The following is a 57,671-nucleotide window of genomic DNA, read 5'->3' as shown; positions in this document are numbered from 1 at the left end:
ATTGTGTTTGCAGGTCTGCTTGTTATTTTACCCATTGTACGCCACATCACCAACTTGGAGTGGATCGCTCTGTTTGATTCGATGTATCGGGCAGGCTCGATGGTATTTGGCGGTGGACATGTCGTGCTTCCTCTGCTGCAGCAAGAACTTGTGCCTTATGGCATCGTCAGCAAGGATGATTTTCTGGCGGGTTACGGTGCAACGCAAGCCGTTCCTGGCCCGTTATTTACGTTTGCTGCATACCTTGGTGCTGTTTCCATGGGGGGAGCAGGGGCGTTTATTGCCACAATTGCGATATTTTTACCCGCATTTTTGCTCATTATCGGTGCATTGCCCTTCTGGAGTGCGTTGCGCAGTAACTCGCATATGCAGGGCGCGCTTGCGGGAATCAATGCAGGTGTCGTAGGAATTTTGCTTGCTGCACTCTATCAGCCTTTATGGACAACTGCTGTATTGTCGCCTGTTGATTTTGCCTTGGTATGTTTACTTTTTGTGCTGTTAACCTTCTGGAAGTGTCCGCCATGGGTCATTGTGTTACTGGGGATCGTTGGAGGCGTGGCAGTGAATTGAAATGAGCGCTGCAGCACATGTCGGTAAGAGTTTCCGTCATTATTATTATGTAAACTAAATGTTCGAATAATTAAAAGAGTGCAATTTATGGAGTGTCATATAAGGCTTCACCCACTGGTTAAATGATGTTAGTGAGTGGGCGCTGATCACAAAAAAACCATGCAAAACTCTAGGATGTGTCTGAATACGCTGAAGGGAGCTAATTTTGCTGCATTTTCGTTCCAAGCCAGGAGGTTTCCGCAGGCGTGCCGGAGCACGTCAAGGGAAAGTGACACAGCAGGGGGCGAAAAGACGGTAAAAGATGCACTTCAGGTAAGTTTCAGGACACGGCCTATTCAGAGTGTTTGCATGGTTTTTATTATGGGGTTCGTGTAGAGTCCCGCAAATTTATTCCAATCCCGCGATTTGTTCTTTCAGTTTGTTGGCAGAAGCCTGAAAGGCTGTTTTCTCTGCTTCATTTAATGGAAGCGGCAAAATTTCACGCACACCATGACGATCCACCACACAAGGCACGCCCAGATACACGTCGGAAACGCCGTTGTAATCTTCAAGCAGTGTGGAGACATTCAGAACGGAGCCTTCGTTGCCCAGGATTGCAGCAACAATACGGTCTAGTGCAAGCGCGATTGCGTAGGAGGTGGCTCCTTTGGCATTAATAATCTCATACGCTGCATTTTTGGTGCTGTTAAAAATATCTTGCTGTGTTTCTTCATCGAGTTCCAGGTCTGTTCCCGCAACATTGGCAAGACTCCAGACAGGAACCTCGGAATCGCCATGCTCACCGATGATATGAGCATGAATGCTGCGAGGATCAATCCCCTTATTTTTACCAATGAGATAACGGAACCGTGCGCTATCCAGCAATGTACCAGAGCCAATGACCCTGGAAGCCGGCCAGCCGCTTTGTTTCCAGGAAGTATAGGATAAGATATCGACAGGGTTGGTCGCAATCAACAAAATTCCGTGAGAGTTGACCTCAGTGATCCGGTCGATGATTTCTTTGAAAATGCTTGCATTTTTTTTCAGCAGGTCAATTCGGGTCTCACCTGGTTTTTGAGAAGCGCCCGCGGTAATGATAATGATATCGGCATCTTTGCAGTCTGAATAGTCACCAGCCCATACCTTAACACCTCCGGTAAACGGCAGGCCGTGGTTCATATCCAGCATTTCGCCAATAGCTTTATCATGATTCACATCCACGAATACCAGCTCGGACGAGCGCTGTCTGAGCATTAGTGTGTATCCCGTTGTTGTTCCTACTGCACCCATACCGATAATAACGACACGGCTAGGTTTCAATGCTGCATTGGTTGTCATGTTCTTATCCTCTCCTTTTAGGGTATACTACCATCCATATTAAGGGATTTAGTTCGATAAAGCGAGTTTTGTCTATAACTTTTTTCACATGAACTGGCGGATCATAAAGAAAAAGGGATGGATAACGGTGAACATTCCTTGTTATATGAAAACAAAGTAAAGAGGAGATATACACGTATTATGCACAAAAATGAATCATCAAACCAGAACAATAGCTGCTGTCTAGGCAGATGTGAGCCTTTGGGTCGAGGTTTGTGGTAGAATAGGAGCAGTGGATTCTGGATGAATCGTAAATACAACTCCTTCACAGGGGCATGCGCGCCTATGTGTGTTGGATAGAGAGGTGGAACCCACTTGCATTTGCAATGGAAAAAAATAGCGCAGACAGCTTTGCTGTCTATAGGAATGATCATTTTGCTGGTTGGCTGCACCAAAACGGAACAACCGCCTGTAGCGGAAGCTCCAGATCAGCAAGATGATGGTGGCAACATCGGTCAGACCCTAACTGTTGTACCCCCGACCAACAATAATGCTGAAGCGGCAGATATGGCCAAATATCAAATTCAGACACGTTTGACCGACTTTCAGTTAATTAATGATAACGGTGGATTGGCCTGGGGCATCACGCGTAATGCACTCAGGCTGTATTATACTCAGGATCAGGGAAAAACATGGACAAACATATCGCCTTCAGAGAATGTGCAATTTCCGGCGAATCCGAAGTATGGTGAAAGTATTTATTTCGTAGATCGTATGCATGGCTGGATTGTTCGGGAGGGGATGGGAGGCACGGATACGATTGTGCTTCGAACCAATAATGGGGGCGTAACCTGGAGCTTGTCTTCCTTATCCAAGACGGATAAAGTAACAGCTATATCTTTTGTTTCTCCCGAGAAGGGCTGGGTGCTGACAACGGCAGATACCGGGATCGGCAAGCAGGACAAGATGCTGTACTTTACTCAAAATGGAGGCACGACCTGGGAACGAATGACTTCGAGTGACGAGAAGGACAAAACGAGCACTGGGGAAATCTCCAGACGTGGATATACGACCGGTATGACGTTCTCCGATGCCAAGCATGGCTTCTTGAGCGCGATTGAGTTTGGTACACCAAAGCTCTTTGTAACATCAGATGGCGGAGAGCAGTGGCGTACAGTCTCTTCTTTTTTTGATCGGAATAAATTCAGCGGCTGCGGCAATTTCAATCTGAGTGCACCTCAGTTCTTCGGGCGTGAAGCGAAGTCAGCCTGGATGGCGATGTCCTGTGCCAGTGGGGAGAGCATGACCTTCAGTGGTTTCTTCACAGCCGATGGTGGAGTAAGCTGGAAGCTATATTCCTTTGGTCTGGACAAGCAGACAGGTATTAATCGCAATCTTGCACCTGTATTTCTAAGTCCAACGGAAGGCTGGGCGATGCAGAAGGGCATCATGTACTACACCGTTGACACGGGGAAAACATGGAAAGCCTATCCCGAGAGCAGTGTGCTCAAGAAAATCTTCGAAGACTACCCTGAAATTGTGAAGATGCAGATGGCCTCGCCCAAGCTGGGCTGGATTCTGGTAGAGAATACAGATGCGAAGCGCTCGCTGCTGCTGCAAACGGTAGATGGAGGAGAGCATTGGAAGGTGCTTTAAGCCTGCGAGCGAAGCATGAAACCTGAGGGGGAGAATCTCAAATGAGATTTTCCCTTTATTTTTATTTTATTTTTTCACTACATTGTGAATTAAATCACAAATAAAGAGCGCAGATGATGTTATATTTAACTCAACAAAAGAAGGAGTGATAACAATGAGAACCAACGAACAAGCTCAAATCACACAGGTGGATGATTTAACAAGATACATGCTGCATTTATGCTACACATGTGACGATGCCAATCGTTGCACAACGGAGGAAGCGGTGAGAGCGTGCATGGCTGCACATGCAGAGACAGACCAGCCGGAGCCGGCAGAAGGTGTAGAAGTTACCCGAGGCTATATGGACATGATGTATGCGTAATTAAGAAAATGGAGACAAGATCAGAATTACGAGCAACTGGAGCCGCCGCATGTGGGTTTAACTCTAAAGCAAGCAGACACAATCGCAAAAAACCGCCTAACAAACTGCCGTCCGAATTGGATTAACGGCAGTTTGTTTATTTGTGTTGTGTGCTTGGGGGATGAGTCTGAGTTAAGGCACTTGGCTTATGCGACCAATTCCGATCGTTAGTCTGCAAGCACAAAGACCTACTACGTTTCCATTGACGAACACTCCGAACCTGTGATAGCTTCAGTTTAATTGGAAGATGAAGGAATGCTTGAGCGATATTCAGAAATGAGGAATACATATGGCAACATTAGGGCTTATTCGGCACGGTGTCACGGATTGGAATAAGCAATATCGCGCGCAAGGACACACGGATATCCCACTCAATGCAGAAGGGCGGAGACAGGCAGAACTGTTGTCTGAGCGAATTCATTCTGAGCGGTGGCATTATATTTATACAAGTGACTTGTCGAGAGCAATGGAAACGTCGTCCATTATTAGTAAAGCGAATGGTATCGAGATACGTATAGATGAGCGGCTTAGAGAGATGGACTGTGGACAGATCGAGGGCACAACGGAGCAGGAGCGAGTGAGTCAATGGGGTTATGGCTGGTCGAAGCTGAATCTGGGCATTGAATCACATGAAGCTGTTGTAAAAAGGGGCAGAGAATGTCTTGCCGATCTGGCTAAACAACATTCAGATCAGAATATATTAATTGTAAGTCATGGGGCGTTGCTCAGCCTCACATTAAAAAGACTTCTCGCTCATATAGACATTCGCGAAAATTTGTCAAACACATCGCTAACGTTACTTCACAGCGGTGAGCCTCGGTGGGATTGCTCATTATATAATTGTACCAAACATCTCACCGGTTCCCCTTCCAGCTTCATATAAGAAGGTTCATTCTTCATACATTGAGTCATAGTTATGTTATTAAAAAAACAGAACATGAATTGTATAACGAATGGCTGGCCGATGAGTATAGAGCATTGAGACATCTTGAGAAAACGGCACTGCCTGTTCCGAGAGCCATTCATTTTATGCAGATCAGAACGCCAGATGGCTGTTGATGGATTTCATGGAAGGTGTTACATTAAGGCAATTTCTGATCGGTAATTCGAACCAAAAGCAAAGAGATAAAGCAATAGCCAGCTTTGGTCGCTGTCTGAAACAGCTGCATGAATGTTCATGTCCAGTGGATTGGCAGCATAAGCATACAGAGCATACCTGGCTTGATACAATGATATCGAAAGCAGAGTATAATCTAGCGAATTTCACAATAGATGGCAATGCGGGATTACTCACATATTTGAAAGAGAATAGACCCGGTTGGGTCGAGCCGACTTTAATTCATGGTGATTTTACGATGGATAATGTGCTTGTAAGTTACGGGCAGATTACAGGAGTGATCGACTGGGCCGGAGCGGCCTATGGTGATCCGCGATATGATGTGGCTCTGGCCACTCGGCCTAAAGTAAGTGCATTTGAGGAAGAGCGAGACAAAGATATGTTTTATGATGCCTATCGTAGACGCAGATTAACCGATGAAGAATATCGCTACTTTGAGGAAGGCATCTATGCGTTTTTTTAGAAATGCACCAGGGGAATTACGGAAACAAATGAACATGAAGGGGTTGCTGTTATTTTGGAGAGACTGTGTCGGTAACAATAGTTAAGGGAGTAGGAGGTTCAAAGTGATGAGATATATCGTAAGATCAGCAGTTGCCGCAGACATCTCAGAACTTTGCTCTGTTCGCAATAATCAAGAATTATTCAGGTCGTATTTGAAGCAACAGGAGAATAGTAAAGTCATACTCACTATTGCAGAATCAGATGATGTGGATCGCGTCATTCTGGGTTTTGGAGTTCTTAAACTGCAGGGCAAGCAGATTCCCAAGTTAAGTGATCTGTATGTGAAGGAGAAGTATCGCAGTCATGGTGCTGGCTCAGCGTTAATCCGTTACAGGGAAGAGTTAGCGATACAACTGGGGTTCAGAGAAATATTTGTGAGTGTTGACCCTGTCGAAAATCCCAAAATGATCAAGCTCATCTCGGCGCACGGCTACCACGCGATCTCAAAGCCATATACCAAGCAGGCCGTATATTACAATGATGATGATACGAGCTACGAGAAAACGTACATACGAATCGATTTGAAAAAGCAACTGCGAGTGTAGTATCGTTCGTTCCAATGAAGCTGCTTATTACATCTGACCGAAAGTCGTAAAAGGCTGGAGCAAGGAATACTGATTGTGGAAGGACTGTACTGAGATTGACCTAGAGGGGAGGACCGTTTATCCATATGAGACTGGACACGAATCATCTTATAGTGGCCCAAAATAAACGGCTGAACGCGGTCTACCGTGCAGTAAGCGAAATGTCTCACGAAGGCTTTTTAGGTCAGGATGACATATGGCTACAGCTTGTGGGTGTATCCAGTTTCGCTTCCTTGCTTGCTGCCCGGAGAGGAAGGGATCACGAACTTGCTGCGATTACAGGGCTGCTTCACGGATATTAACTCTATCGAACGGGGATGAAGGACTTTCCGGGTCCAAACAGTGCAGATGCCGCAAGGCAAATGCTTCGAGGAATGCAACTATGGAGTGATGAAGAGTTATCCATTATGCTGCAAGCTATTTTCTATCAAGAGGCTTGCAGGCAGATTCAGGAACCGTACGAAGAAATTTTGAAGGATGCTGTTCTGCTGCAAAAAGTATTTTCTCCTGCAGAACAGTACATAACCCAGACTGAAAAAGGAAGATTGGATCAAGTTTTACAAGAGCTTGGAATGACAAATGAGTTTGAGATTGAGAATGTTGGAATGAACACAGAAGCGGGAACGGGGATAGTACAACATCGTCAGGAACGAAGACGCTTGAAACTTGCAGAATGCGCAGAAAGGTTAGCGAAACAAGAGATCATTGGTAGCTCAGAGGATGAACGCTTTAGGGAAATCTGCAGGTATTGGCCGGATTCGAATATCTACACCGTACTCAAAGCAAATTGGTGCGCGGCTTTTGTATACCATTGCTGCATGCAGGTTGGGATTCGATTACCTATTCGTTATCCGAATCAGACGTATCGATTAGCTGGAGTGGGAGCGTGGCTGGACTGGTCCAGATTACCTGAGATGGGATTTTTCCATGAAGATCGACAAGGTGGCTTTGAGCCAGAGCGTGGTGATCTGGTCGTATATGAAAAGCTTCTGACCGATGACTCACATGATCATATTGGCATTGTTTTGTCTTGTGAAGGCGACCATCTGATCGTTGCAGAAGGAAACGTTGATAACCTGAACTACTCTGGGATCGTGCACAGATCGAGAGAGTATTGTATTCTCGGGTATATTCGCATCAGCGATGATTATCGATTTGATTTTCATGGAGAGTATAGGCCGATCTAACATTTTAAAACCTTGAATTACATAGAAAAGAGGGAAAAGGTTAGTGATGGACAAGCAGCGGATACATGAAACAAATGGAATCTATTGGGACACCAGGGGCAATGAATTCTTGAAAGCGATCGTTCTGCCGCAATATGGGGCATTTGTATCTGAAGAAAAGCACCAGCTTTTTGGTGATGTTACGGGTCTGAAAATGCTAGAGATCGGCTGTGGGAACGGACAATCCTTGCAATATCACGGGGAACGTCAAGCAGCTGAATTATGGGGAGTGGATATATCAGAGAAACAATTGGAGAAGGCAGCGCAGCGTCTGGCCGCTGGATGTGGTCTTGAAGCTGTATTGCTCTGTTCACCCATGGAAGAGGAATGCGGTATTCCAGCGAGTTATTTTGACATCGTGTATTCCATATATGCAATTGGCTGGACAACGGATTTAGAAGGAACATTTGCCCGAATTGCTTCTTATCTGCGAACGGATGGCGTATTTATTTTTAGTTGGTCTCACCCGATCCATCGATGCATCGTTCAGGATGATGGTCAGTATGTGTTTCGGAAGTCGTACTTTGATGAAAAATGGCATCCGGTCTCGCCTGATTATGTTCAGGGTGAATTAATACTGGCTGATCGTAAACTGTCTGACTATATCAACGCATTAGCTAAAGCAGGTTTTGTCATAGAACAGATGATTGAGGAATCTGATGGGGATATACTGCAAATGAGTGATGACAGCGATGATCTTGCTGGAAGAGCTGCCATGTTCCCGGTAACGTTTGTACTAAAAGCAAGAAAGCTTTGATCTAGGAACGTGTACAATAACCGACCGATGGGAGAGTGAATCATGATTAATACCTGAGAAATTGGGTTTTCAACGTGAAGGGGAGCTGAGAGATTATGAGTATTTGAATGGTAGATTTCTTCATAGAGTAATGTAGGGTCTACGGGCTGAAGAATGGAAGCGCTACTTGACATAATGAAGGTTAGGGGCTGACATGTTCGATTGGCTGTTTAGCTTGATATAAACATGGATCTTTTATCTTTTATAAAGCGAGAACGACAGGAAGGAAATTCAGATGCGTAAACGACCTTTATTTGTAATCACAGGAGCAAGTGGTACGGGAAAAACAACGGTGTCATCGCATGTTCGCAAGCTTCTGCCTGAATTTGACGTATTTGATATGGATATCATTGACAACGTCGATTGGCAGATTGCCAAGGAGAACTGGCTGCGTGTGGCGTACAGTATCTCGTTAAGTGGACGAGGGGCCATTCTATGTGGAACGATGGTGCCTGAGAATATTGCTGAATCCAGTTATATCGAGCGGTTTGATCGCATCCTCTACATCAATTTGCACTGTGATGACACCACACGCCGGGCGCGGCTAGCAGCACGGGGATGGAACGAAGAGATGATCGAGGATCATCGCAATTTTGCGAAGTGGCTGCTTCAGAACGCAGACACAGCTTTTGACCCGGCCATGCCAACGGTGGACACAACAAATCTGTCTTCCGAGGAAGCTGCGAAACAGATTGAGCAGTGGGTGAGAGAGAACTGGTAGAACAGTTTGATTTGTAGTAAGTCCAGCGAATGGCAGAGGGGTGTGTTCAAATGATATCCAATCTTGTGCTATGGCTACTTATAATCTGGTTGGTTGTTCGATATTACAGTCTTCCGAAGAAAGACCATATGTACACTACAGTTGTACCCGCATCCTATTTGATCTCTGTTCCAAACAGAACGGAGATACAAAAGAACGTTGAATGCGCTGCTTTTTCCAGTGCATTTGTGCTGAGACATTTCGGTATCGAGTCAGAAGGGGATCAGCTGTATCGGAGGTATCCGCGCAAATTACTGGACGGGACCGTGTATCCGAAAGCGATTACTGTTTTTTTCAAAAGGCTAGGGTACCCGTCCACATATTTCCACGGTAATATAAACACGTTAAGACAGCAGATCAGCCGTGGTGTTCCGGTCATTCTGTTTATACGAGTGCATGCAGACCGGCGTTTTTTGCACTTTGTGCCTGTCGTCGGATACGATGAAACGCATTTTTATCTGGCAGATTCACTTGATTTCAAGCGAAACTGCGAGGAGCCGCTCTATAACCGTAAAGTTAGCGTCAGTGAACTGAAATCACTGTGGAATACATGGCTGCCTTTCAGTCGTCACTCCTATATCGTGATTGAACCGAAGTTGAATTCGTGAGATCAGTCAATTCGGTCAGCATAGTCACTCAGCACAAAGACATAAGGCGTAACTCCATATTTATGCCGCAAATATTTCATCAGGTTAACAAGTTCTGTGTTCGTCCGCATATACATTACTGAAGACGGGTCAAGACTCCGGCTGTCCGAAGTGTATGAACGGAGGGGAGAGACATGGGCATTGAATCATCCTGGATGTTTGATTTGTTTGGAACCGTCTTTCCAGTGGCATTTGTCCTGATTTTGGCTATTGTGCTGTTGTCGATGGGCAAAGAAGTGTGGAGGTGGGGACGGAACAATGCCGAGCCGCTGTTGACCGTACACTCCCGCATTACCAGCAGACGGGTGAAGATGAGCCAGCCGCCTTCCGATGCTGCCAGCACGACTCCAGCACGAACGCTGTACTATGTCACGTTTGAAGTGGAGAGCGGAGATCGTCTGGAATTCAAAGTGAATGGTGAAGAATATGGTATGTGCGCAGAAGGAGATGAAGGGCGGCTGTCCTTCAAAGGAACCCGGTATATCGGATTTGAACGCACGAATCGCCTGTATACCGAACGTTTGCGAGGTTAAACATGGAGTAGCTTGCGCCCTAGTGGCGTGAGCTTTTTTTGGCGGACTACGGGACAAGCGTTTCTTAATCGTCGAACCTGTTTGTATATAAGTATGGGGCTGATGGAAAACGATAAGCAATGAAATTAACTATAGTCATGACCAGCTGAACAGATAATCATATAAAAAGAGCGTATCATACCAGAGGAGGAATCATTATGTCGTTTACAGATCAGGTAGTTGTTGTCACGGGAGCTGCGCAGGGGATCGGGAGAAGTGTAGCAGAGGCCTATGCGCTTGCCGGGGCGAAAGTTGTCTTGGCGGATGTGCAGGAGGCCGAGGGAGCAGCCGCAGCGGCTTCAATTCGACATGAGGGCGGTCAAGCAATCTTTGTACATTGCGATGTTCGGAGGGAGCAGGATATTCAGGAGCTGTTTGAGACGACAGTGAAGGAATTCCAGCAGATTGATGTACTGGTGAACAACGCAGGTGTCTCCAGATGGAAGTCTCCCTATGAGCTGACGGTGGAGGAATGGGACGATGTGCTTAATATCAATGTCAGAAGCTGTTTTCTGGCAAGTCGGGAGGCGGCCCGGCATATGAAAAAAAATGAACATGGCGGCGCCATCGTCAATATGGCCTCTACTCGTGCAATGATGTCGGAGCCGCATAGCGAAGCATATGCCGCATCCAAAGGGGCAATTACAGCATTAACACATGCGATGGCAGTCTCACTCGGAAAAGACCAAATTCGGGTCAATTGTATCAGTCCCGGCTGGATCGAGACCGGAGATGTGTCCAAGCTTGCAGATACGGACCATGCGCAGCATCCATCCGGCCGTGTAGGCGTACCCTCGGATATATCCAGAGCTTGCCTGTATTTGTCCGATCCGGCTAATACCTTTGTCACGGGGACTAATCTCGTAATTGACGGGGGCATGACCCGAAAAATGATATATGAGGACTAGAACCGGGACGCTGGCCCAGAACGTTCTATTCAACGCTCCTTCAACATGTAATAAGCCCAAGTTAAGCACTTGGGCTTATTTGTTTTTGATAGGTCGGTTGCTATAATGAATGTGATTTTACAACAGAACAGGAATGGAGGGAGTGTATGTTCGGGAAAACATCCCGGAAAGTATTTTGGCTGTTATTACTGATCGGAGGAATGATAATGATCGGGATCAAGGAGCCTGCCGAGGCGGATGACGCAGATATACGGGCAGCTTGGGTATGGCAAGCACAGTCTGTGAAGAGTGCAGGGGATGAACTGCTGGCCAATGCGGCTAAACATAAGATTAATCGGCTGTATGTCAACGTGGATATGAATATATCTAAAGAGATATATCGAGCATTTATCACCAAGGCAGGCCGTGAAGGCATTGCCATCGAGGCGCTGGGCGGCGATCCCTCCTGGGGTGTTCAAGGCCGTGAGGGCCCTATGCTCCGATTCGCTTCATGGGTAAGTGAATATAATCAGGCTGTGGAGCCGAACGAGCGTTTTGACGCGATCCATATGGATGTTAAGCCATACGTACTGCCCGCATGGAAAGAGAACGCCAAACCTCTGGTGCAATCCTGGATCAGCAATATGAAGCTGGTGTTGAAGCAAGCGAAGCAGAACGGTGGAACTGCCGTTCATGTCGATTTGCCGTTCTGGCTGGATTCATACACGGTCAAGGGCAATCGAGTCGCTGATGATGCAGATAACGAAGCACTGTCACACTGGTTTATTCAAAATGTAGATCATGTGACTTTACTCGCTTACCGTGATAATGCACAAGGAAGTAACGGAATTATTCGTTTAATCGAACAGGAGATGCAGTGGGCCGACGCAAGTGGTACAAATGTGACTGTAGGGGTAAACACCAAGCCGATGCCGGGTGAAGAGTTTACTAGCTTTGCTGGTAAAGGCTCCGCACAGCTGGAGAGCGCTCTCCAGCAGGTTGCTGCTGCCTTCCGTGAGCATAAGTCCTATGCGGGTTCAGCTGTACATGATCTCGCCTATTGGGGAGAGCTGGAGCCAGAAGAACAGCCGCTGCCTGAGAAACCAGCGAACCCGCCTGCGAATTCAACCGAGATTCGGGGTACCTATATCTGGGAAGCATCTCAGGTGACGGATGATGGCGGCGAGCACATTTTGGCTTTTGCCAAAGAGCAGAAGATCAACTGGTTATATGTGCGGCTTGATCTGGATCAGCCATACTCCAGTTACCGCAGTTTTGTGAAAAGAGCGAAAGCACAGGGGATTGAAGTTCATGCTATGGGTGGACACCCGATCTGGGGCAAAAAGGAAAATCGTCCGCGGATCAAAAGGCTGATTGATTACGTGAAAAATTATAATGCCGAGGTGGAGCCGGAAGAGCGGTTTGAGGGCATTCATCTCGATATTGAGCCATATACGCTGCCTGAATGGGAGGCTAATCGGGATACACTGTTGACCGAGTGGGCATCGAACATTGCTTATTTTCAGGAAGAGACGAAGAAGGACAGCAGTTTGGAAACCAGTGCGGATCTGGCGGTGTGGCTGGACACCTATCCGCTGCCAGGTAAAGATGTAACAGTGACCGAGTTTATGATTGATACACTTGACCATGTATCTCTCATGGCTTTCCGCAATACGGCAGAGGGCTCTAACGGTATAGCTGCGGTTGTTAGCCAGGAGATGGAGATTGCAGATCGGTTAGGGAAATCACTGCTCATTTCCGTTGAGATGAAACAGAATCATGAGGGCGAGCATATCTCATTTCATGAAAAAGGTGCCGAGGAGATGGAAAGTCAGCTAAGTAAGCTGCCAGACCTGCTGTCCGAGTATAAGGCGTACAAAGGCAATTTGGTGCATGCCTATGATTACTGGATTGAAGCGAAGCCTTAACAAGTATTCCTGCAGTTGATAAGTGCTTCTGCATAAGATTGAATATGCCTTGGAACTTCACATGGAGTGAGGTTCCGGGCTTTTTTTGTGGAAAAAATCTGGAATCGTGTCACCGAATGGGCTCCTGCACAATACGATGTACGGTGATGAACAGCTGCTATAAGGGAGGGAACAGGCGCGATGGCTGTAATTAAGACCAACTCGGAAGACGTCAAGCTGCTGGCGAGACTGATGCGGGCTGAAGCCGAGGGTGACGGTGATCAAGGCATGCTGCTGGTAGGCAATGTCGGCGTGAATCGTGTGCTGGCGGACTGTCTGGATTTTCGTAACATCCGTGATATTAATCGCATGGTCTTTCAGAATCCGGGGGGCTTTGAGTCCACGCAGAAGGGATACTTCTACCAGCGAGCGAGACAATCCGAGATTCGGCTGGCTCAACGTGTCATTAACGGGGAACGATTCTGGCCGGCGAGTAATTCGTTATGGTTTTTCAGACCCGTCGGAGATTGCCCGCCAACGTGGTATGACCAGCAAAATACGGGACGTTTCAAGGCACATTGTTTCTTTAGTCCAACCGGCGAAGATTGTCCGGACGTCTATTAACCGGTTTACATTTTCATATTCAGGGAGGAATCACCAATGATTAATCAGCCTTATCAACCCACTCAAACGATGGGTCAACAAGCCAATGCCGTATTGGGCCAACAAGCGAATTCGCAGGTTCAAGGTACATCTTACAAAGTCGGCAACAGCATGCCGTCGATGTCGCCTACACCAGGCATGGTATCCCCAAGCTCCACAAGTGTGCCGCCGCTTGTATCCAGCGGAAGCCCGATGACACCTGCAGGAGCTGTCGTTACAACAACAGCACCGCAGTTCGAGCAGTCATATATTGAAAATATCCTGCGTTTGAATCTCGGTAAATTCGGCACGTTCTACATGACATACGAAGGCAACAAAGAATGGAATGCCCGCATTTTCCAAGGGATTATTGAAGCAGCTGGACGTGACCACATTATTATTAGTGATCCGAAAACCGGCAGAAGAATTATGCTGTTGATGGTTAATTTTGACTATGCCACATTTGATGAGCCGCTGCTGTATCAGTATCCAGGTGTTGTCGGTAACTATCCGCAAGCACCAAGCAGACGTTAATCAGATTCGTAGCCAGCACATACGGCAATTCAGGCTGTCCCGAATGCAGTATAAACTGCAGACAGGACGGCTTTTTCCTTTTTTATAGCACGGGTTAACCTGTATAGTAAAAAATAAAAGTAACCTGAACAACAGATCATGTCACTTACATATGAAATTGAAAAAATGATGATATTCAGTAGACCATACCCGTAGGCAGGCAGCTGCGGAATCACAGTGAAAGGAGTCTACGGTGTTGAAATTATGGATTGATGGGGCATTGAGAGGGGAGCCGGAAGCTTACGAGCAGTTGGTGGCCCAATATCGCGGAATGGCCTTGGCAGTAGCCTACCAGCTCCTACAGGATGCGTATGCAGCAGAAGATGTGGTGCAGGAGGCGTTTACAGAAGCGTTTGGTAATCTGGTCAAATTGGAGAGACCTGAGGCATTCCCCGGATGGTTCAAGGTCATTGTGCAAAGGCAATGTTATCGCTGGTTGAGACGCAAACGGCATACGGTCGTTCCATTGGAAGAACTGGACGAAGCCATTCGTGCAGATCGTCAGGATCATGATCCGGAATCCCAAACGATGCATAAGGAATTACAGCAGACACTGCGTAGCTCCATAGCCAGACTGCCATCCACAATGCAGATTGTGGTGGACCTGTTTTATTTTCAAGGGTACACGCTTCAGGAGATATCCGAATTTCTCGGGGTCAGCATCTCTGCGTTAAAGAAAAGGCTGTTTGATGCACGGGTTAAGCTCAAGCGCTCAGTGCCTGTCAGAAATCTGGCATCTACGTTTAATGAGCTTTATGAAGGGGGAAAAGGCATGCTGCATATTATGAATGGAGATCACGCTGCCAGTCGACTGAGAGAGAGCGGAATTCAGGGAGATATTATGGTATGGCGCGAACTGTACACCTATGGCCCTGTAACCACAGATATGACCGGGCGGAAAGCACGGCAGCATCGTGCAGTTGTGCTGGAGGATGAGCTAGGGATACCACAGAAGCAGTATTTACAGATTGAGGGATTGGAGCACAAGCTGCTTTCACTTAAACCAGAGCAAGAGATTGTGTTATGGTTTGAGCATGATTTGTATGATCAAACGATGTTATCGTATATACTGTACTTTTTGAGTGAAAAAAACCTCATGAACCTCAAACTCAACCTGCTGTGTATTGATTCATTTCCGCAGGTCGAGCATTTCAGGGGGCTGGGTCAGCTTACACCTGCTCAAATGCAGACGCTCTCCGGGACTTGGCATGTTATCCAGGACGAAGAGATAGAGGCGGGACGAGAACTCTGGGAGGCGTATACCTCGCCTGATGTTCGTGAGCACGAGCGATACCTGAAGCAGTGCTCACAGGCTCTTCCTTTTGCCAGCGCTGCGTTTCAGGCCCACCTGTCCCGTCTGCCTTCTCAGACAAACGGCTTGAGCATTATTGAGCAGACCACGCTTGAAACAATAATGGAGGGCATTCAGCATGCTCCTGCTCTGTTTCATGCCGTAGGAGGCAAGCTGCCTGTCCTCGGTATGGGCGATCTGGAATATTGGGCGCATCTGAACAGAATGTCCAAAGGAACCTATGCACTCATTCGGATGACTGGAGCGGAGAGTTTTCCTAAGTACAATCAGCATGAGCATGCTTTTGATGACGCTACGGTGTCTGTGACAGAACTTGGCATTCAGGTGTTGAACGGTGAAGTTGACTGGGGCTCCTTGAGAGAGGATGAATATTGGGTTGGCGGATTGCATGTAATCAAAGGCCGTGTTTGTAGCATGATTTAAAATAAACGAAGCGTGTCAATGGGAGAACTGCACAACGACAGTCAGTTCTCCTATTTCTTTTGTTTAGTAAATGATAAAAAACAGCGTAATCACTGCTTTTATCAACGAATTGTGCCGATTATGCTTTTTAAGTGTCATAGGACACGGATTGACTGTGTAGTGTAGAATTATATAATAAAAGAAGCATATCCATGTTTTTGGGCACAAACGGCAGGAGGTGGAAGCATTGGGAAGTTGAAATTGCATATGAACGGCAGAATGGCTAATATCCTACATTTTCGAAGGAGGTGGACCTATTTGCCGAAGAATGACGGCGAATAGGAAGAACATTTGAGTGACCCCTTACCGAGTATATTGAATTTGGTTTTAATTGGTTTACTTGTATTAATGAATGGTTTCTTTGTTTCGGCAGAATTTGCGATGGTGAAAGTGCGGGGAAGCCGGATTGAGGCATTAGTGGAAGCTGGCAACAAAAATGCGATTTATGCTTCCAACATTGTACGTAATATGGATGCTTATCTGTCTGCATGTCAGCTCGGCATTACATTAGCCTCACTTGGACTTGGTTGGCTGGGAGAACCTGCAATAGCTCACCTGTTAGAGCCTGTATTTACGGCATTTGGACTGGGTCCGGTATACGTGCATGGCATTTCAATTGCCATAGCTTTTGTTATTATTACGATTCTGCATATTGTGCTGGGGGAACTTGCTCCCAAAACGATGGCAATCCGCAAGTCAGAGACGATCACATTGTGGTCCGCAGCACTGCTAACGTTCTTTTACAAATTAATGTACCCCTTCATCTGGGCATTAAACGGCATGGCGAACGGATTGCTTAGACTGTTTCGGATGGCACCTGCGTCGGAACTGGACTCCGCGCATAGTGAAGATGAAATACGTATTCTCATGAAAGAAAGCAATAAGAGCGGTTTAATAGATAACACTGAATTAGCACTTGTTGATAATATATTTGATTTTACGGATACAACCGCACGTGAAATCATGATTCCGCGGACGGAAATGATCTGTCTCAATGCCAATCAGTCCATGTTGGAAAATATGGAGATTGCGAGTGAAAGCATGCGTACCCGTTATCCGGTATATAACGGCGACAAGGATCATATTATCGGCTTTATTCATATTAAGGATCTAATGCGATCTCAGCTCACCGATACGATATCCGTGATTCGTCCGATTCTGGCTGTGCCAGACACGACCTTCATCAGTGATCTGCTCAAACGCATGCAGCGTAGCAAGACACAGATTGCCGTTCTGATCGACGAATACGGAGGAACCTCCGGCATGGTCACGCTTGAAGATATCATGGAAGAGATTGTTGGTGAAATTCAGGATGAATTTGACCAGGAGCGTCCCGTGATTGAGCAAGTGAATGATATGGAATATTCCATTGATGGATTGATGCTTATCGAAGAAGTCAGTGAACGTTTCGGCATTGAGATGGACCGGGCTGACTACGATACCATTGGTGGCTGGCTATATTCCAGAGTGGAAGCTATTCCGCCTGAGATTGGTCAAACGGTCGAATATGACGGTTATCTGTTTGTGATCCAGGAGACCGAACAGAAGCGGATTTCACGTGTAAATGTAATAAAGATGGAAATGCTGGTTGAAGAGGAGGGAGCATAGCTTCCTCATGAAACCTGTCATGTTGAGGTACAAGAAGTCTTTTATTGAGTTGTTGTTCTATACGTGACGTGAGTAATGCAGATTCAGGCCTGATGTGGGTCAGGATCTGCATTTTGCTTATGGATGAACAACGCTTAGGCTTAGTCATACGACGATGTCCTCACGTAGTTCTTCATACGGGTTAGAATAATTTAAGTTTCAGGAATGTTGTTTCCTCGGAAAATACAACAGGACGCTGCCGATTTAAAATCGGTGCGTCCTGTTTTTTTTGAAACCAGCGCTTTGGTTCGCCCGTTTAATAGATTACACCAAAAATGCAGAGGAGGAATGATGATGAATACTAACCGTGTACGGAGCAAAGAAAGTTTTCGATCACCTATTCTCAAAGTAGCCATCGTGCTTGCATTGATAACCCCGGCTCTACTGGTCCTGCCCGAAGTCCATTCAGCTACAGCGAATCCTATAAATAAAACGATGTCTGGTGCAAGAACGGCTCCACCGCCGCGCACCCCTCAGGAGTATTCCATTCATTCACGAGTCGAACAACCTGTACATATCTATCAAGCAGAGAGTAAGTTAACCCGTGGAGAGGGGCCTCAAGCTATCGTAAAAACAACGACAATGACGTTCAAGAACATGAAGACCTTATCCATCCAATATCGGTTGGAGCGCTGGACAGGGACAGCATGGATCGTGCACAAAGCAAGCTCTTCCTCTCAGACGGACACAAGTGTGCTTTATGCAGGTTCCGATTGGGATGTCATTGCCGGATATTATTATCGCATCGTTAGTGTTCATACGGCTAATGATGGAACGGTGTCAGATCAGGTTACACGTACTTCAAGCAGTATTTTGTTCTGATGTAGTTTATTTAACTTTTGCGGGAGAGCTTTGCTCCAGAAAATCATTCGCAATCGCAATCATCTCTTCCTGGTTTATCGTTCCAAACAGACTCATACTGAGTGATCCTGTCATCCACTGAATAGAATTGAAGGGTTCTCCGACATATACTAGTGCTTCACTACCATCAATGAGCTTCACAATTTCACTTTCGCGCAGAGACGTTTTCTCAATGGATTGTCCAGGCATCACATATTCGTAATCGAACATCATCAGCTCTTCGTCTTCCGTTTTGCCTGTGACCGTGTAGCGGATTCTCATCCGGTCGGATTCGTAGTAATTGTCTTCATTCACCGGGTTCTCCGTATCCAGCATCAGCATATATTTTATTTTGTCAAAGCGGGCAGGAATGGCCTTGGAGATAATAAATTCTCCCATAAATCCGCCACGAGCAACCTGTTCTGTCACTGCAACAGGGCGAAACAGATGTTGATCCAGATCAAAGGCAGGAAACTGGCCCTCTTCCTCATGAACCGCGCTTAGTTCCCTGTCGGGTGGTGGTGGTGTTTTGGCCGTAGAGGGATCGGGAGCACGCTGCACAGACTGATCTTCAACAACGATGGATTTCATGCCATTGCTCCAATTTTTAATGGATTGCACAATGGGGGATACTGCTTGGGTACCGGAGGGCAGACTGAAAATAACAGCTCCAACCATTACGGAGGCCGCAACAATGGTAGACAATTTCAAGGTACGCATTCTCCGTTTGCGGGCGCCCAGTTTATCAATCTCCTGTTGTACTTTCTGCCAGGATTGGTGCATGGATTCGTTACGCGAGACAGAAGGGGCGGAGGCAGCCTGCTGGAAAGCTTCATCAAAAGCCTGCTCAAACGCCGCATCAAAATATTCGTCTTCCAGGCCTGAATCCCGTTTTTCTTCGATCTTATTTTGCCTGCCTCTGTTCAACATTTCCACCCCATTCCTTATGTAATTTCTTCTTTATATTACCTCGGGCTCGGAATAAACGCTGCTTTACAATGTCTTCTGTCGTATTCAGTAATTCTGCAATTTCCCTATAGGATAAGCCTTCCTTCCAGCGAAGCTCCACCAGCACGCGGTATTCCGGCTTTAACTGTGAGAGATACAACTCGATGGATTCCTGCATCATCTGCGTTTCGACCATGCTTTCGACCGAAGCGGCTGTCTGATTCATCGTCTCTATATCTATAAAAACACTGTCCGTGTCCAGTTGGTTACGGTTATTTTTATTTTTTCTCAAATAATTAATTGCAGTATTTCGGGTAACGACCTTGAGCCAGGCTCTGAGTTTGACCTCGTCTTCAAAAAGAGGTTTATTTTTAATAATTTTGATAAATGCCTCCTGAATAATATCCTCTGCTGCTGCGCGTTCCTTGATGATATATACGATTAATCCATATACCATATTATAATATTCGTAATACACTTCTTCCTGAAGTACAGGTCCTAGTTGATGAAAATCTGAAGCAAGCAAAAGCTGGAGCCGATTGGCCATGATGTTCTCCTTTCTGGTCAACAGTCCACAAACATTGGTATCATTACATTTTACAACATATTATGGAAACGTTACAATGTCCGTTAGACCTGATTTACGTCCTGAAAACATGGAGTTCTGACCCTGTCTGACGTTTGCTGAAAAATAAAAAACAGACGTTCCTGCAAACTACCTATTGAAGTTAAAGATCCTCTGTTCAATAAGTAGCTGCAAAATCGTCTGTTGAAGTATAGCTGGTAGGCCGCTGGTTCATAACCTGTATCAGAATGCCCAGTTGCCATTCAGGAAGATGGCTTCACGCTCGCCGTTTGCTGTAATGCCGTAGATGCTCGTCTCGGAAGAGCCCATCATGAAATCGACATGCGTGATGCTGGCATTCATGCCTCGGGCTGCGAGCTGCTCGGATGACATCGTTTTGCCACCTTCGATATTGGACGCGTAAGAACTGCCGATCGCCAGATGACAGGATGCATTCTCATCATACAGCGTGGTGTAATACAGAATGCCGCTTTCGGAGATGGGGGAGTGAAATGGCACCAGAGCAACCTCGCCCAGATAATGTGAGCCTTCATCCATTGAAATCAGACGCTCCAGCGTTTCCAGACCTTCCTCTGCATGAAAATCAACAATCCGACCCTTGTCGAATGTAAGAGTAAAGCGATCAATGATGCTCCCCCCGTAACTAAGCGGTTTGGTGCTGGTTACTTTGCCGTTTACCCCGTATTTTGCCGGAGCCGTATATACTTCCTCCGTGGGGATATTGGCTACAAACGGAGTACCCTTCTCATTTACACTTCCTGCCTGAGCCCAAATATGACCTTCAGGAAGCTCCACCGTCAGATCGGTTCCCGGAGAGAGATAATGCAGTGCTTTATATTTTTTGCTGTTGAGCGCAACAGCACGGGACTCCAGTTGTTGAATATGCTGGTCCCACGCAGCAATGGGATCGTCAACGTCTGCACGCACGGCGGCAAATATCGCGTTCCACAGCTGATTCATCTGCTCTGTCGCAGGCAGGTCCGGGAACACTTTGGCTGCCCAATCTGGTGAAGGGCAAGCGATGCCAGTCCAGCTCATTTTATCTGCCTGAAGGTACTGCCGGTATGTGCTCATCGCCTGACCATAGGCACGTTGATGTGCAGATATTCTGTCGGGATCAATCCCCTTCATCAGATCAGGGCTGGAGGATAGAATGGTCAGAAAAACTGCGTTGTTTGCTGCCAGCTCCTCCATCTCGGCTGCATGCCATTTGGGCGGTTCGTTAAAAGATTCCTCAGGGGCCAGCTCGAACCGAAGGCGGTTAACGATCTCATCCGAATATTTCACAACCACTTGCTTTGCACCGGCTTCATACCCTTTGCGCACAAGCAGCCGCACAAGTGGAGCCGAGTCAATCATGGCATTGATGACAAATACCTGGCCTGGCTGCACGTTAGCTCCAACCTTGACCGCAAGTTCAGCGTAATTCTCCAGCTTCTGTTCAAAAGTTAACATGGGATACCCCTCCATTATGTTCAGCAAGTTTATGTGTAGACACAGGAAAAGAGAGGAGATTTCTCCTCTCTCTATACGCCAGGGCTGATTAGAAAGCCCAGTTTCCATTTACGAAGATAGGCTCTTCTGCTCCTTCAGCAGTCACACCATTAATGTTCATCTCGCCGGAACCAATCATGAAATCGACATGTGTGAGACTGGAGTTCATACCGTGCTCGATCAGTTCGTCCTTGGACATTGTTTTGCCACCTTCCAGACAGAAGGCATAAGCATTACCAATGGCCAAGTGATTGGAGGCATTTTCATCAAACAATGTATTGTAGAACAGAATGTTCGTATCTGAAATGGGGGATTGGTGCGGAACAAGAGCGACCTCGCCCAGATAGTGTGCACCTTCATCCATTTCAATCAGATTTTTCAGTGCGTCCAGACCTTGCTCAGCCGTATAATCAATAATGCGGCCATCCTTGAAGGTGAGGGAGAAGCCATCAATCAGATTACCGCCATAGCTAAGCGGCTTGGTGCTGCGAACAGTACCGTTTACACCTGTTTTCAGCGGAGCAGTAAAGACTTCCTCTGTCGGCATGTTGGCAATGAACACATGACCCTGCTCGTTCACGCTGCCGCCGGATACCCAGATATGGCCTGCTGGAAGTTCAATAGTCAGATCTGTACCCGGAGCAGTATAGTGAAGCTTTTTGTATTTTTTGCTGTTCAGCAGGTCGGCACGGGAATCCAGGTTGTGCAGGTGAGTTTTCCATTCTGCCACAGCGTCCTGTTCACCAATGCGTACCGTTTTGAAAATAACATCCCACAAGCGGTCCACTTGCTGCGCTTCAGGCAGATCCGGGAATACTTTAGCGGCCCATTCCGGGGAGGGAACAGCGACGATGGACCAGCTGAACTTGTCGGCCATCTGATAAGAGCGATATTTCTCCAGCGCTTTACCGCGCACCTTCTGGCTGGTTACGATGCGTTCTTGAGCAACACCGTTCAGCAGGTCTGGATTTTCCGCAATAACATGCAGGATTGCTGCACCTTCTTCAACCAGCTCGGTCATTTCTCCTGCGAACCATTTCGGTTCAATGGAGAAAGCCTCATCCGGGGCCAGATCATAATGAAGGCGTGTAACCGTCTCATCGCTCCAGTTGACTTTGACAAGCTTGGCACCTGTGTTATAAGCGGCTTTGACAATCAAGCGTACAAAATGTGCTGCTGTAATCGGCGCATTCACGACAAGAGTTTGTCCAGGATGAACATTGACCCCGACCTTTACCGCAAGTTCAGCATATTGCTGGAGTTTCGATTCAAAATTGTTCATGCTATTTTTTCCTCCAATGTGATATGAATATCGTAGCTGGTGGGCTTTTCAAAGTCCTCATTACCATAGTGTAAGGAGTCATCAAGGTCCTTCATTGAATAATGTATACGTTGCTACGATATATATTGTACAATTAACCAATAATAATTACCAAACAGCTTTGCCAGAAAGTTGGAGAAAAGTTGAAAATCCAGCATGTTAAAGAACGCTCTGCGTGCAAAATGTTGAGATTTGCTTTAAACGAGAGATTAAAAGGAGAGTATGAGAGTGAGCATTGAAATTATTCGCGCTGAGATGCGCCGTGAGGACGAAAAAAGTTTTGTAGGAAGCACCGTGTTCAAGATTGAGGGTGACAAGTCCGTATATGAAATTACGTTTATGAGTAAGAACGGAAAGGATTGGGATTACAGTCTGCATTTTACCGAGCAATCCGGAGATGAGGAAGAACTGCTGAAAATGGACGAGCTGCTTGAAAATGATGATGATCTGTACAATCAATTGCTTGATGCAGCTCTGGATGCATACCCGGCTTAATGGGCTGCTCATGTTCTTGTTCTATTGTCCGATCTGCATGACTATACTAGACGGTGTATGCCCTAACAGGGCGTGCGCCGTCTATTTGATTCTGATGGCGAATAGATGATCCAAAAAAGGGAAATCTACGAGATGAACATAAGCAGAGAGACAATTCACCTGATGGGAGGTAACTGTGAATGACATTTGACAATCTGATGACATCTGGAATGACCGGATATGAGGAAGTGGCTTCTGATATTCTGAGTTTACGTACCCTCTTTGTGAATGTCGTGTTCATTGGAGAGCCGGGAAGCAGGAGTTGGGTTCTTGTGGACACGGGTATGCCCAATTTCACGGAACACATTGTTCATGTGGCATCCGAGCGTTTCCAGGGACCGCCATCGGCTATCATTTTAACGCATGGTCACTTCGATCAGGTGGGAACCGTGGTTGAACTGGAGCAGTTCTGGGGAGTGCCTGTATATGCGCATGCATTGGAAATTCCGTATTTGACGGGCCTGAAAGATTACCCTCCGGCAGATCCCTCCGTTGGAGGAGGTTTGATGGCGAGATTATCTTTTACGTATCCTAACGAGGCGATTAATCTGGATGATCGGGTGTTCAGTCTGCCTCTGGATCATTCGGTACCAGGCTTGACGGGCTGGCGCTGGTTGCATACACCAGGTCATACCCCGGGGCATGTGTCTTTGTTTCGTGAAGTGGATCGCTTGCTGATTGCTGGCGATGCCATCGTTACAGTTAAGCAGGAATCCTTATGGAGTGTTCTGCTTCAGGACAAACAGCTGCACAGCCAGCCTGCTTATTTTACAACCGATTGGGATACGGCACATGAATCTGTTCAAAGCATCAGGCAGCTGGAGCCCAGTGTGGCCATAACTGGACATGGGCATAAGTTAAGCGGTGAGATGCTGTATGCATCACTTCGACAGCTTGATGAGAATTTGGAGGATACGGTGCCGAAGCATGGCAAATATGTGGATTGATATGTTAAAGCCCAGCTTAGGGGTTGAGTGGGCAACAGGCCAAGACAGCGCGGAACGATCAGCTGTCTTTTTTGTTTTGCGAGCAGTTGCGATGAATTGTTATCAAATGTTCAGGAATGTTTAATTTGTTCTCGATCTCAGATTGTTATTTTATGTGCAGTCATGATATAGTCGAGCCGTATCATATAACCTTAGTATGCAGGAGGTACATATAACGATGACACAACAGAATACAGCATTTGAAGAACAATTTGGAGGCATTCCGGCGGTATGGCTGCGATTCGGTCCATTTGAAGCAGCGGTCATTCCTAGTGTTGGGGCCAACCTGGTTGCGTTTCGGGATACGGAAAAAGGATATCGCTATCTGCGCGAGCCGAATCAGGACGATATGAAAGAGTTTATGGCGGCTCCCGCAGTCTATGGCATTCCCATCCTATCCCCGCCAAACCGTTATGAAGATGGTCGCTTCCCGTGGAATGGGAAGGACTATCAGCTGCCTGTTAACGAGCCTGCAACTGGCAACCATCTGCACGGATTTTTACATGATGCAGAGTGGAAGCTGGAGGGATATGGCTCGAACAATCTGGAAAGTTACGTTTCGCTCAGCCAGAGCATCGGAGAAGGTCATGCATTTTACAAATATTTGCCGTTCTCCTTTACGGTAACTCTTCGTTATTCCTTGAGCAGTCAAGGTCTGTTGCAACAGTTAGTGGTGAACAATACCGGGACCGAGTATATGCCGAATTTGTTTGCATTCCATACAGCCATTAATGTACCTTTTGCCCCAGGCAGCCAGTCTTCGGATTATACGGCCAAAGTGACGATCGGCCAGCGCCGTGAATTAAATGAGCGCTCTCTGCCGACAGGACAATTTCAACCGCTTACACCGGAAGAAGAGCAGCTGAAACAGGGCGGGGTTAGCCCGTTTTTTGCAGCGATGGACAACCACTATACAGCGGAGCCGCAAAACGGCCGCAACTACATGGAGCTTACCGATCACCGCACGGGAGACAAGCTGGTGTACGATGTAGGTACATCCTATAAACACTGGATGATCTGGAACAACAATGCTTGTAATGAGTTTTTCTGTCCCGAGCCGCAGATGAATCTGGTTAATGCACCTAACGTGGAAGGTGTCTCTGCGGAAGAGATCGGTCTGGTTGGCCTGCAGCCGGGTGAGATCTTCGAGCAATCCAGCCGTTTGTATCCGATTGCTGCTGCGAAATAGTTTCAACTGCTTTCAATAGTTTTATAGGCTAGACATTGCAGGTTCAGTTTGTTTTGTGCTGCGCTTACAATTTTGTCGAAAAGGTGAAAACCTGCTCGTAAATCATGTATAATATGACGAGATACACAAGCTTTGTAGAGACCCAGACCAACTTTTTGGAGGAGGACAAGCAAGTGGAATACCGCATTGAGAGAGATACGTTAGGCGAAATGAAAGTACCAGCCGACAGGCTGTGGGGCGCTCAGACGCAGCGCAGTAAGGAGAATTTCCCGATCGGGCGCGAGCATATGCCGATGGAAGTTGTGCGCGCTCTTGCTATTTTGAAAAAAAGTGCTGCGGCCAGCAATCATAAATTAGGCAAGTTATCAGCTGCAAAGGCAGATGCCATTGCTTATGCGGCAGACGAGATTATTGCAGGACGTATTGACGATCATTTCCCGCTCGTCGTATGGCAGACCGGTAGTGGAACACAGTCTAACATGAATGTGAACGAAGTCATTGCCAACCTGGGAAATCAGCTGTTGGAACAGAAGGCAAGCGACGAGCGCTTGCACCCGAATGATGATGTGAATATGTCGCAAAGCTCTAACGATACGTTCCCGACGGCGCTGCACGTAGCAGGTGTTCTGGCTGTAGAGGATCAGCTTCTCCCGGCCATTTCAGTGCTGAAAGCCACTTTCACTGAAAAAGTGGAAGCGTTTAAAGACATCATCAAAATTGGACGTACCCACCTTCAGGATGCGACACCAATCACGCTGGGTCAAGAGATCAGTGGCTGGGAAGCGATGCTGGGCAAGAGTGAGCGTATGATTCGTGAAAGCGTTCAATATATGAAGGAACTTGCGATTGGTGGTACTGCTGTCGGAACTGGAATTAATGCACATCCTGAGTTCGGTGATCTCACAGCCAAAGAAATTGGCAGACATACAGGCAAAGATTTCGTCTCTGCGCCGAATAAATTCCATGCACTGACAAGCCATGATGAAGTTGTGTATGCACATGGTGCGGTTAAAGCGCTCGCTGCGGATATGATGAAAATTGCTAACGATGTGCGTTGGCTGGCAAGTGGCCCGCGTAGCGGTCTCGGCGAGATCAGCATTCCAGAGAATGAGCCAGGCAGCTCTATTATGCCGGGCAAAGTGAATCCTACACAAAGCGAAGCGATTACGATGGTTGTGACGCAAGTCATGGGTAATGATGCGGCGATTGGCTTCGCTGCGAGCCAGGGTAACTTTGAATTGAACGTGTTCAAGCCGGTTATCATCTATAATTTCCTGCAATCCGTGCAATTGCTTGCTGATTCCATCGTTGCATTTAATGATAAATGTGCCGTGGGCATCGAGCCGAATCTGGATCAGATCAAGCACAACCTGGATAACTCGCTGATGCTGGTTACGGCGCTCAATCCTTATATCGGATACGAGAATGCTGCGAAAATCGCCAAGCTGGCGCATAAGGAAGGTTTATCTTTGAAGGAAGCCGCTTTACAAACGGGACTGCTTACGGAAGAGCAATTCAATCAATATGTAGACCCTGCCAAAATGATTGCGCCCAAAGCCTGATCTATAAATAAAGATTCATGAACAAAGTCATTGGAAGGACGGCCTGCGAAAGTAGGTCGTTTTTCTTATGTCAGCACAAGATTATGCTTGTCAGAAGATATGGATACATATAGAATACTTATGCAACAGAATTCATGTATGATACTGTACTCGTCTAAATTTGGAGGGTTACGCGTTGTTTAAAACGAGAAGATTCACGATACGCTCCAAAATTGTATTGGGCTATCTTGTAGTTGTGCTCTTGTTCGGGGTAGTTTTATCGGTACTTTCGGCCCAGATTGATGTACTGCAGAAGGAAAATGACTTTATTAGTCATCATGATCTGGATGTACATAATCTGACAAATGCAATTGAAAAAAATGTGCTCGATATGGAAACAGGACAACGCGGGTTCATGCTTACCGGGAACCCAATGTACCTTGAACCCTATACTCATGGGCTTTCCGAATGGGACTCAAATTACAATCAGCTCATTGCACTGATTAGCGATAATCCGGCACAGCAGCAAAGTCTGCAAAACATTAAATCTCATATCATCCGCTGGATTGATATTGCTGGTGAACCCTCTGTACAGTTGAAGAAGGAAGGCGATCAGGACAAGGTCATCGCTTTTTTTAAATCTGATCCGGGTAAAAATGAGATCGACCTGCTTCGATCCCAGCTCGCCTCCTTTCGCAATAATGAGATTATGCTGACCGAGGCAAGGGTGACGGACCTGGCAAATCGCAGCTCTACTTTATTGACTGTCCTGTACACGCTGTGGGGCCTGATCGCAGCAGTGTCTATTGCTGCAGCTTTTATCGTCTCGGGTAACATTGTAAAAACGCTGCTCGAAGTGAAGCAAACCATCAGTGATATTTCCAAAGGCGGAAATCTGAAGCAGCGCATACGTGTGAGAACGCGGGATGAAGTTGCCGATCTCGGGTATGAGACTAATCAATTGCTGGACGAAGTGCAGGAGCAGAACCGTGTTAAAGACCAGCTTACAGGCATTGCTACACTGATGCAAAATCCAACGACTCTGGAAGGGTTATCGCGCTTGTTTCTGAGTGAGCTTGCCACACTGCTGGAGATTCCATACGGTGTGCTGTATTACTGGAAAGAAAATCGTTTGTTGCGTGTAGCCGCCTATGCAGGAGATGGCGAGAAGGAACGTTCGCTTGGACAAATATCGCTTGCACCGGGTCAAGGCATGGTAGGGCAATGTGCACTGGAGAAGCGGGTGCTGCGAATGAACGATCTTCCACAGAATTACATTCGAATTTCGTCTGGCTTGGGCTTTGCATCTGCCAGCTCGTTGACGGTTGTGCCTGTGTTGTTTGAAGGCCGGGTTATTGCTGTGCTGGAGCTTGCTTCCATGAAGCCGTTACAGGAGCGGGCCATGAAGTTAATCGAGGAGCTGGCAGCTATATTCGGTGTTTCATTACATTCCACGGCTACTCGGATGGAACTGCAACATCTATATGATGAATCTCAGGTGCTGAATGAAGAGTTACAGGCACAATCGGAGAAGCTACAGCTGCAAACGGAAGAAATGCAGTCCCAGACCGAAGAACTGCAAATGCAGACGGAAGAACTGTATATGTTGAATGAACGTTTGGAGGCGCAGAAGGGTGCTGCCGAGAGCTCAGCCAAAGAACTTGCCGTTGTAGCGGATCAATTGCGCACGAGCTCGGGCTACAAATCCGAATTTCTCGCAAACATGTCACATGAGCTTCGCACACCGCTGAACAGTATGTTGATATTGTCTGAAATTTTGGCTGAGAACAAACATCATCACTTGAGTCATGAGGAGCAGAATTATGCTTCCGTCATACACAGATCAGGCAAAGACCTGTTGCATCTAATTAATGATATTCTGGATCTATCCAAGGTTGAGGCAGGCCAGATGGAGGTTGAGTTTAACCCAGTGTATCTGGATACGCTGCCGGAAGTAATGAATCAGTATTTTCTGAAGACAGCGGAGCAGAAAAATCTGGACTTCCGCATTCAGCTTCAAAGTCCTCTCCCGGAAGCGATCGAAACGGATGAGATGCGGCTGCATCAAATTCTTCGGAATTTGCTCTCTAATGCCTTCAAATTTACAAGTGAGGGTGAAGTGGCGCTGACCATCTCTCAAATGAGTCTTGATCATTCTGATCGGGCTGGTCAAGCGACAGACGTTATCGCTTTTAGTGTGAGTGATACAGGTATCGGGATAGAGGAAAGCAAGCTGCTTCAGGTGTTTGAAGCCTTTAAACAGGCCGACGGTGCAACAGCGCGCAAATATGGGGGCACGGGCTTGGGACTTTCCATCTCGCAATCGCTTGCATCATTGCTGGGGGGCTCGATCTCCGCAGCAAGCCGGCCGGGTCAGGGGAGTGTGTTTACATTGTTCCTTCCGCTGAACAGAGGGATTTCGGATATGCAAGTTGAGCTTGATTCAAGATTGTTTATGAATGAAGCCGCAGGCACGAGTGCTGCATTGGAAGATCAGACCTTGTCTTCGCTGACCTCCTACTCTTCACTGACTACATTATCTCAGACACCAGAGGAAAGCCACGAAATTTGGCTTACACCACTGGAGGAAGCATTGATTAGCGGGCGGCAAATTCTGGTTGTGGATGATGACATCCGCAACGTTTATGCGCTTGCCAATGCACTGGAGCATTACGGTATGAATGTGGTCTCTGCCCAGAATGGTACCGAATGTCTGGAGCTACTGGAGCACGGGGGGCTGAAGCCGGATGTCATTCTGATGGATATTATGATGCCGGAGATGGATGGATATGAAACGACTCGCCAGATTCGGGAGCGGCTGGGCCTGACCGGGATTCCGATTATTGTACTCTCGGCCAAAGCGATGAAGGAAGATCGCGAGAAAAGCATCGCGGCTGGAGCAACAGATTATCTGAGCAAACCACTGAATGTCAAAGACGTATTGTCCCGAATGAAATTATGGATGACCCACGAGAAAATGAAAAACTAATGTGATGATTCATCTATGCTGTGGAGCGTTTTATTTGGAAAACAGGCTTGTTATACTCAAACATATGAAACCTATGCCAGAGATCGCATAACGATGCGCTTTCTAGGCCATAGGTTTTATTTTTTTTCATGTAAGCTTCTTTTTGAAAAATGATGTTATAATACTTAACAACAAATTCGATTTCGTTGTCTTATATATGCATTGATTGAATATGATGATGAAAATGAGCTGATTATTGTTTTTTAATTTCACGCAATTATGTAAAGTATGTGGGAGGTGTTGTCCATGCAACTTACCGTTAAAGAGGCTTTACAGGTATACCCGCTGTCTGAGGCCAAACTCGTGGCGGGCGGAGAAGGGACTTCGCGCATGATGAAATCCGTGAATGTTATGGACGCTCCTGATATTGCGGACTGGATCAAGTCTGGAGAGATGCTGTTTACAACGGCTTTTATTATGAAAGATAGTGCGACTGATGCACTTCATTTGATGCGACGTCTGAATGATCGCGGGTGCGCGGGACTCGGTATTAAGCTTGGGCGTTTCTGGGAATCCATCCCTGACGGTATTATAGAGGAGGCCGATCGGCTTCGCTTGCCATTGTTGGAGCTTCCGTTCCAATTCACTTTCTCCGATCAGATGAATGCTTTATTCAAGGTGGAGCATGAACGGAGTCACCGTCTGCTGCATGAAGTGGTGCAGAAGCAGAAAAAGCTCATGCAGTTTGCACTACAGCAACAGCAGCATCGCAATGTATTTGCGGAAATGTCCAGCATCCTGAATTACCCGATCGCTGTCATTGGTTCGCGGGGGCATGTGCTCTATGGTGATGAGGGTATGGGAGAGCATATAGTCACACAGGGTTGGCCATGGAAATCGGTCATGCATCGCGTGAAATGGAATCAGGGCAGCTGCCATCGAGTGCCGATCAGGCAAAGTGACGAGGAGTATGGTTTTCTGCTGGTGTATACGGACTCTGCCTTGTCTTTGCGAGCGGAGGAGGAGTTGTTTCAGCAAGCGGCTGATGTACTTGCCTTTTACATGGATATGACCTATCGCGAGCATATAAACCCGACAGTTCAGGACGAGATGCGCACGCTGCTTACACAATATGTGGATCAGAAATTGACAATTCAGGAACTGATGACTCTGAGTGAAAATAAAGGCATGCATCTGTTCCAGGGAACGTATCAATGTGTGCTGACAACACTGGAGCCGAACGTTTTTGCTGAAGGTAAACTGCTCAAGCAGATTCACCGGGAGCTGCAGTACAATCCACTGATGCAATTTACCGTGTCTCAGCATTTTCAGATGAATGAAGGCATTCTATCCATCTATACCTGCCCAACAGGACGGGATTATGGCGATGAGTTATCGGCTTTTCTTCTGAACCGATTCGCGGATGTGCTTACAGCACAGGAGGCCAAGGGAGCGCCGGGGCCGCGCTTCTGGATTAGTAAAATGAAGCATGAGCCTGTGTCGCTGCGTGAAGCGTACCATGAATGTCTGGATACACGTCAGCTTGCTCACAGATTTGGAATGAAGGATCGCGCGCTACAGTTTGAAATGCTGGAGTTTGCATACGTATTTCAGCATGTACCGGAGAACATTATGGAGAACTATTGCAATAAGGTGCTGGAGCCATTACTCGCTAGAGACGGTGATCCAAATCAGGTGCTTATGAATACGCTGGAGTCTTTTATTGAGAATGATGGTTTGATTAATGAGGCGGCAAAACAATTGTTTGTGCATCGCAACACAGTAACTTATCGCATGGAGAAGATTGGGAGCCTGTTGCAAATGGATTTCAAAAAAACGAATGATCTGCTCAAGCTGAAGCTGGTATTCACCTTCCGTAAATTTGTGCGAGATAAAGCCTCAATCAGACCCCGCATCTGAGAAGCGAAGAATCCAGAATAATGATATGTGCTAGGATAGGAAACCGGATTGAGGCTTCTCCGCAATCAGAATGTGTGAAGTATAACGATTGGATATAACGATGTATACCCATAGAATAAACCACTGAATAAACCGCACTTCGTAATTTGAGGTGCGGTTTATTGACGTGAGGAAAGAGAGGATTACGCGACAACTCGTGCATGAATAACAATATACGTGTTTTGCGTTATGTTATATTACAAATTTGTGTAAACAATGTTGCCATATAATAAGATGCTGATTAGAATAAGGAAAAATCACTGAACTAAAAAGACCGGGGGGGTTAACATGAACGATCTACTTCATCTCGTTAACAGCTGGTCTGAATCACAATTTGTACAGACCTTTGGTACTTTGTTTGAAGATTCAGCCTGGATAGCAGAGCGAGCCGCTCCGCTGCGACCCTTCGATTCCTTCGAAGAGATGATGCAGACCATGCTAGGGCGAGTTCTTGTCTCGGAGCATGAAGAACAGTTGGAGCTGCTTCGCAAACATCCCGACTTGGGAGCAAGGATTAGCATGAGTAGCAGCTCGGTCCGGGAGCAGGCAGGTGCGGGTCTTGATTTGCTCACGCCGGAGCAGTATACGGAGCTTCAGCAGTTAAACAGCACATATACAAGCCAATATGGCTTTCCGTTTATATTAGCAGTGAAGGGGCATACCACGGAGTCGATTCTTGATTCGATGAGACAACGACAGGGGAGAGCCGCACATCAGGAGTTTGAGACGGCATTAATGGAGGTGTCCAAAATAGCGGGGACCCGTCTGCAGCAATGGCTCGCAGAGCATGGGCAGGAACCCGAATCCGTGCAGTTTTCTTTAGTGAACTTATCGTATATAAACGCTACGGAGAAGGACGCAAAAGCAGGTGATGTCTGATGGAGCATCATAACGGTCGCATTACGACTCATGTACTGGATACGTCCAGAGGTGTACCTGCCGTCGGAATCAGGATTGAATTGTTTTTTATAGAACGTGCGGGAGCAGAAGCAGGCAAAATCAAGGTGGCAGAAATGCTGACGAATTCAGATGGACGACTTGATCAGCCTATGCTTGGGGATGGGAAGCTTCAAACGGGTGAATATGAGCTGCATTTCCATGTGCATTCATATTTCACACGGGGCAATGAAAATGAACTGCCTGCTTGCTTGTGGACTGTGGTGCCGATCCGTTTTGCCGTATCTGATGCGACGAGTCACTATCATATTCCGCTCCTGATTGCTCCGGGAGGATACAGCACATATCGGGGGAGCTAATGAAGCTAACGAGGCAAAAATGGAGGAATCCAGCGATAACAGGAAATCAGAAATGAAGGAATAACAGCAAGGTTATGTTTAAAGGAACGGAGGTAACGACGCTATGAATGAGTCCGGGCGTTATGCCTTTTTCAATACAAACGATTCCCTCTCAGATGGCATAATGCTCCCCAATATAGAGAAGGTAGAATTGCAAGCAATGCTGGATTGGCTGGCAGGTTATGGAGCAGATGAGCAGGGCGGTGTCACGCGGCTGTTATATGATCATGCCTGGTGTGATGCGCAGCACGCTCTCGCTGTGAAAATGCAGGAGAAGGGACTTGCGGCCGAGTTTGATCAATCCGGGAACTTGTTTGGCACGCTGAAGGCTGATTCGGGCTCTTCTGTTACGAATGGCGAACACAATCTGCCCATTGTTACTGGCTCTCATATTGATTCCGTAGTCCACGGCGGTAAATATGACGGGGCCTACGGCGTGGCGGCTGGAATACTGGCATTGGAATATTTGAAGCAGCAGTTCGGAGTACCTCGGCGTACGCTTCAGGTTGTGTCGCTGTGCGAAGAGGAGGGAAGCCGTTTTCCCTTTGCCTATTGGGGATCACGCAGCATAACGGGTGCGGCTTGTCTGGATGATGTGCGTGAGCTGCGGGATGCGGCTGGAGCGAGGTTCGAAGACGCTATGACTCAGGCAGGCTTTGGACCTGATAGCAATTATCGGTCAGCCAAGCGTCACATTGGAGCGTTTATCGAGCTTCATATTGAGCAAGGACAGGTGCTTGAGCGATTGGGGCATTCCATCGGAATCGTATCGGCTATTGTAGGCCAGAAGCGCTTCAGTGTGACGGTCGGTGGCGAAGCCAATCATGCAGGCACAACACCGATGATCTGGCGAAAGGATGCTCTTGCCGGTGCTGCCGACATGATCAGTGCAGTCAGACGAATTGCGTTGCAGGCAGGACATCCGCTGGTGGCAACGGTAGGCCAGGTGATCCCTGATCCGGGTGTGGGCAATGTGGTGGCGGGGCGAGCCGTGTTCTCGCTCGACATTCGGCATATCCAGCAGGAGAGTATGGAGCAGTGCTGGAAGCAAATGCTCGAGGCGTTTACCACAATTGCAGAGGAGCACGAGCTTGAATTGGAGTGGGAGGAGCATCTGTCCGTCGCCCCCACCTCCATGGATGCCAGAATTATTCACGACATTCAGGAGATATGTCTCCAGGAACAGTTGTCCAGCTACTTGATGGCAAGCGGTGCCGGTCATGATTCGCAGATTTTCCAGTCTGCCTGTCCGACAGCGATGCTGTTTGTACCGAGCTGCAGTGGAATTAGTCATAATCCGCTTGAATTCACATCGGAAGAAGACTTGATGCGTGGTTTTCGGGTACTGGTCAGATTACTCTATAAATACGGTTACGGGAGCTGAGTGAAGATGGCTGTCTACAAAGAATTATCCCCGTCCTTACGCACTATTATGACCCCGGGACCTGTTGAAGTTGACCCGCGTGTATTACGAGCGATGTCCTTTCCCGTTCTAGGACAATTTGATCCCGAATTCACCTCACTTATGAATGAAACGATGGCTATGCTTCGTGAACTATATATGACGAATAACGTGTGGAGTTACCCGGTGGACGGCACGTCCCGTTCCGGCATTGAAGCGGTTCTGGTTAGTCTGATTCAGCCGGGAGACAAGGTGCTCGTTCCAGTCTACGGCAGATTTGGCTATTTGCTCGTGGAAATCTCCGAGAGATGTGGCGCTGAGGTTGTTTTAGTCGAAACAGAGTGGGGGAGGGCATTTGATCCGGAAGAATTGATCCAGGCCATTCATCTGCACAAGCCAAAGCTTGTTGCCATGGTGCACGGTGAAACCTCGACTGGTCAGATGCAGCCACTGGCCGATGTTGGAAAGGTCTGTCGGGAACTGGATATTCTGCTGGTGGTGGATGCCGTTGCAACGATTGGCGGTACGCCTGTAGAGACGGATGCGTGGTATCTTGATGCCGTAATCGGTGGAACACAGAAATGTCTGTCCGTGCCGTCAGGCATGGCGCCGCTCACCTACAACCGTCGTGTGGAGCAGCAGCTGATCAGCCGGAAAACGATCGAACGTGGACTTCGGGATTCAGATTGTGCTCGTGCCGGGGAGCGAACGATTGCAAGCAATTATCTGGATCTAAGTCAGCTACAGGATTATTGGGGGCCAGCAAGGCTGAACCATCATACGGAGGCTACATCCATGCTTTATGGTCTATATGAAGGGCTGCGCATTGTGCTTCTGGAAGGACTGGAGGCACGTTATCTGAGACATCGAATCAATGAGCAGGCGCTAATGGCAGGCATTGAAGGGATGGGACTTGCATTGTATGGAGATCTGTCCAGCAAGCTCCCGGTGGTGAGCTGTATTAAGATTCCTCAAGGCATCGACGGTGAAAGGGTCAGAAGGATGTTGCTGCATGATTTCGGGATAGAAATTGCTAGTTCATTTGGTCCGTTAAAAGGGAAAATCTGGCGCATCGGCACAATGGGGTTCAGCTGTCAGCGACGAAATGTGCTTCATGTGCTTGGCGCGCTGGAAGCAGTGCTGCGGCGCCATGGCTATAATGTATCCGCGGGCGAAGCAGTACAGGCTGCTCTCGATGTCTATGCGGGGAAAGAGAAGGAGGGGGTATTATGCTGAACCAGATGCCGGTGGCAACAGGCTCTATGGTGACAACACCACATTATCTGGCAAGTGCTGTGGGCAGCTCTATTCTGCAAAAGGGTGGCAATGCCTATGATGCTGCTGTAGCAGTAAGTGCAGCTCTCGGTGTGGTGTACCCACATATGACCGGAATTGGCGGAGACGCATTTTTCCTGATTCACGATGGAGCAAGTGGTGAGGTCACCGCGTATAACGGAAGCGGTCGCTCGGCGTCCTGCCTTCATGCAGATACGTTCAAAAAGCTGGGCATAAATGCTATTCCTCGGCGAGGGGTGCTTAGTGCAATTACCGTACCGGGGATGGTTGATGCATGGTGGGCGGTCTGGTCCCGTTATGGCAGACTGGCGTGGGAGCAGCTGCTTGCACCGGCAGTGCAATATGCTGAACAAGGCTGCCCGGTATCCAGGGATCTGTCGTTATGGCTGAAGCAGGATGAGGAGCTGATTATGGGGCATACGCCGCTGCGAAAGGTATTTGCTCCACAGGGTACTCTTCTGCAGGAAGGAGACCTGCTCCTTCAGAAGCAGCTGGCCGTCTCCTTACGACAGCTTCAATCCGGTGGACGGGATGCGTTCTACTCAGGGGAGCTTTGCAAGCAGATCACTTCGTCTATTCAAGAGGATGGGGGTATGCTCGCAGCAGCCGACTTTGCGGCGCATCAGGGCGAGTGGGTGGAGCCGATCAGCACGTATTATCGCGGTTATAAAGTTCATCAATTGCCGCCTAACACACAGGGCTTCTCCATGCTGATGATGTTAAACATGCTGGAGCATGTGGACATGGCCGCCGTAGCACGTACGTCCCCTGAATTTTACCATCTGATGGCGGAAGTGGTGAAAAAAGCTTTTCGTGACCGGGATCGCTATCTGACCGATCCTGATTTCAGAGAGATTCCTCTGGAGCGTCTGTTAAGCAAGAGCTATGCGCATGAATTGTGGAGCGAAATCCAGGCTCATCCGACTGCTGCTCAGCCGTTTTTGTCCCAAGCCATGGGTCAGGATACCGCGTATGCAGCGGTGGTGGATGCCGAGGGCAATGCGGTTTCATTTATTCAAAGTCTGTATTTTGATTTTGGAGCCGCTTATGTACCGGGTAATACGGGTGTTTTGATGCAAAATCGAGGTTCTTTTTTCTCACTGGACCCGAGGGAAGCCAACGTTCTGGAGCCGGGCAAACGTACGTTTCATACGCTTATGCCCGCTCTGGTCACACAAGACGGAAAGCCTTATATGCTCTTGGGTACACAGGGCGGTGAAGGTCAACCGCAAACGCAGCTATCTGTTCTCACAGGCGTAGTGGACTATGGCATGAGCATACAGGAGGCGATCAACCTGCCGCGCTGGCTGTATGGACGCACTTGGGGTGAACAAAGTGATACGCTGCGAGTGGAGAATCGGTATCACGACGATGTGTGTGCCACTCTTGCCAGCTGGGGACATAAAGTGGAAGTCAAAGCGCCGTGGGACGGAGTTATGGGGCATGCACAGGGCATCGTTATTCGAGCGGATGGCATGATCAGCGGTGCGGCTGACCCCAGGGGAGACGGCATGGCCATTGGCTTGTAGTCATTTGGGGAAGGCGGGTCTTCCGGCATCCCGTAGAGAGTGACATAACCGATAGAGAAGACAGAACCGGATAGGGGAGATTGGCATGGGTACGATTTTGCTCAAGGGCGCACAGTTGGTCACGATGAATGCAGAAGAAGACGTATTTACGGGCGATCTGCTTATAGAGGATAACAAAATTAAAGAAATCGCAGTGAACATTGAAGAGAGTCAGGCTGATCAGGTGATTGATGCGAGGGGCAAGGTGCTTTTGCCTGGCTTTATCCAAACACATATCCATCTGTGCCAGACATTGTTTCGTGGACGTGCCGATGATATGGAGCTGATGGATTGGCTCCGCAAGCGCATCTGGCCGCTGGAAGCCGCACATGATGAGGAGTCTGTGTACTATTCAGCGATGCTTGGGCTTGGTGAATTGATCTCCAGCGGCACCACAACGATTCTGGATATGGAAACGGTGCATCATACGGAATCTGCTTTTCAGGCGATGGCACAGAGCGGTATTCGTGTCATTTCGGGCAAGGTGATGATGGACCATGGGGATGAGGTGCCTGAGCCTCTGCGTGAGAATACTGCGGAGTCGCTGCAGCAAAGTGTGGATCTGCTGGAGAAGTGGAACGGATTCGGTGGCGGTCGCATTCAATATGCGTTCTGTCCACGGTTTGTTGTATCCTGCACGGAGGAATTGCTCGTAGAGGTGCGCGACCTCTCCAATAAATATCACGTCAAGGTGCATACCCATGCCTCAGAGAACAGGGGCGAGATTGAACTCGTTGAACATGAACGTGGGATGCGCAACATCGTTTATCTGGATCACATCGGGCTGGCTACTCCCCGGCTGGTACTCGCACATTGTGTGTGGCTGAGTGAGGAAGAGAAGGAAATTATCCGCAAGCGTGGAGTCAAGGTCACACATTGTCCGGGTTCAAACATGAAGCTCTCCTCCGGGATTGCAGAGATTCCCGATCTGCTGAATCGGCAAATTGCCGTAGGTATTGGTGCAGACGGCGCTCCATGCAACAACAATCTGGATATGTTTCAGGAAATGCGAATGACGGCCCTGATTCAGAAGGTGCCGCATGGACCGACCGTGATGGATGCCAGAACGGTACTGCGCATGGCAACGATGGGTGGAGCAGAGGTGCTGGGCATGTCCAAAGAGATCGGCAGTCTGGAAGCAGGCAAAAAGGCGGATATGGTTCTGCTGGATCTCGATGATTTTCACACCTACCCTTCCTATGAAACAGATATATACTCTCGTGTCGTTTATTCGGCAACCCGAAGCTGTGTGGATACGGTCATTATTGATGGCAGCGTTGTACTGAGTAATCGCAAAATACAAACGATTGACCGCAGCATTGTGCTGCGGGAGTCGGATAAAAGCATTGCGCGTCTGATGAAGCGCATGTAACTTTCGCACCAGGACATCTGCTTGATGTTAGTTTGGTGGCTCTTAAAAAGGATGGCATGGAAAGGTGGCGGCTCAGATGGAGATGCATGATCTGTGTGCAATAGCGATGCGGGAAGCACGAAGTGTGCTCGCAACAGCCATCAAGGTTGAGGGGCATGCTTACCGAAAGCAGGGAGTTTCGATGCTGTTTACCGAGAACGGCAAAATATATGGCAGCATCAGTCCGGGGTGTCTGGAAAGCGATCTTCAGGAACGGGTAAGCCGTGTGCTGGAGACGGGGCAATTGGACCTGGTTTCCTATGATATGCGGCCGGAGGATGATCTCTCCTGGGGTGAAACAATTGGCTGCGGGGGCCTCGTCGTTGTGCTACTGGAGCCGATCTGTGGAGAGCTGCGATCAATGATGCAGCAGATGCAGTTATGTTTCGATCTCGGAGCGTCTGTCTCGTTCACCCGATCCTTCGACGAAGACTGGCAGAGAGTTACGTATGCGTTTGACAAGCTCGAATCGGGACGACTGCCTGTGAATGAATGGAATCTTCCTCAACAGTTTACATCGGTGTATGTTCCTAAGCCACGCTTGATCATTATCGGTGCAGGCAATGATGTGATACCTGTAGTGAAGCTCTCGCGATCGGCTGGATTCCGGGTGCTTGTAACAGACTGGCGGGAGTCTTTATGTACTGCTGAACGATTTCCCGAGGCTGAGCTGATGTTCGGATTTCCGCAGGAGGTCTATGGACAGCTGAGCATTCGGGAGCAGGATTATATTCTTCTGATGAGTCACCAATTTCCGAGGGAACGTGAATGGCTGGCGCTGCTAATGAACAGTTCCTATGCCTATCTTGGCATTATGGGCTCACGTACCCGAACAAAGCGTTTACTGGATGGAATGCCGCCTTTGAAGCATGTGCATAGTCCGGTTGGTCTTACTATCGGAGCAGACGGGCCGGAAGAGATTGCGATAAGTATTGCTGCTGAGCTGATTGCGTGTCGGCGTAAAGTTCAGAAAGCTGCTGGGATTTCTATGGTCATGATTGAAAAAGGGAGCGATGCTTATGCAAACGACAGGTATCGTTCTGGCAGCTGGTAACAGTAGCAGACTAGGACGGGATAAACTCTTGGTGACAATGCCGGATGGAATCGCACTTGCGGGCTGGACACTAAGGGTCGCCCTAAGCTCAGCTCTGGATCAGATTGTCTGTGTTGTTAAACCTGGCGATAGCCTCGAATGGCTGCCAGAAGAATGTTTGCGGACTATTGCAGGCAGGTGCACTGCTGCATCCAGATTGCGTATTGCAGTCTGTGATGATCATGCTGGAGGTATGGCTAACTCCATACGCTGCGGCCTCAGGACAGCCATGGAATGCAGTCCTGAGGGGGTACTGATGCTGATGGCAGATCAACCGCTACTAACGGCACAGCATATTAATGATATTCTGGATGCACTGACTTCACACCCGCAATGTGATTATGCGGCGGCAGTCGACGAAGCGGCAGTGAAGCCGCCGGTTGCTTTTCGCTCCTGCATGTTTGGCCCGCTGTTATCCCTTCAGGGAGATGAGGGTGCTCGCAAAATACTGGTTAACTCCAGATACAGGGGCGTGAAGATTCCTTTATCGCGGGAAAGCTTCTGGGATGCAGATACAGAGCCACAGTTAAAGCGAATTCTGGATTATGCAGAAGGACAGATGTGGAGAGAGGCTTGAGGATGAACTCCGACCAAAGTTAAAGTGGAGTTGATTGCATCTAAACAATCCATATAGAAAGGAGGGGGAAGCCATGGCATCATCAGCATATGGATCGGGTGCGCAGCCCCTTGTATGGCAGCCGCATAGTTTGCAGGAACTGCATTATATGAGAGAGCAGCTTCAGGGGACATGGTGTTATGCTGCGGGAGCCACCCTGCTGCGGACCCAATGGGAGGCAGAACTGAAGGCTCTACCTCAACATCTGGTTAGTCTGAGCTGCATTCCCGAAATGAGTGGAATCACTATCCAAGAAGATCAGATGGTGATCGGGGCAATGACCCGATTAAAGGCATGTTCGGCATCCCCCTTGTTACAGCAGCTTCCTATATTGTGCGAGGCTGTCCTGGCTATTGCCGCCCCTTCTGTACGTAACCTGGCAACCATTGGAGGCAACATCGTATCGGGCATTGGGGATACGCTGCCTGCACTGCTTGTCTATGATGCTAACCTGCATTGGATGACCCGCCATGGAATGGAGATTCAGCCTGTCACCGATTGGCTTCTTGGCGGCCGTGATCGCGGACGAAGCGCAGAGGATGTGCTGGTGTCGATTCATATTCCGCTCAATCGGGCGGATAGCAACCTTACATCTCAAGCATGTGGCAGCCCAGATTCGGAACGCAAGCGCGCGATCGCCTTTTACCGCAAGCTGGGCCGCAGAGAGGTATTCACAGCCTCGCTTGTCACGGTTGCTTTATTCGGAGAGATTAATCTGGAAAATGGACGCTGGGACCGTATTGCAATTGCCGCTGGCGGCGGCTCTGGCCTAGCTATGAGACTGACTGAAGCAGAGAAGCTGCTTCAATCCGGCAGAGCGGATGCTGCTCAGGCCCCCATGCTTGCTGCGCAGGTCATGGCTGAGTTTATAACCTATACCGATGCTTTTGCAACAGAAGAGTACAGAAAACAGGCGGCAGGGAATATGCTTGGAGCTGAGCTGTGGCAGGTTCTTCATTAATCAAGCTTTCTAACGATCGAGCAATGAAGGGGGAGATAGAGCATGCTGCTTAACCGGGAACAAAGTGGAAAACGTTGGCACCTGCGGCCGGATGGCCCTCCGAAAGTTACGGGGCAGCTGCAGTATCTGACCGATATGAGCTCGCCTGATATGATTTATGGTAAAGTGCTGCGGAGTGCTTATCCGCATGCAAGATTAGTGTCCGTCGATACATCAGAAGCGGAAGCAATGGAAGGGGTATATGCGGTGTTAACGGCCAAGGATGTGCCCGGCCTTAATCGTTTTGGCATCGCCACACCGGATCAACCGGTGTTCTGTGAGGACATTGTTCGTTATGTCGGTGATGCCATTGCCGCTGTTGCTGCGGATTCACCCGAACGGGCCATGCAGGCTCTGGATGCCATTCGGGTGCAATATGAAGAGCTTGAGCCGCTGGACAGCACGGATGCTGCACTTGCTCCTGGTGCGCCAGAGCTGCACACGCACGGACCAGGCAATGTTCTGCACCGCACGGAGATTAAACGTGGAGAGGCCGAGCAAGCTTTTGCTTCCTGTGCTTATGTTGTAACGGAGACTTATTATACGCCAAGACAAATGCATGCATATATGGAGACGGAGGGCGGTCTTTTTGTACCAGACGAAGCGGGGCGTTTGAATGTCTATGCGGCTACACAGCATGGATATAAAGACCGCATGCAACTGGCCCGGATTATCGGCTGTCCCGAAGAGGATATTCGGGTAGTATCGTCCCCCATTGGTGGTTCATTTGGCGGTAAGGATGAACTGAATGTGCAGCCTTACGGAGCACTGCTTGCCTTAAAATGCGGCCGTCCCGTCAAAATGCACAACTCACGTAAAGAATCGGTGCGGGCCGGTTTGAAACGTCATCCGATGAAAATCGAGATGCAGACAGGCATCAGCCGTGAAGGTATTTTACAGGCGCATCGTGTTCGGATTACAGCAGATACAGGTGCCTATGCGACTCTTGGAGCACCTGTGCTCAACTTCTGTACCGAGCATTGCATGGGACCTTATCAAATTCCGCATGTCGATGTGGAGGGCGTATCTGTATATACGAATAACGGATTATCCGGCGAGTTTCGCGGTTTTGGCGGCAATCAGGCGATCTTTGCGATGGAAGGGCAGATGGATCGGCTGGCACAGATGATGAATATGGACCCGTGGGAATTCCGCAGACGTAATCTGCGGCAGAAGCATGATCCGGGGCCATTGAATCAGCAAATTCTGCCTACGGATGGACTATCTCAAGTTTGGGATGCACTGGATCGCTCGGATCTATGGCAGAAGCAGCTTCATCCCGAAGAGGATGCGTCACGGGCACCTTGGATAAAACGTGGGGTCGGGGCCGCTATCGCAATGCATGGTGCGGGGCTCGGGTACGGCATTCCAGACCCGGCAGGGGGACGGCTTTCCCTGAACGCCGAAGGCAAGATAGAAGTGGCATTCAGCTATGAGGAATTCGGGCAGGGTCTCGTTGCTACGCTGGAGATCATGCTCTGTGATCTGTTTCAGTGCCACACGTCCGATCTGAGCATCGTCATTGGAGATACGGATCGTGTGCCGCATAGTGGCTCCAGCACGGCCTCTCGCTCCACGACGATGGCCTGGATGGCTCTGCAACGGTTGCAGCATGGCTTCCGTTCAAGGCTGCTCACGGTTGCCTCCGAAATTTCAGGTATGCCAGCTGAGAATCTGATGACTGGCCCCAGGGGGATATGGAGCAAAGTACAGGCGTCTCCATCCGTGACCTCTTCCAGTTTGGTGGCTACTTATGCGGAGCTTGTACAGTGTGGTGAAGCGAAGGATTGGATTTTTGATACGACCTTTCATTATCCGACCACTCCTGATCATGTTGTAGGTGGTCACTACCTCTATACGTATGCCGCAGTAGCCGCAGAGGTGGAGGTAAATATGCTGACGGGGGAAACCAAGCTCTTGGATACACGGCATATTGTAGCTGCTGGCCCGGTTATTAACCCGATGGGGTACGTGGGACAGATTGAAGGCGGCAGTGTGATGGCTCTTGGATTTACGCTGACCGAAGATGCTGTTATGCAGGACAGTCGCTATGTGACGTGCAATCTGGACACGTATTTGATTCCAACCATCAAGGACATTCACACAAATCTGGAAGTGGAAGCCATTGAGGATTTACCTGAAGGGGATGCATTTGGACCGAGAGGCATTGGCGAGATTGGTTCCGTAGCGCTTGCCCCCGCCATTACAGCAGCAATACATCAGGCTACAGGAGTGTGGGTTAACCGCCTTCCTGTGCCGCGGGAAGAGTTGACCAAGGCATTCAATGTTTTTTGGCCGGAAGGAGTGAAGCCATCATGAAGAACCAGCCGCTTGAACAGGAATGGAGCGCAGTGATTAATGGACATTCCAGACAACTGTTTGTTGCTCCCGGAACCCGGCTTGTCGATATTTTGCGAAATGAATTACAGCTGACAGGCACTAAAGTGTCATGTGAGGTTGGACGCTGCGGCGCATGTATGATCCTTCTGAATGGTGAGCCTGTGAATGCTTGTCTTCTCATGGCTTATCAATGTGAGGGCGGTGAAATTACGACGATCGAAGGGCTTGGCGGCGAACTGGAGGGGCAGCTGCATCCTATACAACAGGCCTTTGTTGAAGAGGGAGGATTTCAGTGCGGTTACTGCACACCGGGCATGATTATTTCAACAAAGGCGCTGCTGGACGAGTGTCCAAACCCTTCGCAGGAGCAGATTGAAGCCGGATTATGTGGCAATCTTTGCCGCTGCACCGGGTATGGTGGGATTATTCGGGCGGTAAACAAAGCAAGTGAACGATATGTTAGGAAAGAGAAGAGTGACGCAGCAGTAACGGAAACGGTGATAGAGACTGCACAATAATCAAAAAAATAGAAAACAACGCAGTTGAAGTGGCTGCCATCAGCCTGCTTAAAGCATTCGAATGTTAAATAACAGCATTTATCATACCTGTAATTATGGTAATATTATGAATAATAGAGATTTTTCTGCGAATGTGAAGCATGCTTACGATGCAGAAATTCTTTATTATTTTTTTGCGTGGGAGGGATTAGATGATAAAAAAACGGATGGTCCTTGCTGTAATCGCAGGCCTGCTGCTAATCTTACTGGTTGCTTTAGAGAATGCGGAGGCTGTTGTAAACAGCAGTCAGGTGTCCGCAAGTTATGGTGGGGAGCAAGGTACATATAAAGCGACGGTATCCTTTGAGATGGCTCGTGCGAAAAAAGCGAGAAACGTGAAAGTGTTGGTGATATACCCGAATCATACCGTGGAGTATCATGATCTGTCCTCTTCGGATGGAAATTACACTTTGGATGTAACGAAAAACGTAGAAGATATCGCATTAGAAAAAAGTCAGTGGAGTTCACCCGAGTTTCTGATTACCTGGGAGTCAGGAGATCGAAAAAGAGTGAAGTATGTTTATTCAGGTGTCAGATGAAAACAGATTACAGGTCTAGATATATATAGGTGTACATAATTTTTAGAACGAATGTCAGGTTACGAAGGTTAGAAATGAATCGTTTTCGCAATCAAAATAACCGTATATTTACAGAATTATCCACTCGTGATATGTTTACTTTGAAAGCGTCATCATGATCAGGGTTATGCACATTTCGCTCTCATATTTCAAAGGGAAAGGGAGATGGAAATGAAGATCGGGATGAAGACGGAATGGAGGAAAAGGGTTCAGAGAACAGTTGCTATGATGCTGACAGGTGCTTTGCTAATGGGCACTCTCTTGCTAGGCTTGTTGGCAGTAACAGTACCTGCTACGGTTCATGCGGATGCTCCACTGTTAACCATTGAAGGCGAGGATGCGGAATTGAGCCCTGAATTGCAAGTGGTTACCCAGATTTATGGACAGCCCAAGCCCGGATATTCAGGGAGTGGATTCGTCTGGATGCAGGGCTCTGGAACAATCACTTTAAACGTAACTGTGCCGGAAACAGGTATGTACAGCATCTCCACACGGTATATGCAGGAGCTCAGCATGGATGGCCGGCTGCAATATCTGGCGGTTAACGGAATGACCAAAGGCTCCTATATGCTTCCCTATACGACAACATGGTCGGATTATGATTTTGGTTTTCACAAATTAAACAAGGGCAACAACTCGATTCAGCTGAAGGCTGGCTGGGGATACGCTTATTTCGATACGTTCACTGTGGATTATGCCGATCTTGATCCGCTGAATGTGCAGCCTGTCCTAAGTGATCCTGAGTCTACGCCAGAAACGCAAATATTAATGAACTACTTGACGGAGGTATACGGACACAACATTATTTCGGGACAACAGGAGATTTATGGAGGGGGAAATGACGGGAATTATGAACTGGAGTTTGAATGGATTCATGATCTGACAGGCCAATATCCGGCTATTCGCGGTTTTGATTTTATGAATTATAACCCGCTCTATGGTTGGGAGGATGGAACCACCAATCGTATGATTGACTGGGTTAATACCCGTGGTGGAATTGCGACTGCGTCGTGGCATATCAATGTGCCACGAAACTTTAACACGTATCAGCTGGGCGATTTCGTAGATTGGAAGGAGGCGACCTATAAACCGACCGAGACGAATTTTGATACAGCCAAAGCGGTTGTTCCCGGCACGAAGGAATATCAGTATGTCAAGCTGACGATTGCCGATCTGGCAGAGCAGCTGCAGATTTTACAGGATAACGACGTGCCCGTCATTTTCCGCCCGTATCATGAAGCAGAAGGGAATGGCGGACTGAATGGAGAGGGAGCGTGGTTCTGGTGGGCTTCTGCCGGAGCCGATGTGTATAAAAAGTTATGGGATATGCTCTACACCGAGCTGACGGAAACCTATGACCTGCACAATCTGATCTGGACGTACAACAGCTATGTATATAGCACTTCGCCGGCCTGGTATCCGGGAGATGAGCAGGTGGATCTGGTCGGTTATGACAAATATAATACGATCTACAATCGTTATGACGGTTTGTCCGGTGTACCGAATGAGGATGCGATAACTTCTATTTTCTATCAGCTCGTGAACCTGACGAATGGCAAGAAGATGGTGGCGATGACAGAGAATGATACCGTTCCAAGTGTGAAGAATCTTATTGAGGAAAAAGCGGGCTGGCTCTATTTCTGCCCATGGTACGGTGAACATCTGATGAGCAATGCGTTCAATTATCCGGCTACACTGAAGACGCTCTATCAGAGCGACTACGTAATTACCCTGGATGAGCTGCCAGATCTGAAGGGGAATCCGCCGAATCCAGGTGCAGCCATCTCACCCGAAAGTATAAGCTTTGATAAAGCAGCAGGGGCTGGTCAGGATGTTACGATTGCACTTACGTTGAACGGGCATCAGCTCACGAACATTTCAAAGGGTGGTGTGCATCTTGTATCCGGGCAGGATTACATCGCATCGGGAGCAACGGTGGTTTTTAACTCATCTTACCTGTCCACTTTGCCTGTGGGCCAGTCGAGTTTGACTTTTCATTTTGATGGCGGCAAGGCTGCTGTTCTTAAATTAAATGTAACGGATAGCTCGGCGGTTGCTCCAACGGACGCTCAGTTAACGATTCAGGCGTATAATGGCAATACAAGTGCCTCGACGAGCGGCATTGCTCCCAAGTTCAAGCTAATCAATTCCGGGGATACCGATATCCATCTCAGTGATGTGAAGGTACGATATTATTACACGATTGATGGTGAGGAAGCACAGACCTTTTGGACGGATTGGTCAAGTATTGGAAGTGCCCACGTTACCAGTACATTTGTGAAGATGACATCACCGGCTACGGGTGCTGACTATTATGTGGAGCTGGGCTTCACCAGCAATGCCGGAGTGTTAAATCCAGGCGGGAGTGCAGAGATCCAGGCGCGTTTCTCCAAAAATAACTGGTCCAATTACAATCAGGCAGACGACTATTCCTTCATGGCATCAGGCAATCAATATGCGAACCATAGCAAGGTTACCGGGTATGTAAACAACCAGTTGGTGTGGGGAATGGAACCTTAATGAACATGAATTAGATAAGATATAAGGCCATGTCAGTAATACGACTGACTTGGTCTTTTTTGTGTTGAATGAGTCTCCAATTTTAAAAGGGTGGTAAATTATGGATTATTTTGTCTTATAAATATAACGTAATTAATATTATGTAAACTCATATTTTTCGATATCCAATATAGACTGTATCTATGACATTAGCAAAGGCTAAAGTCCTGATTAATACTTAAAAATACATCTCTTTGCAGTCATTTATATATCACTGGAATATCCGAGTAATCAACTCGATACTTCCATTTTATTAGCAAATACTGAAGTGCACGAGCATTCTCGAAAATCGTTTTCGATTTTGTCAGAATACGAGCAGTGCCAGCTCTGATTGTGAATGCAAAACGTGGTGCTTCTTGAGTTAGAGGAAGTTAATGCTTCACTGAAGAGGAGAGGGGAGCTATTCGAACGAAAGGTACCAAAACGGCCAAGAGAATTGGAAAAAATATTAATGTTTGAACATAGAAAAAGGAACAAAATCAAGCGTTGAAGAAACGACTTGAGCACGAAAAACTCATAAAATTAATAAATGTTAAAATAAGTAAAACAGAGCGAAAAAGCTGTCACTACGCTCATTTTAGATTGAATTGATATGGATTTGCGATAGATTTCGGCTGTCCTTCACGTTATGCTGTGGAAAACCAGAAGGGAAGTGGCAGGCATGGAACGCGAGCTGGCGTTGGAAATTGTACGAGTAACAGAATTGGCAGCATTAGCTTCAGCCCCGTGGATGGGAAGAGGCGATAAGAACAGTGCGGATGAGGCGGCTACTTTGGCCATGCGGGCCATGTTCGATTCCGTGTCTATTCGCGGCACAGTTGTTATTGGAGAAGGCGAGATGGATGAGGCTCCGATGCTGTACATTGGAGAGGAAGTAGGCAATGCGGAAGGGCCTGAGGTTGATGTGGCCGTTGATCCGCTGGAGGGCACAGAGATTGTAGCCAAAGGGCTGAATAACGCATTGTCCGTCATTGCGGTGGCGGGAAAAGGCAATCTGCTGCACGCTCCTGACATGTATATGGAGAAGCTGGCGGTTGGCCCTGCACTTGTTGGCAAGGTCAGCATTGAAGATCCGGTTGAGGTAACGCTTGAAAAGGCGGCTGCCGCTCTGAACAAAAATATATCCGATCTGACGGTCATGATACTGGACCGTGTTCGGCATGAGAGCACGATCAAGACACTGCGCAAAGTGGGCGTGCGGATCAAGTTTCTTAGTGATGGAGACGTTGCCGGAGCGATGGCTCCCGCTTTCCCGGAAGCGGGCATTGATCTGTATGTCGGATCAGGTGGAGCACCTGAAGGAGTGCTTGCAGCAGCAGCTTTATCCTGCCTTGGAGGCGAGATTCAAGGTCGTTTGATGCCTGCCAATGCAGATGAGTTCCAGCGCTGCCTGCAGATGGGAATTGACAATCCATACAAAGTGTTAACGATGGAGGACATGATCGGTACAGAGGATGTTATTTTTGCTGCTACGGGTGTAACACCTGGTGAGATTCTTGGTGGAGTACGTTACCTTGCAGATGATCGGGCAGAAACGGATTCCATTGTTATGCGTGCCAAAACTAAAACCATTCGCTTTATTCGGTCCCAGCACTTTCTGCCTAACAAGGAGGTCCTGCATAAAGTTCGCAAGCTTCAAGCTTCCTCCGAGCCGTCGGACCGTGCGCGCAAGCTCAGCAAGGATAAGGAGCAGGCAGAATTCAATCAGTCCTCCAAGGAGCCCAGTGCTACAGCAGCCAAGGCATAACACGCTGGCTTGATCTGCACAATAATGTTCTATTTATAGTAGTGATTATGAACTGTGTTATAGACAAATCAAAAATGAGGAAAAAGGCTCAGCCTGAATTCCTCATTTTTTTGTTGTTTTTGCATTGACAACGGTTACATGACATGAGAAAATGTACGCGCGTACATAAATGATATTACGATTGATTATAACTTGCGTAGTCCATCTGAAGGGGGTGAAAGACATGGCTTCTCGCAGAGAAGTGGCTGAACTTGCGGGGGTATCCGAGGCAACGGTATCCAGGGTTCTCAATGGCGTTGGACCAATCAGGGAGGAGACTCGTCGCAGGGTGCTTGAAGCTTCCGAGCGGTTAGGCTATGTGCCGAGTGCACTTGCCCGCAGCTTTGCCAGAAGCAAAAGTGGTAATCTGGGTGTCGTTCTGCCTTATGTTCCGAAGGCACATCTGTTCTCGGCCTATTTTTTCTCCGAAATGTTAAGCGGCATTGGAAGCAAAGCGCGAGATAACGGTCTCGATCTGCTCGTCATGTTTCAAACACCGGGTGAAGTTATGAATTATACCGATCTGTTCCGAAGACAAAAGATTGATGCTTGTATCATTCTTGGTGCAAGGTATGATCATGATGAGCTGGCTGCAATTCAGCAGCTGGACCGGGAAGGACATCCCTTCTGCGTTATGAATCAGCATTTTACAGGGGAATCGTTCTTTGAAGTCGATGCTGATCATGTCGAGGGTAGCCGCCTTGCTATACGCCATCTTACCGACCAAGGGTATCGAAATATTACTTTTCTGAACGGACCGTACAGCTACTCGAACAGTCAGGAACGGATGGAAGGTGTGCGCCTGGGCCTGCAACAGGCTGGAATGGAGCTTGATCCGAGTTTGCTGCTCGAAGGGAATTACAGCAGACGGAGCGGGATAGAGGCAGCAGCAATAATTGCTGAACGTCTGCATGAGATTGATGCGGTGTTTGCAGCCAATGACCGGATGGCAATTGGAGTGATGCATGGCTTGCGTGAACGAGGGGTACGGATCGAGGACTTCCCCGCCTTCGTTGGTTATGATGACTCGGATGCAGCCGAGATGGCGGTTCCGGCACTGAGCAGCGTAAGGGTTCCTTTTTTCGAGATGGGCGAGATTGCTGTTTCCAAATTGATGCATCCTGCTGAAGCGTTGCAGTCTCCAAGGACACTTCTGCCAACTGAATTGATTGTTCGAGCCTCATCCAGCAGTCGGTTCCGAGCCTGAATGTATGTTGAAACTGCTCATGGTTACTCCTGCTTGTATAAAAAAAACTGGAAAAGCGAAGTGTTCGCCTGAAAGCTTTCTGTAAGAAAGCTACAGCGGAAGCGTACGCTTATCACCGGAGTGGATTGTGTAAAATCTTTAGTCGAACTTATCTAGATATGAGATTGGTTATATACATTCGATTTGAGGAGGAAATGTTCATGTCAAAACGTCTTCGTGTAGGAATGGTTGGATACAAGTTTATGGGGAAGGCCCACAGCAATGCATATCGCAGTTTACCGATGTTCTTCCCTTCTGCTCCACTGCAGCCTGAAATGTCAGTAATCTGCGGGCGCAATGAGCAGGGCGTACAGGCGGCGGCAAACCAGTTTGGATGGTCCGAGAGTGTGACGGATTGGCGTGAGCTGGTGAAGCGGGATGATATTGACCTGATTGATATCAATGCCCCAAGTGACGCTCATAAAGAGATTGCGCTTGAGGCAGCTCGTCAAGGCAAGCATCTGTTCTGTGAGAAGCCACTTGCGCTCTCGCTTGCCGATTCCCGTGAGATGCTGCAGGCTGCCGAAGAGGCGGGCATCACTCACATGGTTGGATTCAACTATCGTTTCTCACCAGCCGTGCAGCTTGCAAAGGATCTGATCCAGAGTGGACGTCTGGGCAAAATCTATCATTTCCGTGCGTTCTTCCTTCAGGACTGGATTCTGGACCCGAGCTTCCCACTCGTATGGCGTCTGCAAAAAGAAGTTGCCGGCTCCGGTTCACATGGAGATCTCGGTGCGCATTTGATTGATCTGGCCCGTTTCCTCGTTGGTGAGTTCCAGGAAGTAATCGGCATGAGTGAAACGTTCATTAAAGAACGTCCGCTTGCGTCCGAGATGACAGGCCTAAGTGCGAAAGGCAGCTCAAGTGCAGATGCACCTAAAGGTGAGGTCACAGTAGATGATGCGACACTGTTCCTGGCTCGATTCGCAGGCGGAGCGCTAGGCAGCTTCGAAGCTACGCGATTTGCTGCTGGCCATCGAAGCACGAATTCGTTTGAGATTAACGGCAGTCTGGGCAGTGTGCGTTTTGATTTTGAACGTATGAATGAACTGGAAGTGTATTTCACTACGGACGATGAGGATGTGCAGGGCTTCCGCCGTGTACTGGCAACCGATCCTGCGCATAAATACGCCGAAGCTTGGTGGCCTGCAGGACACACGATTGGCTTTGAACACACGTTCACCCATGAGATGCTGGAACTGGTAACCGCCATCTCGGAAGGCCGTCAGCCATCACCTAGCTTCCATGATGGGGTTGCCTGCCAGGCTGTACTGGAAGCAGTAGAACGCTCGGTCGCTGAACGCCGCTGGGTTACGCTTGAAGAGATGTAATGCTGGAGCTACGATTCAACAGCAGGGATGCGGCTAGAAGATAAGCCAGTAGTTGAAGGCAGAGCATCAAGAGCAGCAGATAAGTTAGAGGTATTGTCAGATATTCTGATTCTGCTCCACTGAACGACCTAATTGAATGAAGCGAAAGCGAGTGATTAATTGATGAAGAAAGCGCTAATTGTATGGGGCGGCTGGGATGGACATGAGCCGGAGCAGGTGGCGGCCATTTTTGAGCGTATCTTGAAAGAAGAGCAGTTTGAAGTTGAAGTTTCCGACACGCTGGAGTCCTATGCGGATGCAGGGAAGCTGCGAGGGCTGGATCTGATCGTACCTCTATGGACAATGGGACAGATTGAGCAGGAGCTGGTCAATAATGTTTCGGCGGCTGTACAGAGCGGTGTAGGTCTTGCCGGGCTGCATGGCGGCATGTGTGATGCGTTCCGTACAAACGTAGACTGGCAGTTTATGACGGGTGGACAGTGGGTAGCTCATCCGGGGAATGACGGTGTGGAATACATGGTAAATATCAAACGTGGCTCAAGTCCGCTCCTGGATCACATCGAGGATTTCGAGGTGAAAAGTGAGCAGTATTACCTGCACGTTGATCCCGCCGTGGAAGTGCTGGCAACCACCCGCTTCCCGATCGTATCAGGTCCTCACGCAGCAAATGGGCCTGTAGATATGCCTGTAGCCTGGACGAAGCGCTGGGGCGCAGGGCGTGTATTCTATAACTCGCTCGGACATCATGCGGATATCGTTGATATGAAGCCGGTGACCGAGATGATGCGCAGCGGTTTCCTGTGGACAGCAGCGGGCAAAGAGCTGGCGAAAAGCAGATCGACAGGCGCAGCCGAGGCGTACACAGGCATGGCTGACAATCAAACCTGAGGCTGACATTCTACCTGTAATCAGACCGTGGCACGTTTGGCGTGTGGCACATTTGTCATCATATCAAGTTGAGGTTATACGATATGCTTCGATTGGCCCATTTGAAATACGTTTATACAGGACCTTACAAGACATATTTGATCCACGGCGAAGGGAGCAAGAGTATGAAAACAATGAAAGTTGGTATTATCGGCTGTGGTAAAATCAGCGGCATCTACATGGAGAACTGTCACCGTTTTGAGGTGCTTGAGCTTGTTGCTGTCGCTGATCTGGACAGGAAGCGCGCAGAGGAGCAGGCAGCAGCCTACAACGTGCCCAATGTATATACTGTAGAAGAAATGTTCGCTGATCCCGAGATTGAGCTGATTATCAACCTGACAATTCCTGCTGTTCATGCAGAGGTATGCATACGAGCGTTGGAATCAGGCAAGCACGTTTATGTGGAAAAGCCACTTGCGGTCACCCGTGAGGAAGGGCAGGCGGTGCTGGAAACAGCCAAACGTCAAGGTCTATTGGTTGGCTGTGCTCCTGAAACCTTCTTTGGTTCAGGTATTCAGACGGCTCTTCAGCTCGTAGAGGATGGAATTATTGGCAAGCCGGTAGCGGCAACAGCCTTTATGATGAGCCGGGGACATGAGTTCTGGCATCCCGATCCCGAGTTTTATTACGCCAGCGGTGGCGGGCCTATGTTTGATATGGGACCTTATTATCTGACTGCACTTGTGCAGCTGCTGGGGCCGATCAAGTCTATTGCCGGAATGACGGGCAAAGCAATGAATGAACGTACCATTACGAGTGAGAAAAAAAGGGGCCAGACCATTCCCGTTGACATTCCAACCCATGTCACCGGTCTGCTGCAATTTGAGCAAGGAGCCATCGGCACGCTCATTACAAGCTTTGATGTGTTTGGTGGAAGCGCACTGCCTCCGATTGAGATTTACGGGACACACGGCACATTGCAGGTTCCCGATCCAAACACCTTCGGCGGTCCGGTACGATACCGCTTGATCGGTGATCATGAATGGACAGAAGCTCCGCTGCTACCGGGTTATCAGGAAAATACGCGCGGCATTGGCGTGGCAGATATGGCCTACGCAGTGCAGAGCGGACGTGCACACCGCGCCAGCGGCGAACTGGCCTATCATGTGCTCGAAGCGATGTGGGCGTTCCACGATTCATCAGATGAGCAGACCTTCTACACAATGAAGAGTACATGTCAGCGCCCAGCGGCATTGCCTGTTAATCTGCCACTGTATACATTGGATAAGTAAGCTGTAATGTATCTAAGACATGGTGATGATCCAGTGCATTAACATAAAATGAAGTAAAGTGAAGCATGTAAGAATGTGTTTGATTATAATGTGTTCTTTCGTGATGAAACAACCTCTTTCCTGATGGACGGAAAGAGGTTGTTCTTTGTATATTTGTATATGATCGAGGTGGGATGGGCCCTTGCTGGCCGACCTGAAAAGTATATAGAGATCAAGGCTCAAATCCGGCCTGACTAACATAAATTTGATGCTCCGCAAACTGTGTTCTCATCAGCTCTAGCACACGTTTGTACGCCTCAGGCTGGTAGCATTGCTCCAGTTCAATCTCCTGATACAGCTGCTCCATTCCAAGTCTCCGTGTGCGCTTGCCTTCACTACCATCTCCCATAAAATAATCATCAATGCAGACACGCTCAACGAGCGGCCTTAACGTAACAGCAAACTGATCACTGCTTGGCAGAACAGGTGCAATGGCTGCCTGTGCTTGAATGCCAGCCTCCCGCAATTGCTTGAGTGCATGCAATCTGCCTGCAATGGGCGGTGCAGCGGGTGTAAAGTGCTTGCGGATGTTATCTTGGTCTGTCTCTACCGTCATGCTCACGCGCACACGATCACCGAGCTGCTGGAGGAGGTCGATATCACGGGTAACAAGCGGGCTTCGAGTCTGAACCAGCACAAAATCGGGCGGGTGGTGCAGCATCGTTTCGAGCAAGGAGCGCGTAATACGTTCGCGAGCCTCGGCAGGTTGATACGGGTCGGTGCTGGACGACATGAAAATGGTCACTTGACCTTTCTTACGGGCACGCTGCAATTCTTTGGCGAGAAGACCGGAGGCTTCTTTTTTCACATCGACCCAGCTTCCCCAGTCTTCCTTGCGAAACAAGGAGACCGGCATCTGTCTGACGTAACAGTAAGAACATGCAAAGGTACAACCTGTGTACGGATTTAAGGTGTGGGTATATCCGCTTAGAAAGCCGCTGCCTTTGTTTAATAATGTTTTGGGGACTTTATAATTCAATTGAACGGTCATGAGCTGCTACCTTGTCTTTCTCTGTAATGTGCAGGAGTATAACCGATATGCTTGCGAAAAACCGAGACAAAATACGCTGCGTTCGATATGCCGATCTGGCGTCCAATTTCACTTACGGTCAGATGAGTCTGTCTCAGCAGTTCCTGAGCCTTCGTTACTCGTTTGGCTTGAATGTACTGAGCCGGGGTTTGTCCAGTAATGCGTTTGAACACGCGGTGCAAGTGATATGGACTCCCATGACTTACAGCAGCAAGCATATCCAGCGTCAATGCTTCGGTGTAATGCTTGTCAATGTACTCGGTAACGCCATAGATCCATTCCTGGTCAGGCACTCGTGCTCCTGCTGGCTTGCAGCGCTTGCACGGTCTGAACTGGTGGGCCAAAGCTTGTTCTGCATCGGGAAAGATGAGCACATTGTCGAATTTGGGAGGTCTTGACTTACACGAGGGACGGCAGAAAATACCGGTTGTTTGCACCGCATAAAAAAACGTACCGTCGTACGCTGGATCGTTCTGGATTATCGCATTCCAATACTCGTCAGGAATGGTCTGGTGCAGGGAATGGAGCTGCTCTGTGCGTTTCATGGAATCACCTCAGGTATAATTATACCCCTGACGCTCAGGAAATCACGATATTTCGAATCAAATCGCAAGATTTCAATATGAATCAGCTCTTGCTTTTTAAAGTAACCAGCTCTTTCTTCATTCCCGTTGAATTATACGCTACAATAGAAAGAGAGGTTATGGAACAGGCGTTACTGCAATGTTTTACACATTCAATATCTAACAACTATCAGTCATAAGGAAAGAGGTAGATCGTATGGTTCGATTCGGGGTTGTAGGTACCAATATGATTACGGAAAAACTGCTGGAGGCAGCAGCACAGGTTCAAGGTTTCCAGCTTACAGCGGTATACTCGCGAACAGAGGAGAAAGCAAACTCATTTGCAGACCGTTATAATGCAGCCTATCGCTTCACGAATCTGGAGGAAATGGCAGCCAGCGATACGCTGGATGCGGTATATATTGCAACGCCCAATACACTTCATGCACAGCAGGCCGAATTGTTCCTCAGAAACGGCAAGCATGTATTATGCGAGAAACCGCTGGCGGCTAATCGTGCTGAAGTGAGCCGTATGATCGAGACGGCAAGGAAGCATGACGTCCTCTTAATGGAGGCGATGAAGTCTACGCTCGTTCCTGTTTTTAAAAGTGTACAACAGCATTTGCACAAAATCGGCCCTGTTCGCCAATACATAGCGGGCTACTCGCAGTATTCCTCGCGTTATGACAAGTACAAGGAGGGCATTGTGCTTAACGCCTTTAAGCCTGAGCTGGCGAACGGAGCTTTGATGGACCTGGGCGTGTATTGTTTATATCCGCTCATCACGTTGTTTGGTGCGCCACAGCAGGTTCAATCCCAAGCCACCATGCTGGAATCCGGGGTAGACGGGCAGGGCAGCGTGCTGCTGAAATATGACGGAATGAATGCGGTTGTAACCTATTCCAAAATCGCCAATTCGCATGCACCAAGTGAGATTATAGGGGAACGAGGCAGCATCATGATCGACAGGATCGGTTCGCCAGAATACGCAGAGATTCGTTATAATGACGGGACGGTCGAGCCATTGACTGTCGAGCAGCAGCATCCCGTGATGTATTATGAGATGGAGGAGTTCGTCAACTTGGTACAGCAGGGAAGGAAAGAATCTGCGATGAACACCTATGAACGATCCTACCAAACGATGCAGGTGATGGATCAGATCAGGCAGCAGATTGGTCTTGTTTTCCCCAACGATTAATCCACAGAGAGAGGATAGCCGTCTTGCCTGAGCTGCCGTGTGCCGATGAACAGTTCGAGCTAACCTTGTCTGCGCATTTCCTGTTTACCTATGCGGACCGTCTCCATTTTGATTTTCATGTGCAGACACTGCTGGAAATGCTGCGTGTGACCCGACATGAGGTTCGTATTTTTCCGACGGTAGACTTGTCAGGCAAGCGTTATGAATATATGGATGAATTGAAGTCCATTGTTGAACAAAGAGCATATTCGGTGTCCGAAGTCAAAACGTCATACGAATTCCAGCGTAATGCACATACCATGCTTCGTATTCAGGAGCTGTCACAGTAGATTTGGATTGGAGGGAAACCAGATGAAAAAGGTGCTTATCCTTGGAGGTACGCGTTTTTTTGGCAAAAGATTAGTGGATCATCTGTTATGGGAAGGGAAATCAGAGATCACGGTCGCGACACGTGGACAGACGGAAGTGGATTTTGGCGCGGATGTAAAGCGAATTCGCATGGATCGGGAAGACCCGCATTCTGTCGCAGAGGCCGCACAGTCGGATCAGTGGGATGTTGTGTATGATAATATCTGTTACTCCCCGGATGAAGCGAAGGCTGCTTGTGAAGTATTTGCCGGACGTACGCAGAGATATGTGCTGACATCTACGCTGTCGGTATATGGGGAGCCCAA

54 protein-coding genes (2 of these 54 cut by a window edge) are annotated in these 57,671 nt (G+C 48.2%); 47 read left to right on the top strand and 7 right to left on the bottom strand.

Annotated features, from left to right (window positions below):
* A protein-coding gene (locus DFQ00_RS11905; protein ID WP_110896700.1) for a chromate transporter crosses the window boundary here: on the top strand, positions 1-570 show its final stretch. It extends 654 nt beyond the left edge of the window; 570 of the gene's 1,224 nt are visible here — the last part of the coding sequence; the start codon falls outside the window, past its left edge; its stop codon occupies positions 568-570.
* 387 nt (positions 571-957) lie between these two features.
* Here the strand turns inward: DFQ00_RS11905 and DFQ00_RS11900 are convergent, their stop codons facing one another.
* Positions 958-1,887: an L-lactate dehydrogenase gene (locus DFQ00_RS11900; RefSeq protein WP_110896699.1), complete on the bottom strand. Its 930-nt coding sequence runs from the start codon at positions 1,885-1,887 to the stop codon at positions 958-960.
* A gap of 354 nt (positions 1,888-2,241) precedes the next feature.
* Between DFQ00_RS11900 and DFQ00_RS11895 the strand changes: the two genes are divergently transcribed.
* The 19 genes from DFQ00_RS11895 (at position 2,242) to DFQ00_RS11810 (ending at position 18,383) form a co-directional block, all read left to right on the top strand.
* Positions 2,242-3,522, top strand: a complete 1,281-nt coding sequence (locus tag DFQ00_RS11895) for a WD40/YVTN/BNR-like repeat-containing protein (RefSeq protein ID WP_110896698.1) — start codon at positions 2,242-2,244, stop codon at positions 3,520-3,522.
* A 154-nt stretch (positions 3,523-3,676) separates the two neighbouring features.
* Positions 3,677-3,886: a hypothetical protein gene (locus DFQ00_RS11890; protein WP_110896697.1), complete on the top strand. Its 210-nt coding sequence runs from the start codon at positions 3,677-3,679 to the stop codon at positions 3,884-3,886.
* Between the two features lie 328 nt (positions 3,887-4,214).
* On the top strand, positions 4,215-4,808 hold the full coding sequence (locus DFQ00_RS11885) for a histidine phosphatase family protein (RefSeq protein ID WP_110896696.1): 594 nt from the start codon (positions 4,215-4,217) through the stop codon (positions 4,806-4,808).
* 20 nt (positions 4,809-4,828) lie between these two features.
* A complete protein-coding gene (locus DFQ00_RS29505; protein ID WP_208643778.1) occupies positions 4,829-4,984 on the top strand; it encodes a hypothetical protein in 156 nt (51 codons plus the stop codon).
* Positions 4,984-5,505 carry a phosphotransferase family protein gene (locus DFQ00_RS11880; protein ID WP_110896695.1) on the top strand — a complete coding sequence of 174 codons (522 nt, stop codon included), beginning with the start codon at positions 4,984-4,986 and terminating at the stop codon, positions 5,503-5,505. Before DFQ00_RS29505 ends, DFQ00_RS11880 begins: the two co-directional genes overlap by 1 nt.
* A gap of 106 nt (positions 5,506-5,611) precedes the next feature.
* A complete protein-coding gene (locus DFQ00_RS11875) occupies positions 5,612-6,091 on the top strand; it encodes a GNAT family N-acetyltransferase (RefSeq protein ID WP_110896694.1) in 480 nt (159 codons plus the stop codon).
* Positions 6,092-6,216: 125 nt separating this feature from the next.
* The gene (locus DFQ00_RS11870) at positions 6,217-6,432 is read left to right on the top strand and encodes a hypothetical protein (protein ID WP_110896693.1); all 216 of its coding nucleotides are present in this window, start codon (positions 6,217-6,219) and stop codon (positions 6,430-6,432) included.
* Positions 6,433-6,504: 72 nt separating this feature from the next.
* A complete protein-coding gene (locus DFQ00_RS11865; protein WP_208643777.1) occupies positions 6,505-7,317 on the top strand; it encodes a CHAP domain-containing protein in 813 nt (270 codons plus the stop codon).
* 46 nt (positions 7,318-7,363) lie between these two features.
* Entirely contained in the window at positions 7,364-8,113 is a 750-nt protein-coding gene (locus tag DFQ00_RS11860) for a class I SAM-dependent methyltransferase (protein ID WP_110896691.1), read from the top strand.
* 274 nt (positions 8,114-8,387) lie between these two features.
* Positions 8,388-8,873, top strand: a complete 486-nt coding sequence (locus DFQ00_RS11855; protein ID WP_110896690.1) for an AAA family ATPase — start codon at positions 8,388-8,390, stop codon at positions 8,871-8,873.
* A 50-nt stretch (positions 8,874-8,923) separates the two neighbouring features.
* Entirely contained in the window at positions 8,924-9,520 is a 597-nt protein-coding gene (locus DFQ00_RS11850; RefSeq protein ID WP_110896689.1) for a C39 family peptidase, read from the top strand.
* A 173-nt stretch (positions 9,521-9,693) separates the two neighbouring features.
* Positions 9,694-10,092 carry a DUF2500 domain-containing protein gene (locus DFQ00_RS11845; protein WP_110896688.1) on the top strand — a complete coding sequence of 133 codons (399 nt, stop codon included), beginning with the start codon at positions 9,694-9,696 and terminating at the stop codon, positions 10,090-10,092.
* Positions 10,093-10,289: 197 nt separating this feature from the next.
* The gene (locus DFQ00_RS11840; protein WP_110896687.1) at positions 10,290-11,039 is read left to right on the top strand and encodes an SDR family NAD(P)-dependent oxidoreductase; all 750 of its coding nucleotides are present in this window, start codon (positions 10,290-10,292) and stop codon (positions 11,037-11,039) included.
* 206 nt (positions 11,040-11,245) lie between these two features.
* On the top strand, positions 11,246-12,946 hold the full coding sequence (locus DFQ00_RS11835; protein WP_146236152.1) for a hypothetical protein: 1,701 nt from the start codon (positions 11,246-11,248) through the stop codon (positions 12,944-12,946).
* 180 nt (positions 12,947-13,126) lie between these two features.
* Positions 13,127-13,549 (top strand): cell wall hydrolase, encoded by a 423-nt coding sequence (locus tag DFQ00_RS11830; protein WP_110896685.1) that lies wholly within the window; start codon positions 13,127-13,129, stop codon positions 13,547-13,549.
* Positions 13,550-13,585: 36 nt separating this feature from the next.
* Positions 13,586-14,101: a spore coat protein GerQ gene (gerQ, locus tag DFQ00_RS11825; RefSeq protein ID WP_110896684.1), complete on the top strand. Its 516-nt coding sequence runs from the start codon at positions 13,586-13,588 to the stop codon at positions 14,099-14,101.
* Positions 14,102-14,336: 235 nt separating this feature from the next.
* Positions 14,337-15,875: a sigma-70 family RNA polymerase sigma factor gene (locus DFQ00_RS11820; RefSeq protein WP_110896683.1), complete on the top strand. Its 1,539-nt coding sequence runs from the start codon at positions 14,337-14,339 to the stop codon at positions 15,873-15,875.
* 330 nt (positions 15,876-16,205) lie between these two features.
* Positions 16,206-17,522 carry a hemolysin family protein gene (locus DFQ00_RS11815; RefSeq protein ID WP_110896682.1) on the top strand — a complete coding sequence of 439 codons (1,317 nt, stop codon included), beginning with the start codon at positions 16,206-16,208 and terminating at the stop codon, positions 17,520-17,522.
* Positions 17,523-17,855: 333 nt separating this feature from the next.
* Complete coding sequence (locus DFQ00_RS11810) at positions 17,856-18,383, top strand: hypothetical protein (protein ID WP_110896681.1); 528 nt, start codon at positions 17,856-17,858, stop codon at positions 18,381-18,383.
* Between the two features lie 6 nt (positions 18,384-18,389).
* On the opposite strand, the gene DFQ00_RS11805 is transcribed toward DFQ00_RS11810, so the two are convergent.
* From DFQ00_RS11805 to DFQ00_RS11790, 4 genes are all read right to left on the bottom strand, one after another.
* A complete protein-coding gene (locus DFQ00_RS11805; RefSeq protein ID WP_208643776.1) occupies positions 18,390-19,328 on the bottom strand; it encodes a DUF4367 domain-containing protein in 939 nt (312 codons plus the stop codon).
* Positions 19,306-19,896, bottom strand: a complete 591-nt coding sequence (locus DFQ00_RS11800) for an RNA polymerase sigma factor (RefSeq protein ID WP_110896679.1) — start codon at positions 19,894-19,896, stop codon at positions 19,306-19,308. The genes DFQ00_RS11805 and DFQ00_RS11800 overlap by 23 nt, the downstream gene beginning before the upstream one ends.
* Positions 19,897-20,157: 261 nt before the next feature.
* Complete coding sequence (locus DFQ00_RS11795; protein WP_110896678.1) at positions 20,158-21,390, bottom strand: aminopeptidase; 1,233 nt, start codon at positions 21,388-21,390, stop codon at positions 20,158-20,160.
* An 88-nt stretch (positions 21,391-21,478) separates the two neighbouring features.
* Entirely contained in the window at positions 21,479-22,711 is a 1,233-nt protein-coding gene (locus tag DFQ00_RS11790; RefSeq protein ID WP_110896677.1) for an aminopeptidase, read from the bottom strand.
* A gap of 267 nt (positions 22,712-22,978) precedes the next feature.
* Here DFQ00_RS11790 and DFQ00_RS11785 point away from each other — a divergent pair, with 267 nt between their 5' ends.
* The 24 genes from DFQ00_RS11785 (at position 22,979) to DFQ00_RS11670 (ending at position 54,167) form a co-directional block, all read left to right on the top strand.
* Positions 22,979-23,245, top strand: a complete 267-nt coding sequence (locus tag DFQ00_RS11785) for a hypothetical protein (protein WP_174812094.1) — start codon at positions 22,979-22,981, stop codon at positions 23,243-23,245.
* 179 nt (positions 23,246-23,424) lie between these two features.
* Entirely contained in the window at positions 23,425-24,231 is an 807-nt protein-coding gene (locus tag DFQ00_RS11780; protein WP_110896675.1) for an MBL fold metallo-hydrolase, read from the top strand.
* A 217-nt stretch (positions 24,232-24,448) separates the two neighbouring features.
* Positions 24,449-25,459 (top strand): aldose 1-epimerase, encoded by a 1,011-nt coding sequence (locus DFQ00_RS11775; protein WP_110896674.1) that lies wholly within the window; start codon positions 24,449-24,451, stop codon positions 25,457-25,459.
* Between the two features lie 173 nt (positions 25,460-25,632).
* Positions 25,633-27,021: a class II fumarate hydratase gene (fumC, locus tag DFQ00_RS11770; protein ID WP_110896673.1), complete on the top strand. Its 1,389-nt coding sequence runs from the start codon at positions 25,633-25,635 to the stop codon at positions 27,019-27,021.
* A gap of 175 nt (positions 27,022-27,196) precedes the next feature.
* Entirely contained in the window at positions 27,197-29,989 is a 2,793-nt protein-coding gene (locus tag DFQ00_RS11765; protein ID WP_244213804.1) for a CHASE3 domain-containing protein, read from the top strand.
* A 285-nt stretch (positions 29,990-30,274) separates the two neighbouring features.
* Entirely contained in the window at positions 30,275-31,888 is a 1,614-nt protein-coding gene (locus DFQ00_RS11760) for a PucR family transcriptional regulator (RefSeq protein ID WP_110896671.1), read from the top strand.
* Positions 31,889-32,215: 327 nt separating this feature from the next.
* Positions 32,216-32,806 carry a 2-oxo-4-hydroxy-4-carboxy-5-ureidoimidazoline decarboxylase gene (gene uraD, locus DFQ00_RS11755; RefSeq protein ID WP_110896670.1) on the top strand — a complete coding sequence of 197 codons (591 nt, stop codon included), beginning with the start codon at positions 32,216-32,218 and terminating at the stop codon, positions 32,804-32,806.
* Positions 32,806-33,183, top strand: a complete 378-nt coding sequence (gene uraH / locus DFQ00_RS11750; protein ID WP_110896669.1) for a hydroxyisourate hydrolase — start codon at positions 32,806-32,808, stop codon at positions 33,181-33,183. The genes uraD and uraH overlap by 1 nt, the downstream gene beginning before the upstream one ends.
* 103 nt (positions 33,184-33,286) lie before the next feature.
* Positions 33,287-34,606: a Zn-dependent hydrolase gene (locus tag DFQ00_RS11745; protein ID WP_244213803.1), complete on the top strand. Its 1,320-nt coding sequence runs from the start codon at positions 33,287-33,289 to the stop codon at positions 34,604-34,606.
* A 6-nt stretch (positions 34,607-34,612) separates the two neighbouring features.
* Positions 34,613-35,860, top strand: a complete 1,248-nt coding sequence (locus DFQ00_RS11740) for a pyridoxal-phosphate-dependent aminotransferase family protein (RefSeq protein WP_110896668.1) — start codon at positions 34,613-34,615, stop codon at positions 35,858-35,860.
* Positions 35,854-37,449, top strand: coding sequence for a gamma-glutamyltransferase (gene ggt, locus DFQ00_RS11735; protein ID WP_110896667.1), 1,596 nt, complete (start codon positions 35,854-35,856; stop codon positions 37,447-37,449). Before DFQ00_RS11740 ends, ggt begins: the two co-directional genes overlap by 7 nt.
* Positions 37,450-37,534: 85 nt before the next feature.
* Positions 37,535-38,860, top strand: coding sequence for a 5'-deoxyadenosine deaminase (locus tag DFQ00_RS11730; protein ID WP_110896666.1), 1,326 nt, complete (start codon positions 37,535-37,537; stop codon positions 38,858-38,860).
* A gap of 76 nt (positions 38,861-38,936) precedes the next feature.
* Positions 38,937-39,953 carry an XdhC family protein gene (locus tag DFQ00_RS11725; protein ID WP_110896665.1) on the top strand — a complete coding sequence of 339 codons (1,017 nt, stop codon included), beginning with the start codon at positions 38,937-38,939 and terminating at the stop codon, positions 39,951-39,953.
* Complete coding sequence (locus tag DFQ00_RS11720) at positions 39,919-40,569, top strand: NTP transferase domain-containing protein (protein ID WP_167433680.1); 651 nt, start codon at positions 39,919-39,921, stop codon at positions 40,567-40,569. Before DFQ00_RS11725 ends, DFQ00_RS11720 begins: the two co-directional genes overlap by 35 nt.
* Positions 40,570-40,642: 73 nt before the next feature.
* Positions 40,643-41,569: an FAD binding domain-containing protein gene (locus tag DFQ00_RS11715; RefSeq protein WP_110896663.1), complete on the top strand. Its 927-nt coding sequence runs from the start codon at positions 40,643-40,645 to the stop codon at positions 41,567-41,569.
* Positions 41,570-41,611: 42 nt separating this feature from the next.
* Complete coding sequence (gene pucD / locus DFQ00_RS11710) at positions 41,612-43,927, top strand: xanthine dehydrogenase subunit D (RefSeq protein ID WP_110896662.1); 2,316 nt, start codon at positions 41,612-41,614, stop codon at positions 43,925-43,927.
* Entirely contained in the window at positions 43,924-44,466 is a 543-nt protein-coding gene (locus DFQ00_RS11705) for a (2Fe-2S)-binding protein (protein WP_110896661.1), read from the top strand. Before pucD ends, DFQ00_RS11705 begins: the two co-directional genes overlap by 4 nt.
* Positions 44,467-44,657: 191 nt before the next feature.
* Positions 44,658-45,044, top strand: coding sequence for a hypothetical protein (locus DFQ00_RS11700; RefSeq protein ID WP_110896660.1), 387 nt, complete (start codon positions 44,658-44,660; stop codon positions 45,042-45,044).
* Between the two features lie 267 nt (positions 45,045-45,311).
* Positions 45,312-47,603 carry a glycosyl hydrolase gene (locus DFQ00_RS11695; protein WP_244213802.1) on the top strand — a complete coding sequence of 764 codons (2,292 nt, stop codon included), beginning with the start codon at positions 45,312-45,314 and terminating at the stop codon, positions 47,601-47,603.
* A gap of 700 nt (positions 47,604-48,303) precedes the next feature.
* Entirely contained in the window at positions 48,304-49,389 is a 1,086-nt protein-coding gene (gene glpX, locus DFQ00_RS11690) for a class II fructose-bisphosphatase (RefSeq protein WP_110896659.1), read from the top strand.
* 223 nt (positions 49,390-49,612) lie between these two features.
* The gene (locus DFQ00_RS11685; RefSeq protein ID WP_110896658.1) at positions 49,613-50,635 is read left to right on the top strand and encodes a LacI family DNA-binding transcriptional regulator; all 1,023 of its coding nucleotides are present in this window, start codon (positions 49,613-49,615) and stop codon (positions 50,633-50,635) included.
* A 200-nt stretch (positions 50,636-50,835) separates the two neighbouring features.
* Positions 50,836-52,008, top strand: a complete 1,173-nt coding sequence (locus tag DFQ00_RS11680) for a Gfo/Idh/MocA family protein (protein ID WP_110896657.1) — start codon at positions 50,836-50,838, stop codon at positions 52,006-52,008.
* A 162-nt stretch (positions 52,009-52,170) separates the two neighbouring features.
* Entirely contained in the window at positions 52,171-52,896 is a 726-nt protein-coding gene (locus DFQ00_RS11675; protein ID WP_110896656.1) for a ThuA domain-containing protein, read from the top strand.
* 164 nt (positions 52,897-53,060) lie between these two features.
* Positions 53,061-54,167: a Gfo/Idh/MocA family protein gene (locus DFQ00_RS11670; RefSeq protein ID WP_110896878.1), complete on the top strand. Its 1,107-nt coding sequence runs from the start codon at positions 53,061-53,063 to the stop codon at positions 54,165-54,167.
* Positions 54,168-54,378: 211 nt separating this feature from the next.
* Here DFQ00_RS11670 and DFQ00_RS11665 read toward each other — a convergent pair whose 3' ends face one another.
* Both DFQ00_RS11665 and DFQ00_RS11660 read right to left on the bottom strand, forming a co-directional pair.
* Positions 54,379-55,197: an SPL family radical SAM protein gene (locus DFQ00_RS11665; RefSeq protein WP_110896655.1), complete on the bottom strand. Its 819-nt coding sequence runs from the start codon at positions 55,195-55,197 to the stop codon at positions 54,379-54,381.
* Complete coding sequence (locus tag DFQ00_RS11660; protein ID WP_110896654.1) at positions 55,194-55,781, bottom strand: bifunctional transcriptional activator/DNA repair enzyme AdaA; 588 nt, start codon at positions 55,779-55,781, stop codon at positions 55,194-55,196. The genes DFQ00_RS11665 and DFQ00_RS11660 overlap by 4 nt, the downstream gene beginning before the upstream one ends.
* A 235-nt stretch (positions 55,782-56,016) precedes the next feature.
* On the opposite strand from DFQ00_RS11660, the gene DFQ00_RS11655 reads away from it, so the two are divergent.
* The 3 genes in view from DFQ00_RS11655 to DFQ00_RS11645 are tightly spaced (at most 23 nt apart) and all read left to right on the top strand, a layout consistent with a single transcriptional unit that may run on beyond the window.
* Positions 56,017-56,997, top strand: coding sequence for a Gfo/Idh/MocA family protein (locus tag DFQ00_RS11655; protein WP_110896653.1), 981 nt, complete (start codon positions 56,017-56,019; stop codon positions 56,995-56,997).
* Positions 56,998-57,020: 23 nt separating this feature from the next.
* A complete protein-coding gene (locus tag DFQ00_RS11650; RefSeq protein ID WP_110896652.1) occupies positions 57,021-57,326 on the top strand; it encodes a hypothetical protein in 306 nt (101 codons plus the stop codon).
* 22 nt (positions 57,327-57,348) lie between these two features.
* Positions 57,349-57,671: the beginning of an NAD-dependent epimerase/dehydratase family protein gene (locus DFQ00_RS11645; protein WP_110896651.1), read on the top strand. The gene runs 571 nt beyond the window's last position; the window shows 323 of its 894 coding nt (coding positions 1-323); its start codon is at positions 57,349-57,351; its stop codon lies off the right edge, out of view.

It is taken from the genome of Paenibacillus barcinonensis (assembly GCF_003217495.1).
GTDB lineage: Bacteria > Bacillota > Bacilli > Paenibacillales > Paenibacillaceae > Paenibacillus > Paenibacillus barcinonensis.
This window is presented reverse-complemented; position numbering and strand designations above follow the sequence as displayed.

Bases quoted from the DNA above. Each gene is read 5' to 3' on its own strand.
- DFQ00_RS11725 (WP_110896665.1), top strand. From the start codon at position 38,937: ATGGAGATGCATGATCTGTGTGCAATAGCGATGCGGGAAGCACGAAGT.
- DFQ00_RS11795 (WP_110896678.1), bottom strand. From the start codon at position 21,390: ATGTTAACTTTTGAACAGAAGCTGGAGAATTACGCTGAACTTGCGGTC.
- DFQ00_RS11740 (WP_110896668.1), top strand. From the start codon at position 34,613: ATGGCTGTCTACAAAGAATTATCCCCGTCCTTACGCACTATTATGACC.
- DFQ00_RS11715 (WP_110896663.1), top strand. From the start codon at position 40,643: ATGGCATCATCAGCATATGGATCGGGTGCGCAGCCCCTTGTATGGCAG.
- DFQ00_RS11760 (WP_110896671.1), top strand. From the start codon at position 30,275: ATGCAACTTACCGTTAAAGAGGCTTTACAGGTATACCCGCTGTCTGAG.
- DFQ00_RS11685 (WP_110896658.1), top strand. From the start codon at position 49,613: ATGGCTTCTCGCAGAGAAGTGGCTGAACTTGCGGGGGTATCCGAGGCA.
- uraD (WP_110896670.1), top strand. From the start codon at position 32,216: ATGAACGATCTACTTCATCTCGTTAACAGCTGGTCTGAATCACAATTT.
- DFQ00_RS11865 (WP_208643777.1), top strand. From the start codon at position 6,505: ATGCAACTATGGAGTGATGAAGAGTTATCCATTATGCTGCAAGCTATT.
- DFQ00_RS11860 (WP_110896691.1), top strand. From the start codon at position 7,364: ATGGACAAGCAGCGGATACATGAAACAAATGGAATCTATTGGGACACC.
- DFQ00_RS11660 (WP_110896654.1), bottom strand. From the start codon at position 55,781: ATGAAACGCACAGAGCAGCTCCATTCCCTGCACCAGACCATTCCTGAC.
- DFQ00_RS11900 (WP_110896699.1), bottom strand. From the start codon at position 1,887: ATGACAACCAATGCAGCATTGAAACCTAGCCGTGTCGTTATTATCGGT.
- DFQ00_RS11775 (WP_110896674.1), top strand. From the start codon at position 24,449: ATGACACAACAGAATACAGCATTTGAAGAACAATTTGGAGGCATTCCG.
- DFQ00_RS11655 (WP_110896653.1), top strand. From the start codon at position 56,017: ATGGTTCGATTCGGGGTTGTAGGTACCAATATGATTACGGAAAAACTG.
- DFQ00_RS11850 (WP_110896689.1), top strand. From the start codon at position 8,924: ATGATATCCAATCTTGTGCTATGGCTACTTATAATCTGGTTGGTTGTT.
- DFQ00_RS11790 (WP_110896677.1), bottom strand. From the start codon at position 22,711: ATGAACAATTTTGAATCGAAACTCCAGCAATATGCTGAACTTGCGGTA.
- DFQ00_RS11665 (WP_110896655.1), bottom strand. From the start codon at position 55,197: ATGACCGTTCAATTGAATTATAAAGTCCCCAAAACATTATTAAACAAA.
- DFQ00_RS11875 (WP_110896694.1), top strand. From the start codon at position 5,612: ATGAGATATATCGTAAGATCAGCAGTTGCCGCAGACATCTCAGAACTT.
- DFQ00_RS11780 (WP_110896675.1), top strand. From the start codon at position 23,425: ATGACATTTGACAATCTGATGACATCTGGAATGACCGGATATGAGGAA.
- DFQ00_RS11800 (WP_110896679.1), bottom strand. From the start codon at position 19,896: ATGGCCAATCGGCTCCAGCTTTTGCTTGCTTCAGATTTTCATCAACTA.
- gerQ (WP_110896684.1), top strand. From the start codon at position 13,586: ATGATTAATCAGCCTTATCAACCCACTCAAACGATGGGTCAACAAGCC.
- DFQ00_RS11870 (WP_110896693.1), top strand. From the start codon at position 6,217: ATGAGACTGGACACGAATCATCTTATAGTGGCCCAAAATAAACGGCTG.
- DFQ00_RS11730 (WP_110896666.1), top strand. From the start codon at position 37,535: ATGGGTACGATTTTGCTCAAGGGCGCACAGTTGGTCACGATGAATGCA.
- pucD (WP_110896662.1), top strand. From the start codon at position 41,612: ATGCTGCTTAACCGGGAACAAAGTGGAAAACGTTGGCACCTGCGGCCG.
- DFQ00_RS11745 (WP_244213803.1), top strand. From the start codon at position 33,287: ATGAATGAGTCCGGGCGTTATGCCTTTTTCAATACAAACGATTCCCTC.
- ggt (WP_110896667.1), top strand. From the start codon at position 35,854: ATGCTGAACCAGATGCCGGTGGCAACAGGCTCTATGGTGACAACACCA.
- DFQ00_RS11705 (WP_110896661.1), top strand. From the start codon at position 43,924: ATGAAGAACCAGCCGCTTGAACAGGAATGGAGCGCAGTGATTAATGGA.
- DFQ00_RS11670 (WP_110896878.1), top strand. From the start codon at position 53,061: ATGAAAACAATGAAAGTTGGTATTATCGGCTGTGGTAAAATCAGCGGC.
- DFQ00_RS11835 (WP_146236152.1), top strand. From the start codon at position 11,246: ATGATCGGGATCAAGGAGCCTGCCGAGGCGGATGACGCAGATATACGG.
- glpX (WP_110896659.1), top strand. From the start codon at position 48,304: ATGGAACGCGAGCTGGCGTTGGAAATTGTACGAGTAACAGAATTGGCA.
- DFQ00_RS11830 (WP_110896685.1), top strand. From the start codon at position 13,127: ATGGCTGTAATTAAGACCAACTCGGAAGACGTCAAGCTGCTGGCGAGA.
- DFQ00_RS11720 (WP_167433680.1), top strand. From the start codon at position 39,919: ATGCAAACGACAGGTATCGTTCTGGCAGCTGGTAACAGTAGCAGACTA.
- DFQ00_RS11675 (WP_110896656.1), top strand. From the start codon at position 52,171: ATGAAGAAAGCGCTAATTGTATGGGGCGGCTGGGATGGACATGAGCCG.
- DFQ00_RS11885 (WP_110896696.1), top strand. From the start codon at position 4,215: ATGGCAACATTAGGGCTTATTCGGCACGGTGTCACGGATTGGAATAAG.
- DFQ00_RS11695 (WP_244213802.1), top strand. From the start codon at position 45,312: ATGCTGACAGGTGCTTTGCTAATGGGCACTCTCTTGCTAGGCTTGTTG.
- DFQ00_RS11890 (WP_110896697.1), top strand. From the start codon at position 3,677: ATGAGAACCAACGAACAAGCTCAAATCACACAGGTGGATGATTTAACA.
- DFQ00_RS11880 (WP_110896695.1), top strand. From the start codon at position 4,984: ATGGATTTCATGGAAGGTGTTACATTAAGGCAATTTCTGATCGGTAAT.
- uraH (WP_110896669.1), top strand. From the start codon at position 32,806: ATGGAGCATCATAACGGTCGCATTACGACTCATGTACTGGATACGTCC.
- DFQ00_RS11680 (WP_110896657.1), top strand. From the start codon at position 50,836: ATGTCAAAACGTCTTCGTGTAGGAATGGTTGGATACAAGTTTATGGGG.
- DFQ00_RS11845 (WP_110896688.1), top strand. From the start codon at position 9,694: ATGGGCATTGAATCATCCTGGATGTTTGATTTGTTTGGAACCGTCTTT.
- DFQ00_RS11840 (WP_110896687.1), top strand. From the start codon at position 10,290: ATGTCGTTTACAGATCAGGTAGTTGTTGTCACGGGAGCTGCGCAGGGG.
- DFQ00_RS11810 (WP_110896681.1), top strand. From the start codon at position 17,856: ATGAATACTAACCGTGTACGGAGCAAAGAAAGTTTTCGATCACCTATT.
- DFQ00_RS11855 (WP_110896690.1), top strand. From the start codon at position 8,388: ATGCGTAAACGACCTTTATTTGTAATCACAGGAGCAAGTGGTACGGGA.
- DFQ00_RS11700 (WP_110896660.1), top strand. From the start codon at position 44,658: ATGATAAAAAAACGGATGGTCCTTGCTGTAATCGCAGGCCTGCTGCTA.